The organism is Streptomyces toxytricini (assembly GCF_014649915.1).
GTDB lineage: Bacteria > Actinomycetota > Actinomycetes > Streptomycetales > Streptomycetaceae > Streptomyces > Streptomyces toxytricini.
Window position 1 is genome coordinate 1 of sequence record NZ_BMTY01000027.1, and the last position, 57,533, is coordinate 57,533.

Annotated in this window: 47 protein-coding genes, 1 tRNA gene and 1 pseudogene (1 of these 49 running past the window's edge); 30 read left to right on the top strand and 19 right to left on the bottom strand. The window is 75.9% G+C overall.

The genetic code is table 11. The features are described from left to right. On the top strand, positions 1-283 hold a 283-nt coding region (locus IE170_RS28260), incomplete at its 5' end, for a hypothetical protein (RefSeq protein ID WP_189812305.1). 162 nt (positions 284-445) lie between these two features. Here the strand turns inward: IE170_RS28260 and IE170_RS28265 are convergent. The 5 genes from IE170_RS28265 to IE170_RS28285 all read right to left on the bottom strand — a co-directional run bounded on the left by IE170_RS28265 (position 446) and on the right by IE170_RS28285 (position 6,025). Further along, positions 446-601 carry a DUF6131 family protein gene (locus IE170_RS28265; RefSeq protein WP_174250394.1) on the bottom strand — a complete coding sequence of 52 codons (156 nt, stop codon included), beginning with the start codon at positions 599-601 and terminating at the stop codon, positions 446-448. 119 nt (positions 602-720) lie between these two features. Further along, positions 721-1,944, bottom strand: a complete 1,224-nt coding sequence (locus IE170_RS28270; protein ID WP_229885239.1) for a cytochrome P450 — start codon at positions 1,942-1,944, stop codon at positions 721-723. A gap of 235 nt (positions 1,945-2,179) precedes the next feature. Then, a complete protein-coding gene (locus tag IE170_RS28275; protein ID WP_189812307.1) occupies positions 2,180-3,853 on the bottom strand; it encodes a carboxylesterase/lipase family protein in 1,674 nt (557 codons plus the stop codon). Then, positions 3,850-4,356, bottom strand: a complete 507-nt coding sequence (locus tag IE170_RS28280) for a hypothetical protein (protein ID WP_189812308.1) — start codon at positions 4,354-4,356, stop codon at positions 3,850-3,852. Before IE170_RS28280 ends, IE170_RS28275 begins: the two co-directional genes overlap by 4 nt. Before the next feature lie 400 nt (positions 4,357-4,756). After that, entirely contained in the window at positions 4,757-6,025 is a 1,269-nt protein-coding gene (locus IE170_RS28285; RefSeq protein ID WP_189812309.1) for a tetratricopeptide repeat protein, read from the bottom strand. 152 nt (positions 6,026-6,177) lie between these two features. Between IE170_RS28285 and IE170_RS28290 the strand changes: the two genes are divergently transcribed. Further along, the gene (locus tag IE170_RS28290; RefSeq protein ID WP_189812310.1) at positions 6,178-6,744 is read left to right on the top strand and encodes a PadR family transcriptional regulator; all 567 of its coding nucleotides are present in this window, start codon (positions 6,178-6,180) and stop codon (positions 6,742-6,744) included. 101 nt (positions 6,745-6,845) lie between these two features. Beyond that, on the top strand, positions 6,846-8,570 hold the full coding sequence (locus tag IE170_RS28295) for an acyl-CoA dehydrogenase family protein (protein ID WP_189812311.1): 1,725 nt from the start codon (positions 6,846-6,848) through the stop codon (positions 8,568-8,570). Between the two features lie 27 nt (positions 8,571-8,597). On the opposite strand, the gene IE170_RS28300 is transcribed toward IE170_RS28295, so the two are convergent. The 4 genes from IE170_RS28300 to IE170_RS28315 form a co-directional block, all read right to left on the bottom strand. Continuing rightward, positions 8,598-9,341 (bottom strand): sortase domain-containing protein, encoded by a 744-nt coding sequence (locus IE170_RS28300; RefSeq protein WP_373299069.1) that lies wholly within the window; start codon positions 9,339-9,341, stop codon positions 8,598-8,600. A gap of 163 nt (positions 9,342-9,504) precedes the next feature. After that, entirely contained in the window at positions 9,505-10,794 is a 1,290-nt protein-coding gene (locus IE170_RS28305; protein ID WP_189812313.1) for a hypothetical protein, read from the bottom strand. Between the two features lie 1,139 nt (positions 10,795-11,933). Next, the gene (locus tag IE170_RS28310) at positions 11,934-18,443 is read right to left on the bottom strand and encodes a hypothetical protein (RefSeq protein WP_189812314.1); all 6,510 of its coding nucleotides are present in this window, start codon (positions 18,441-18,443) and stop codon (positions 11,934-11,936) included. Between the two features lie 209 nt (positions 18,444-18,652). Beyond that, entirely contained in the window at positions 18,653-19,045 is a 393-nt protein-coding gene (locus IE170_RS28315; protein WP_189812315.1) for a peptidase inhibitor family I36 protein, read from the bottom strand. 240 nt (positions 19,046-19,285) lie between these two features. On the opposite strand from IE170_RS28315, the gene IE170_RS28320 reads away from it, so the two are divergent. From IE170_RS28320 to IE170_RS28340, 5 genes are all read left to right on the top strand, one after another. Further along, complete coding sequence (locus IE170_RS28320) at positions 19,286-23,881, top strand: hypothetical protein (protein WP_189812316.1); 4,596 nt, start codon at positions 19,286-19,288, stop codon at positions 23,879-23,881. Between the two features lie 69 nt (positions 23,882-23,950). Then, positions 23,951-24,448, top strand: a complete 498-nt coding sequence (locus IE170_RS28325) for a DUF2975 domain-containing protein (RefSeq protein WP_189812317.1) — start codon at positions 23,951-23,953, stop codon at positions 24,446-24,448. Then, positions 24,448-24,675: a helix-turn-helix domain-containing protein gene (locus tag IE170_RS28330; protein ID WP_189812318.1), complete on the top strand. Its 228-nt coding sequence runs from the start codon at positions 24,448-24,450 to the stop codon at positions 24,673-24,675. Before IE170_RS28325 ends, IE170_RS28330 begins: the two co-directional genes overlap by 1 nt. Positions 24,676-24,866: 191 nt before the next feature. Next, positions 24,867-25,226 carry a peptidoglycan-binding domain-containing protein gene (locus tag IE170_RS28335; protein WP_189812319.1) on the top strand — a complete coding sequence of 120 codons (360 nt, stop codon included), beginning with the start codon at positions 24,867-24,869 and terminating at the stop codon, positions 25,224-25,226. Positions 25,227-25,321: 95 nt separating this feature from the next. Beyond that, the gene (locus IE170_RS28340) at positions 25,322-25,558 is read left to right on the top strand and encodes a hypothetical protein (protein ID WP_189812320.1); all 237 of its coding nucleotides are present in this window, start codon (positions 25,322-25,324) and stop codon (positions 25,556-25,558) included. A gap of 54 nt (positions 25,559-25,612) precedes the next feature. Here the strand turns inward: IE170_RS28340 and IE170_RS28345 are convergent, their stop codons facing one another. After that, on the bottom strand, positions 25,613-25,906 hold the full coding sequence (locus IE170_RS28345) for a hypothetical protein (RefSeq protein ID WP_189812321.1): 294 nt from the start codon (positions 25,904-25,906) through the stop codon (positions 25,613-25,615). A 313-nt stretch (positions 25,907-26,219) separates the two neighbouring features. On the opposite strand from IE170_RS28345, the gene IE170_RS28350 reads away from it, so the two are divergent. The 4 genes from IE170_RS28350 to IE170_RS28365 all read left to right on the top strand — a co-directional run bounded on the left by IE170_RS28350 (position 26,220) and on the right by IE170_RS28365 (position 29,360). Then, positions 26,220-27,374 carry an MFS transporter gene (locus IE170_RS28350; protein WP_223855800.1) on the top strand — a complete coding sequence of 385 codons (1,155 nt, stop codon included), beginning with the start codon at positions 26,220-26,222 and terminating at the stop codon, positions 27,372-27,374. An 88-nt stretch (positions 27,375-27,462) separates the two neighbouring features. Beyond that, positions 27,463-28,167: a hypothetical protein gene (locus tag IE170_RS28355; RefSeq protein ID WP_189812322.1), complete on the top strand. Its 705-nt coding sequence runs from the start codon at positions 27,463-27,465 to the stop codon at positions 28,165-28,167. Positions 28,168-28,242: 75 nt separating this feature from the next. After that, positions 28,243-28,779 (top strand): hypothetical protein, encoded by a 537-nt coding sequence (locus IE170_RS28360; RefSeq protein WP_189812323.1) that lies wholly within the window; start codon positions 28,243-28,245, stop codon positions 28,777-28,779. Between the two features lie 8 nt (positions 28,780-28,787). Continuing rightward, a complete protein-coding gene (locus IE170_RS28365; protein ID WP_229885241.1) occupies positions 28,788-29,360 on the top strand; it encodes a TetR/AcrR family transcriptional regulator in 573 nt (190 codons plus the stop codon). A 12-nt stretch (positions 29,361-29,372) separates the two neighbouring features. Here IE170_RS28365 and IE170_RS28370 read toward each other — a convergent pair whose 3' ends face one another. Together IE170_RS28370 and IE170_RS28375 are read right to left on the bottom strand one after the other, a co-directional pair. Continuing rightward, a complete protein-coding gene (locus IE170_RS28370; protein ID WP_223855758.1) occupies positions 29,373-31,928 on the bottom strand; it encodes a galactose oxidase family protein in 2,556 nt (851 codons plus the stop codon). A 144-nt stretch (positions 31,929-32,072) separates the two neighbouring features. Beyond that, a pseudogene (locus tag IE170_RS28375) lies at positions 32,073-32,841 on the bottom strand (ATP-grasp domain-containing protein). A gap of 142 nt (positions 32,842-32,983) precedes the next feature. Here IE170_RS28375 and IE170_RS28380 point away from each other — a divergent pair. Beyond that, the gene (locus IE170_RS28380) at positions 32,984-33,934 is read left to right on the top strand and encodes a 5'-nucleotidase (RefSeq protein ID WP_189812325.1); all 951 of its coding nucleotides are present in this window, start codon (positions 32,984-32,986) and stop codon (positions 33,932-33,934) included. Between the two features lie 7 nt (positions 33,935-33,941). Here IE170_RS28380 and IE170_RS28385 read toward each other — a convergent pair whose 3' ends face one another. Continuing rightward, positions 33,942-35,495, bottom strand: a complete 1,554-nt coding sequence (locus IE170_RS28385; protein ID WP_189812326.1) for a serine/threonine-protein kinase — start codon at positions 35,493-35,495, stop codon at positions 33,942-33,944. A 373-nt stretch (positions 35,496-35,868) separates the two neighbouring features. Here IE170_RS28385 and IE170_RS28390 point away from each other — a divergent pair, with 373 nt between their 5' ends. From IE170_RS28390 to IE170_RS28410, 5 genes are all read left to right on the top strand, one after another. Further along, positions 35,869-36,495 carry a hypothetical protein gene (locus IE170_RS28390; protein WP_189812327.1) on the top strand — a complete coding sequence of 209 codons (627 nt, stop codon included), beginning with the start codon at positions 35,869-35,871 and terminating at the stop codon, positions 36,493-36,495. A gap of 151 nt (positions 36,496-36,646) precedes the next feature. Next, positions 36,647-37,135: a helix-turn-helix domain-containing protein gene (locus tag IE170_RS28395; protein WP_189812328.1), complete on the top strand. Its 489-nt coding sequence runs from the start codon at positions 36,647-36,649 to the stop codon at positions 37,133-37,135. Positions 37,136-37,171: 36 nt separating this feature from the next. Beyond that, positions 37,172-37,717: a hypothetical protein gene (locus IE170_RS28400; protein ID WP_223855757.1), complete on the top strand. Its 546-nt coding sequence runs from the start codon at positions 37,172-37,174 to the stop codon at positions 37,715-37,717. 14 nt (positions 37,718-37,731) lie between these two features. Then, positions 37,732-38,988 carry an MAB_1171c family putative transporter gene (locus IE170_RS28405; RefSeq protein ID WP_189812329.1) on the top strand — a complete coding sequence of 419 codons (1,257 nt, stop codon included), beginning with the start codon at positions 37,732-37,734 and terminating at the stop codon, positions 38,986-38,988. Then, positions 38,985-40,559, top strand: coding sequence for an amidase (locus IE170_RS28410; RefSeq protein WP_229885242.1), 1,575 nt, complete (start codon positions 38,985-38,987; stop codon positions 40,557-40,559). The genes IE170_RS28405 and IE170_RS28410 overlap by 4 nt, the downstream gene beginning before the upstream one ends. A gap of 213 nt (positions 40,560-40,772) precedes the next feature. Here the strand turns inward: IE170_RS28410 and IE170_RS28415 are convergent, their stop codons facing one another. Further along, the gene (locus IE170_RS28415) at positions 40,773-41,966 is read right to left on the bottom strand and encodes an amidase (RefSeq protein ID WP_189812330.1); all 1,194 of its coding nucleotides are present in this window, start codon (positions 41,964-41,966) and stop codon (positions 40,773-40,775) included. A 58-nt stretch (positions 41,967-42,024) separates the two neighbouring features. Here IE170_RS28415 and IE170_RS28420 point away from each other — a divergent pair, with 58 nt between their 5' ends. Then, on the top strand, positions 42,025-42,837 hold the full coding sequence (locus IE170_RS28420) for a S1 RNA-binding domain-containing protein (protein WP_189812331.1): 813 nt from the start codon (positions 42,025-42,027) through the stop codon (positions 42,835-42,837). Here the strand turns inward: IE170_RS28420 and IE170_RS28425 are convergent. After that, complete coding sequence (locus IE170_RS28425) at positions 42,767-43,147, bottom strand: hypothetical protein (protein ID WP_189812332.1); 381 nt, start codon at positions 43,145-43,147, stop codon at positions 42,767-42,769. The genes IE170_RS28420 and IE170_RS28425 overlap by 71 nt on opposite strands. Positions 43,148-43,302: 155 nt before the next feature. On the opposite strand from IE170_RS28425, the gene IE170_RS28430 reads away from it, so the two are divergent. From IE170_RS28430 to IE170_RS28465, 8 genes are all read left to right on the top strand, one after another. After that, positions 43,303-43,869 carry a DUF4232 domain-containing protein gene (locus IE170_RS28430; RefSeq protein ID WP_189812333.1) on the top strand — a complete coding sequence of 189 codons (567 nt, stop codon included), beginning with the start codon at positions 43,303-43,305 and terminating at the stop codon, positions 43,867-43,869. A gap of 65 nt (positions 43,870-43,934) precedes the next feature. Continuing rightward, positions 43,935-44,008, top strand: a tRNA-Gly gene (locus tag IE170_RS28435). A gap of 2 nt (positions 44,009-44,010) precedes the next feature. Continuing rightward, positions 44,011-46,392 (top strand): hypothetical protein, encoded by a 2,382-nt coding sequence (locus IE170_RS28440; RefSeq protein ID WP_189812334.1) that lies wholly within the window; start codon positions 44,011-44,013, stop codon positions 46,390-46,392. Positions 46,393-46,633: 241 nt separating this feature from the next. Further along, the gene (locus IE170_RS28445; protein WP_189812335.1) at positions 46,634-46,900 is read left to right on the top strand and encodes a hypothetical protein; all 267 of its coding nucleotides are present in this window, start codon (positions 46,634-46,636) and stop codon (positions 46,898-46,900) included. Positions 46,901-47,665: 765 nt separating this feature from the next. Beyond that, complete coding sequence (locus tag IE170_RS28450) at positions 47,666-49,201, top strand: SulP family inorganic anion transporter (protein ID WP_189812336.1); 1,536 nt, start codon at positions 47,666-47,668, stop codon at positions 49,199-49,201. 264 nt (positions 49,202-49,465) lie between these two features. After that, on the top strand, positions 49,466-49,618 hold the full coding sequence (locus IE170_RS28455) for a hypothetical protein (protein ID WP_189812337.1): 153 nt from the start codon (positions 49,466-49,468) through the stop codon (positions 49,616-49,618). 171 nt (positions 49,619-49,789) lie between these two features. After that, positions 49,790-51,127, top strand: coding sequence for a phenylacetate--CoA ligase family protein (locus IE170_RS28460; protein ID WP_189812338.1), 1,338 nt, complete (start codon positions 49,790-49,792; stop codon positions 51,125-51,127). After that, entirely contained in the window at positions 51,124-51,657 is a 534-nt protein-coding gene (locus IE170_RS28465; RefSeq protein ID WP_189812339.1) for a glycine-rich domain-containing protein, read from the top strand. Before IE170_RS28460 ends, IE170_RS28465 begins: the two co-directional genes overlap by 4 nt. A 13-nt stretch (positions 51,658-51,670) precedes the next feature. Here IE170_RS28465 and IE170_RS28470 read toward each other — a convergent pair whose 3' ends face one another. Next, positions 51,671-52,891: a serine hydrolase domain-containing protein gene (locus tag IE170_RS28470; RefSeq protein WP_189812340.1), complete on the bottom strand. Its 1,221-nt coding sequence runs from the start codon at positions 52,889-52,891 to the stop codon at positions 51,671-51,673. A gap of 452 nt (positions 52,892-53,343) precedes the next feature. After that, entirely contained in the window at positions 53,344-54,300 is a 957-nt protein-coding gene (locus IE170_RS28475; RefSeq protein ID WP_223855756.1) for an aldo/keto reductase, read from the bottom strand. A 76-nt stretch (positions 54,301-54,376) separates the two neighbouring features. Here IE170_RS28475 and IE170_RS28480 point away from each other — a divergent pair, with 76 nt between their 5' ends. Beyond that, a complete protein-coding gene (locus IE170_RS28480; RefSeq protein WP_189812341.1) occupies positions 54,377-55,450 on the top strand; it encodes a glutathione S-transferase family protein in 1,074 nt (357 codons plus the stop codon). Here the strand turns inward: IE170_RS28480 and IE170_RS28485 are convergent, their stop codons facing one another. Beyond that, complete coding sequence (locus IE170_RS28485) at positions 55,451-55,795, bottom strand: hypothetical protein (RefSeq protein WP_189812342.1); 345 nt, start codon at positions 55,793-55,795, stop codon at positions 55,451-55,453. Positions 55,796-55,958: 163 nt separating this feature from the next. Between IE170_RS28485 and IE170_RS28490 the strand changes: the two genes are divergently transcribed. Continuing rightward, complete coding sequence (locus tag IE170_RS28490) at positions 55,959-56,201, top strand: DUF6480 family protein (RefSeq protein WP_125541517.1); 243 nt, start codon at positions 55,959-55,961, stop codon at positions 56,199-56,201. Between the two features lie 86 nt (positions 56,202-56,287). After that, positions 56,288-57,070: a VOC family protein gene (locus tag IE170_RS28495; protein WP_189812343.1), complete on the top strand. Its 783-nt coding sequence runs from the start codon at positions 56,288-56,290 to the stop codon at positions 57,068-57,070. A gap of 15 nt (positions 57,071-57,085) precedes the next feature. Here the strand turns inward: IE170_RS28495 and IE170_RS28500 are convergent, their stop codons facing one another. After that, positions 57,086-57,533: the 3' portion of a flavin reductase family protein gene (locus IE170_RS28500; RefSeq protein WP_229885245.1), read on the bottom strand. 47 nt of this gene lie beyond the right edge of the window; only the last 448 of its 495 coding nucleotides appear in the window; its start codon lies off the right edge, out of view; it ends in the stop codon at positions 57,086-57,088.

Genomic DNA, 57,533 nt, shown 5'->3' on the forward strand with positions numbered 1-57,533 from the left:
ACTCGGCGCGACGGACCTGGTCGTGACGGCGAGCAGGACCCGGGCCGGGCGGACGCTGTTCCTGCCCGGCGGATGGGTGGAGCCCTCCGCGCCGTGGATCCCGCTGGAGCAGTGGAAGGCGCCGATGCACGGACTGCTTGCCGACCGGGTCCCGCTGCTCGGCGTGCTCGTTCCGACCGAGCCGCCCGCCGACCTGTACCGGCGGGCGTGGCGCCGGATCACCGACGGAGACGTGCCCCGCTTCGGCGAACTGGAGCTTCGCCGGCGCGGCCGCCGCAGCTGACGGACGCCGACCGCCCCGGGCGGGCGGCGTGCGCCCGCCCGGGGCGGCGGTCATGAGCGGGGCCGCCCGCATCCGGCCCGGATACGCGCCGGGCGGCGCGGACGCCGTGAACCGGCGTGCCGCGCCGCCCGCGCGCTCTGGACAGGAGCCGGGCCGCGCCCCTCACCAATAGTGCTTGCGACCACCCACCGCGTGTCCGGCCGCACCGAGAAGCCACAGCACCAGGCCCACGACCAACAGGATCAGGCCGATCGTCCACAGGATCGAGATCCCGAACACGAAGCCGAGGATCAGCAGAATCACTCCGAGCGCTATCACAACAACCTCCTGCACCCTCTGCCTGGGGGGACGCTCTGCGTATACCCCCGTACGGCGAGCCATGCGTCCCGCAGCCCGCGAGTTTCCCGAGCCGTCCCGCGGGCCCGGCCGGCCCCCGCTCACCACACCGCGTACAGCTCCTCCGGCGAGCGGTCGATCAGCGTCGGGCGCATCCGCGGCGGCGGCCGGTCCCCGTCCAGCCGCAGCCCGGGCAGCGCCCGCGTGAACACCTCCAGGGTGACGCGCAGTTGCAGGCGGGCCAGCCGCGCGCCCGGGCAGGCGTGGGGGCCGTGCCCGTACGCGAGGTGGGGCCGGTTCTCGGGGCGCCGGATGTCGAACGCGTCGGGGCGCGCGTACCGCCGCTCGTCGCGGTTCCCCGACCCGAACGCCACGAGGACGCAGGCCCCCGCCGGCAGGTGCGTACCGGCGAGGACCACCGGGCGGGTCGTACGCCGCCGGAACGCCTGCAGGGCGGTGTCGAAGCGGGCGCCCTCCTCCACCGCGGCGGGGATCAGGCCCGGGTCGGCGCACAGCATCCGCCACTGCCGCGGGTGGGAGAGCAGGTGGAGCAGGGTCGTGGAGACGAGGGCGGAGGTCGTGAGGAAGCCGGCGATCAGCAGGTTCTGCAGGTTCGCCACCAGTTCGTGGCGCTGGTCGGCGGTGAGCTCGCCGCGGCCGGGTGCGAGCGCGGCGATCATGTCCGAGCACAGGTCCTCGCGCGGGTCGGCCCGGTGGTCGCCGATGCAGCGGTCCAGCAGGTGCTGGAGGGCGACGACGTCCCGCGCGGCCGCCGCCTGCGCGTCCGGCGGCAGCGGCCGGAACAGCAGCTCCTCCGCCCGGTAGCCGCCGAGGACGGCCGCCGGCACGTCCGCCGGCTCCAACCCGATCAGCCGGCCCGCCACCATCCCGGGCAGCCGGCGGGCGTACGCCTCCACCAGCTCGGCGGACCCGTCGGCGGCGAACCCGTCCACAAGGCCCCGCGCGCACTCCCGGGCGTACGGCGCCAGCGCCGCGACCCGGCCGGCGGCCAGGCCCCGGTTCAGCGGGGCCCTATGCCGGCGGTGCGCCGCACCGTCCGACGACACCACGGTCGGCCGCGGCTCGAACCCGTCGGCCAGCACGGCCAAGGCGGGCCCGGCCGGCGTGATGTCCGGGAGAAGGGCGCCCGCGGAGGAGAAGTCGTCGGCGCGCCGCAGCACCTCCCGGATGTCCTGGTCGCGCGCGACGAGCCACGCCTCGAACTCCGGCACGTACGTCAGGCCTTCGGCCCGGCGGGCGCGGGCGTACAGCTCATAGGGGTCCCGGTACAGCTCGTCCCGGCTCGCCTGGTCGTGCCATGCCACAGGGGGCCTCCGGATCTGGTCGGTCGCGTCGGATCGGATCGGGCCGCGCCCCGCGGCAGCGCCGCTGCGGGCCGTCCCGCCGCAGCGGGCATCCTGCCGGGCCCGCCGGTCCGCCGGAAGACCGCGTCCACCTGCGCACGGCGCCCCGGGGTCCGCCCGGCGAATCGGGGTCTTCTGGGTCGCGGGCGTCCGGTGCGGTGCGTCGCGAGGCGCCGCGGGTCGCGGTACCGGAGCTTCAGGGCCCTTCGGCAACGCGGCGAGGTGCTGTTCCGGGCGTTGCGGACCGGCCGTCATCCTGCGGATCGGACAGGCCTCGAGGCTGCTCCAACTGCTTCCAGAAAGCCAGTCGGTGCTCCCGCGCGTAGTCGACCGGCCCGACGCGCTCCGGCGCCAGCGACTGCGTGTGCGGCACGCCCGCCCCGGGGTCGAAGGCCGGCCACCGGGGGAGTCCCGCGGCTGCGGGTGTGCCGGCGCGCGCGAACGCCGCCCAGTAGCCGGCCATCGCGTCCGCGAGCCGCGCCTGGGCCGGCGTGAACCGCCGCCGGGCCTCCGCCTCCTCGAACAGGTACGGCGTGTCTCCCGCGTGGTACGCCCCGAAGTCGAACGGCCCGGCGGACGGCAGGTACCAGGGGGCGTTCCGGTCCGCGAACTCGTAGGCGTACGTGGGCACATGACGGGCCAGCGCCAGATGCTGGGCGAACGTGCCCCGCGCCCACATCCGGTCCGTCACCGCCGCCGCCCAGGCGTGCGCGGGAGGCACGGAACCGCCGTCGGGGTACTCGGCGCGGACGGCGGGCGCCCGCGCCGCCCCGAACGCGGTCCGCAGCAGCGCCGCGTACCCATCCCCGGTCAGCGGCTTCCCCGCCGCGTCGTACATCAGCCCGGCGAACAGCCGGTGCTCGTCTCGGGTCGCCCCCGACAGGACGGGGACACGCGCGAACCGGCCCGCGGCGAGCGCCCGCGGCGGAAGCTCCGGCAGCACCTCGCCGCCGTACGCGAACGCCTGGAAGGCGTTCATCACGTACGGCACCCCCAGCACCCGCCCCACCGGCACGGCCCGCAGGCACTCCAGCGCCCGCGCGGTGTCGGGCTGCCCGCAGCCGAGGGCGGCCGCCGTCTCCCGGCCGGTCTGCTCCATCTCCCGCACCGTGCGCCACGTGTACCAGGGGTACGCGGGCACGCCCTCGCCCATGGTCGCGGCCGGCATGTCCATCATGCCCTCGCCGCTGGACAGGACGGCCTGCCGGAACAGGCCGCGCGACCCCGGCGCGGTCAGGTGGCCGGTGATCGCGGCGGCGCCGAACGACGACCCGGCGACCGTCACCCGCTCCGGGTCGCCGCCGAACGCGGCGGCGTTGCGCCGCACCCAGCGCAGCGCCTCCTGCTGGTCCTGCAGCCCGAACGTCCCCGAGCCGCGCAGGCCGGGGTGGGCGAAGCCGCCGAAGACGCCGAGCCGGTAGTTGACGGTGACGACGACCAGGCCGCGCTCGGCGAGGCGGCGGCCGTCGAAGAACCGCCCGCCGCCGACCGTCCCGTCGCCGTGGATCCACACCAGCACGGGCCGGCGCTCCCCGCCGGACGGGGCGGTGACGTTCAGGACCAGGCAGTCCTCCCGGACGCTGGAGATCCGCGCGTACGGGTTCGGGACCTGCGGGCACAGCGGCCCCGGCCGGGTGGCGTCGCGGACCCCCTGCCAGGGGGCCGCGGGGCGGGGGGCCGCCCAGCGGTGCGCGCCGACCGGCGGAGCGGCGTACGGGATCGCGCGGAACAGCCGCAGCCCGCCCTCGGCGGTACCGCGAACCGAGCCCGCGTCGGTACGGACGACGGGGCCTGCGGCCGCGTCCCCGGCGGGGGCCGGCCCGAGCAGCGCGAGCGCCGCCAGTGCGGCGGCGCAGCGGGCGGGCCTCAATAGACCAGCTTGTAGGTGACGTCGTGGGGCATCGGCGCCGGCGCGGCATCGGGGAACGTCAGCCGGATCTGGGTGAAGCGGGTGGTGCCGGGGCGGTCCGGCCAGGGCTCGGGGGCGCTGAGCGTGACCTTCACGGGGTAGGGCCGGAAGCGGCCGGCGGCGCAGTAGGGCCGGCAGTCGTTGACCATGTCGGTCCCGGTGGCGGCGGCGGTCTTCGCGCCCCAGTCGGTCCAGCGCAGCCCCACGAGGCGGTTGTTTCCGTCGCCGCAGGCGAGCAGGTACTCCTCGGGCCGCACCTGGGGCTCCCCGAAGCAGTCGACGACCACGACGGGCGGCGGCGTGGGCGCCGGCACGGGCGCGCGGGCCGGCGCGGCGGTCGGCGCGGCCGCCGCGGCGGGGAAGGCGGTGGCCGCGGCGAGTGCCACGGCCGCACCGGCCACCGCGACCCTGCGGGCACGGGCCGCGACGGCGGCGGCGTGTCGGCGGACTCCGGCTGTGACCACGGGCCCCTCCTTGCCCTCGGCCGCTCCACGCCGTGCCGCGCCGCGGGGGCGGAACGGCGCGGGCGGAACGGCGATCCCACACCACCGCCAGCTTCCCCCATCCCCCGTCCCCCCGCACCCGCAGCCGAACCTGCCGCCGACCGGCCCGGCGGCCCGGCCCCGCCACCCCGGGCCTCGGCTCGGGCCCCGCGTCCGCGGCCGCCGCAGGGCACCGTTCGGCTCCGGGCAGCGGCGGGCCGGGGCCGGCCGGCGCCGTCCGCCGGGAGCGGTGGCAGCTTCCGGTTCGGCGTGGGACGGCGTACGGCCGCGAATCCTGCCCGCCGCGGCCGCGGCTGCGGCCGAGGACGAGCGCCGTGCCGGGGGCGTGCGGATTGCGCAGCCCTGCCGTTGGCGGGAGCAGTCAGAAGCGGGCGCTTGTGACCGGGCCCGTGAAGCCGGCGGGGAGGCGGGGGCCGGTGAGCCAGAGGGCGGCTGCGGCCGTGGCGAAGCGGACGAAGGCCGGGTCGCCGTCGTCGGGGGAGCCGTCCTCCGCGTCGGAGGCCGCCGGGTCGTCGGACGGGTCGGCCGCGACGACGTCCCGCGCGATGTCCTCCTCGGGCCGGTCGTCGGCGGGCCCGCGGCCGTCCGGGCCGAGCTGCGCGCCCCACGGCTCCGTCCCGAACTGGCGCTGCAGTGCAGTGAAGTCCGCGGGTACCGTGTCCGGTTCGGTCCAGGAGCCGGCGTGCTCGTACAGCACCTGGCCGGGGGCGCGCTCGCGCAGTCCGCCGATCACCTCCTCGCCGTGGGCGGCGAGGTCGTACGCCACCACGACGGTGTCGGCGCGGCCGGGAGCGTACGGCTCCAGCGGTACGCCGAGGACTTCGGCGGCGGCCAGCCCCAGGATGCGGTCGGAGCGGCCCGGCAGTGCGCTCACGGCGGTGGGCCGGACGCCGGCGGCGCCGAGCGCGGCCGCGAGGCGGTCGAGGCCGCGCCGGCAGCCGGCGTGGCTGTCGCCGAGGTAGCCGTAGCGGCCGGCCATGACGCCGAAGCCGTACGGGGAGAGCGTGCCCAGCAGCGTGCCGGTCAGGGCGAACTGCCAGCCGCGCAGGTCCCCGCCGTCCAGCGGCGAGACGCCGGCGACGGCCTCGGCGCGGCCGGCCATGCGCCGCAGCCGGTCGTGGGCCCACCCCCAACCGGCGTCCGAGGGCTCCGGCAGGCGCGCGATGCGGTCGAGGGCGGTGGCCGTGTCGCCGGCGAGCAGCGTGTTGAAGGCCAGCAGGTAGCGGCCCGGCCAGGGCTCCGGCAGGCTCTCGTGCCGCAGCAGGACCTCCACCACCTCGGCGTGCCGGTCATCGGCCTCCAGCGCGGTGGCCAGCGTGTACAGCACGGGGCGGGCTCCGGGGGCCAGGCGCAGGGCCTCGCGGAGCGCCGGGACGGCGAGGAAGGGGATGCCCCGCTCCGTGCACCGGCGGCCGAAGTCGTGGAGGGACTGCGGCCCGACGGGCCGGCGGGCGACCTCCGAGGCGGCGCCGGCGAGGTCGCCGTAGCCGACGGCCGCGGCCAGGGCGTGGACCTGCTCGGCGAGGGCGGGGAGGGGTTCGGTGTCGGCGAGGGGCCGGAGGGCGCGGACTGCTGCGGGGATGTCGCCGGCGTCGATCAGGCGCCGCACGTCGTCGAATGCGTTCGTCATCGTGTTGATCATCCGCAGTGGGCCTGCGGCTCGGCAACGCCATTTCCTGCGTCCGGACCGCAGACGCCCGCGTCCGCCCGAGCCGGTGCGTGAGGCGCGTCTCACCGAGCGGACCTTGCCTATGCAACTCGTTGCATAGAAAGATCGGCGGCATGGCGCTCGAACACGCGATCCTCGTCTCGCTCCTGGAGAAGCCCGGCTCCGGCTACGAGCTGGCCCGCCGCTTCGAGCGGTCCATCGGGTACTTCTGGACGGCCACGCACCAGCAGATCTACCGCGTCCTCAAGCGCATGGAGGCCGACGGCATGCTGGCCGTGCGCGAGGTGCCCCAGCAGGGCCGGCCCGACAAGAAGGAGTACTCCGTCGCCGCGCCGGGCCGGGCACTGCTCTCCGCGTGGCTGCACGAGCTCATCGAGCCGGAGAGCATGCGCCACGATCTCGCCGTCAAGATCCGCGGAGCCGCGTTCGACGACCCGGCCGCCCTGGTCCGCGAGGTCGAACGCCACCGCGCCGTGCACCGCGACCGGCTTGCGCACTACCTCGCCGGCGAGCTCCGCGACTTCACCGGGCCCGACGCCCCGACCCCGCTCGACGCCGGGCAGGAGCTCCAGCACGTCGTCCTGCGCGGCGGGATCGCGTACGAGCGGATGACGATCGCCTGGCTCGACGACATCCTCGCCACGCTCCACCGGCTCGCCGCCGCCCCTCCCGCCGGCTGAGCCGGCCCCGCCCGCGGCCCGGCCGGGCCCGCGGGCCCCTGCACCGAACCCGTCCCAGGCCTCCGGCCTTCGACCCACGACCCCTCGGAAGGTGACCCTCCATGGCCGACCCGCTGCTGTTCAACCCGAACACCTACGACCCGGCGCACTTCGACCCCGAGACCCGCAGGCTGCTGCGAGCCACGGTGGACTGGTTCGAGGCCCGCGGCAAGCGCAAGCTGATCGAGGACTACCGCGACCGAGCCTGGCTGGCCGACTTCCTCGCGTTCGCCGCGAAGGAGGACCTCTTCGCGACCTTCCTCACCCCGGCTTCGGCTGCCGGCGCGGACGAGCCGGACAAGCGCTGGGACACCGCCCGCATCGCCGCCCTGAACGAGATCTTCGGCTTCTACGGGCTCGACTACTGGTACGCCTGGCAGGTCACCATCCTCGGCCTCGGCCCGGTCTGGCAGAGCGGCAACGCCGCCGCCCGCGCCCGCGCCGCCGAACTCCTCGCCCGGGGCGAGGTGTTCGCGTTCGGCCTGTCCGAGAAGACGCACGGCGCCGACATCTACTCCACCGACATGCTGCTGGAGCCCGACGGCAGCGGCGGCTTCCGCGCCACCGGCTCCAAGTACTACATCGGCAACGGCAACGCCGCCGGACTCGTCTCCGTCTTCGGCCGCCGCACCGACATGGAGGGCCCGGACGCGTACGTCTTCTTCGCCGCCGACAGCCGCCACCCGGCCTACCACCTGGTCAAGAACGTCGTCGACTCCTCCAAGTTCGTCAGCGAGTTCCGCCTGGAGGACTACCCGGTGGCCGCCGAGGACGTCCTGCACACCGGCCGAGCCGCCTTCGACGCCGCCCTCAACACCGTCAACGTCGGCAAGTTCAACCTCTGCACCGCCTCCATCGGCATCTGCGAGCACGCGATGTACGAGGCCGTCACCCACGCCCACAACCGCATCCTGTACGGCCGCCCCGTCACCGCGTTCCCGCACGTGCGGCGCGAGCTGGCCGACGCGTACGTGCGCCTCGTCGGGATGAAGCTGTTCAGCGACCGCGCCGTCGACTACTTCCGCACCGCCGGCCCCGACGACCGCCGCTACCTCCTCTTCAACCCGATGACGAAGATGAAGGTGACCACCGAGGGCGAGAAGGTCATCGACCTGATGTGGGACGTCATCGCCGCCAAGGGCTTCGAGAAGGACAACTACTTCGCGCAGGCCGCCGTCGAGATCCGCAGCCTGCCGAAGCTGGAGGGCACGGTCCACGTCAACCTCGCGCTGATCCTCAAGTTCATGCGCAACCACCTGCTGGAGCCGGCCGACTACCCGGCCGTCCCGACCCGCCTCGACGCGGCCGACGACGACTTCCTGTTCCGGCAGGGCCCCGCCCGCGGCCTCGGCTCCGTCCGCTTCCACGACTGGCGGCCCGCCTTCGACGCGTACGCCGAGCTGCCGAACGTCGCCCGCTTCCGCGAGCAGGCCGACGCACTCTGCGAGTTCGTCGCCACGATCGCCCCCGACGAGCAGCAGAGCCGCGACCTCGACTTCCTGCTCTCCGTGGGCCAGCTGTTCGCGCTCGTCGTCCACGCCCAGCTGATCCTGGAGCAGGCCCGCCTGACCGGGCTGGACGAGTCCGTCCTGGACGAGCTGTTCTCCGTCCTCGTCCGCGACTTCTCCGGCCACGCCGTCGAGCTCCACGGCAAGGACTCGGCGACCGGTGCGCAGCAGGCCTGGGCGCTCGCCGCGGTCCGCCGCCCGGTCGTCGACGAGGAGCGCTCGGCGCGGGTCTGGGAGCGCGTCGAGGCCCTGTCCGGCACGTACGAGATGGCCCCGTAGCCGCCGCTCGCCGACGCGCCCGCCCTGCTACTCGGCGGGCGCGTCCGCCGGCGCGGTGCGGCGGAGCACGCCGATCTTGTCGATGCGGTGCTCCGGATTGCCGAGGGGGTCGCGCCAGAAGTTGCCCGCGGCGTCGTCCTCGGGCGTCGCGCACGTCGAGATGGTGATCATCGCCTGCGTCGGGGCCCTGCCGGGCGCGCCCGGGACGGCCGCGCGCTGCTCGGCGAGCGAGCGCTCGGAGCGGAACGACGTGCTGCGCGTCGCAGTGATCTCGTACGTGTACGTGACGCCGTCCAGCGTCACGTGCACCTCGGCGCCCGGCTTCACGGCCGGCAGGTCGCGCAGCGGCCCCCCGGCGGACAGCCGGTGCGCGGTCACCAGGAAGTTCCCCACCTGACCGGGCCCGACCCCGCCGCCCTCGCCGTACGGGCTGGCGGCCACGCCGCGGTCCTGGATGCGGGTGCCCGGGGCGTCGTCGGTGGTCCCCTCGTACGGGACCACCCGCAGCCCGGATATCCCGACGGACGGGACGGACAGGGCGGAGGCCCGCTTCGGCACGGCGGCCGACACGGACGGCGACGGCGAAGGCGTCCGCGAAGGCGACGGTGCGACCGCGCCGGAGGCGGCGGGGGCGGAAGCCGCCGAGGCCGTGGCGGCCCCGGCCCCGGCGGGGGCCACGGCCGGACGGGCGGCCGCATCCGGGCTGCAGGCGGCGAGCACCGCGGTGACGGCACCCGCCAGCAGGGCGGCTGTCGCACGTGGCACGAAGATCAAGGTCATGGGCTCGTCCGAGGGGGATCCGCCGGGCCGTACGGGGTGGGGGTGGCCCGGTTCGCCCGCAAGGGTGACATAGGGAGCACCCGGAACATAAGCCCCGCCGCCTGTGACCTGGCCCGCCGCCCACGGCCGCCGAGGCCGGCGGGCTGCGGGGGAATCATCGGGTGAGGTGGTCCGCCAGGTGTTCCAGGCGGTTGCTGTCCAGGGCCTCGCGGTGGGAGAGGCTGTTGCGGGAGCGCCACAGGGTTCGCAGGCGATCCGCCTCGGGCTGGCTCAGGCGGGTGTCCCCCTGGAGGTAGGCGCGCCACATGTCTCCCAGCTCCATCCCGGCCAGAGCGGCCGCCGACCCCGGGGCGCCGGTCGTGCCGGGGCGCGGGCCGGGCACGCCGTCGCGGCGGGGGCCGTACCGGGCGGCCAGATCGGGCAGCGGCAGCCGCGAGCGGCTGCGGATGACCTCCGTGAAGGCCTCCCGGGCCTCGTCGAGCAGCGGCAGCAGCGCGGTGTTCTGCGCGAGCCAGATCCGGGTGCGCACGCCGCGCTCCCATTCCCAGTCCCACTCCGGCGTTCCCGCCTCCCCCGTACGCGGGTCCCGGCCGGCTGCCGTGCCCGGCCAGTGCCGCAGGCGGCCGTCCCAGCGGTCGGCCAGGCCGCCGTCCCAGTCCTCGCGCAGGGCGCCGACCGGTGCCGGGAGCGCCGCGCCCGGCGCGGGCCGGCGCGCCGCGGGCACCGTCCGGGCGGCGTCGTCCGCGTCCGCGGCGCCGGGGAGGAGGCCGTCGTCGCACAGGAGGCGGTACAGCTGCGGCGGCAGCGTGTCAGGGCGGCCGTCCCACTCGGCGGCCAGCCGCTCCGCGAGGTCCAGGAACGGGCCGCACACCTCCACGACCGTGGCCTGCGCCACCGCCTCCAGCAACTGGTGCCGGGCGGCCCGCCCCGCGGCGGGCGGCCGGGCCATCGCGACGACGGTCGCCGTGTCCAGCCGCCCGTGGACGCCCCACCACCAGTGGACGGCGACGTCCTCGCGGGCGACCTGCTCCGGCAGCTCCGCCGCGAGCCCGGAGGGCCCGGCCAGGACGAGCAGGCGCGGCCGGCGCTCGGGCGGCAGGCCCGCCGCCTTCACCGCGGCCGCCAGCCGCCGCAGCAGCTCCGGCGCTGCCGCCGGCGCGGGCTCGTACCAGCCCCGGACGACGATCACCCGCGAGGCGGCGGCGGAGCCGTCCGTCAGCCGGTGCAGCAGCCCGTCCACACCCGCCGCCGGGCCGCTGCCGGCCGCGGGCACGGCGGCGTCCAGCTCCTTCAGGATCCGGTCGGCCAGGTCGTGTGCCGTCGGCAGCCCCCGCTCCGAGACCGTCCCGGCCGCGGAGGGAGCGGCCCCCACGTCCGCCGCCGAACCCGCGGATACCCCCGGCTCCCGCCGGACCCGCCCCGCGTGGCCGCGCGCGTCCGACACCTCGCCACCTGCCGCCGATGCGGAGGAGGCGGGGCCCGGCCCCTGCCGGGGCCCGTCCGCCCGACCGGAGGCGAGCGTGACCTCCCGGCCCGCCGCCGGCGCGGAGGCGGCGCCCGGTCCCCCTCCGGTCCGGTCCGCCGGGCCGGATGCCGCCGATTCCCTCCCGCCCGGGGGCGACGCGGTGGCCGCTGCGCCCGGCTCCTTGCGGGGGCGGTCCGCCTGGCCGGGCGGGGACGGGACATCCCGGCCCGCCGCCGGCGCGGAGGCGGCGGCGCCCAGCGGCCTCCCGGTCCGGCCCGCGGGGCCGGGTGCGGCGGCCCCGGGCCCCTTACCGACCCGATCCGCCCGTCGGTCGTGCGCGAGCGGGTTAATCCGGCCCGTCGTCGCCGTGGAGGCGGCGGAGTCCGGCTCCATTCCGGTCCGGTCTGCCGGACTGTGTGCGGCCGCCGTCGCCTTCCTGCCCGGGGGCGACGCGGCCGCGATGGTGCCCGGCTGCTGTGGGGTCCCGTTCGCCGGGCCGTGCGGGTGCGGAACGTCTTGGCCCGTCGCCGGCGTGGGGGCGGCAGCGTCCGGCCTTTGTGCGGTTTGGTCCTGCGGGCCGGGCGTGGCCGTCGCTTTTCCGCCCGGGGGCGACGCGGCCGCGATGGTGCCCGGCTCTTTCGGAGTCCCGTTCGCCGGGCCGTGCGGGTGCGGGGCCTCCCGGCCCCACGCCGGCGCGGATGCGGCTGCGCCCGGTCCGTTCGCGGCCCGGTCCGCCCGACCGAGTGCGGTCGCGGCCCCCCGTGACGCGGCAGCGGGCGGCACCGGCTCGCCGGCCCGGGGGCGGACGCCGAAGGCGGACAGGCCGTCGTCGTAGTCCAGGACGGGTGCCGTGTCCGTCCACGGGCCGGCCGGCGGCATGGGCAGCTCCGCCGCGGGCGGGTCGGCCGCGTCCTGCGGGCGCGGAGCGGGCAGGAGGACGAAGTCGCCGAGCTCGTGCAGGAGCTCGTCCAGCACCGCTCCCGCATCGGCGCCGCCCGCCGGCGTCCGCGGCAGCAGGCACAGGCAGCTGCGGCCCGCCCGCAGGTCCCCCAGCACCCGGCCCGTCCACAGCCGCACCCCCGGCAGGGAGGCGGCGGCGATCGCGGAGGAGCCACGGCTCACGACGCGTCCGCCACGGCCTGCAGGGCGCGGAAGGTGATCCGGTCCAGCGAGCAGCCGTCCGGCCCGTCGTCCACGACGCCGGTGTCCGACAGCCGGCGCACCAGTGCGTCCACCTGCCCGAGCGTCAGGCCCGTCACCGAGGCGATGTCGGCGTACGTGCAGCCTTCGCCCGGCTCCACGTACGCCGCCCACTCGGCCAGCACCGCCACCACCCCGTCGTCCAAACCGACGCGCGCCAGGTGGCTGCGCGCGAAGCCCGCCTGCCCGGTGAAGCCGCGGGCGTCCTCCAGCGCCGCCTCCAGCGTCGAGCCCTCCCGGGCGATGCGGTGCACCGTCCGCTCCAGCAGGTTCGGCCAGCCGCCGGTGAGCTCGATGACGCGGCGCCGCTTGTCCGGGGTGTCGAAGGGGCATTCGGGCCAGGCCCGCAGGCTGTCCGCGTTCCACCGCTCCGGGTGGACCACCGCGGCGACGAACTTGTTCTGCCGGACGGGCACGTCCGGGTCCACCAGCAGCACCGCCGCCCGGTGCGGCAGCCCCTTCCCCGGGGTGGTGTGCGCGTGCAGCGCCTCCGCGCACGCGGCCGCCTCCGCGGCCGGCCGGCCACGCAGGTCGACGAGGAACACGCTCGGGCTGCCGGCCCCGCCGTCCTGCGCGATGGCATCGGCCAGCGTGTCCGGGCCGGCCTTGCGGACGGCCAGCTCGCGCGCGTTCGCGTACGACTTCACGGCCGCCTCGACCAGCGCCGGGCCGTGCGCCTCCGTCAGGCAGACCGCCGCCACGCCCGGCGCCGTGACCAGGCTCAGCTGGTGCTCCGTCAGCGGGCTGTAGCGGGCGATGCCCGCCCGGTCGTGGCCGACGAACCGCCGCGAGAACCGCGGGTTGTAGTCGTACGGAAGGTCGAACTCGGTCTGCCGCAGCTCCAGTTCCAGGTCCTCGCGGGTGCCGAGCATGTTCACCACGTTCGGGCTGCGGACCGCGTACAGCCGGGGGTCGGCCAGCTGGATCAGCAGGCCGAGGCCCACCATCTCGTCCAGGTAGATCCGCACGTCGCTCGCCGTCAGCGAGCCGAACCCCACCTTCCAGTGCCTCTTCGCCGCGCTCAGCAGCTCGTCGGCGTCGTACCCGCCCTGGAAGCCGTCCTCCTGGCTGCGCAGGGCGATGACCAGCGCCAGGACCCGGTAGCGGTCCTCCAGGTTGATGGTGATCCGCAGGCGCTCGGCGATGTGCCGGTGCACCTGCGCCGACCCGGTCACGGCGCGCACGTCCTCGTCGGTGACGGTGATCGGCCACTGCGCCGACGCGAGGGACTTGCCGCGCAGGGCGGCGACCAGGCGCTCGCAGAAGATCTGCACCAGGCACGCCTGGTAGTTCGTCGCCGCGAGGACCCGCCACACCAGCTCGGGCCGCTCGAACCGGTACCCGAACGCGGCCATCGGCTCCACCACCAGCCGCTGCGCCTCGGTCGGCTTCAGCGTGCTGATCAGCACGTCCGGGCCGCCGTGCGTGAGCGGCACGTTCGACAGGTGCCGGAACCGCTGCACCTGGTGCAGACCCGCGAACACGATCTTGAACCGCCGGTCGGTGCGGTCCATCAGCCCCTTCAGCCGCAGCACGTTCGCGAACGTCGCCTCCCCGCCCCGCCCGCGGACCGCCTTCGAGTCGGCGGTCAGGAACGCGTCGGCCTCGTCCGCGAGGACCAGCACCCGGCGGTCCGCGTTCTCCTCCAGCCACCGCTCCACCCGGGCCAGCACCGCGTCCGGCGCCAGGTGGGCGGCCCTGTCGGCGCGCAGCACGCCGACCCGCTTGAGCTCCTCCTCCAGGACCGGCCAGATCCGCTCGGCCGGCTCCGCCTCCCCGACACCGCGCGCCTTGAGGTCGACGTAGATCGCCTTGCGGTCCGGAGTCCCCGGGAACGACGCCTGCACCTTCCGCAGCAGCGCCGACTTCCCCAACTGCCGTCCCCCGTAAAGGAAGAGCGCCCCGAACCGGTCGGTGACCGTCGCGATCTCCTCCTGCCGGCCGTAGAACACCTCCGGCGGGACGAGCCCGGCCACGAACGGCGTGTACGGGTTGTACGCGGTCCACGGCAGCGTCACCCGCTGCGCCGCCCGGAACGAGCGCGGCGAGCGGGCCGCGATCCAGCCGAAGACGGCCGGGTCGATGACCAGCGCCTGCTGCGAGGCGGCCGTCCGGGCCCGCGCCGCCATCTCGCGGCGCCCCGCGAGCCCCAGCGGGTACAGGTAGATGATCAGGCAGGCGCCGGAGTCGGAGCTGTCGAGCAGTTCGAGCGGGCTGCGGCCGCGCTGCTCGTCGGAGACGACCAGGATCGTGTACGAGGACGCCGCCGACCCGAGCGCGGCCACGTAGCCCGGCACGGTCTCGCTGGCGTGCGCCCGCGCGGTCAGCCGGAGCACCCCGCGCACCTCGTGCTGGTGGTCGCGGACCGGCGTCGCCTGGCACTCCAGGCCGATGACCCGCAGCACGGACGGCACGTGCCGCTGCCACTCCGAGCCGCGGGTGGCGGGCCGGCACAGCGCGTCCCAGGACTCCAGGCCGCTGCGCGCGCCCTCGGTCAGCGGCTGCCCGGCCAGGTAGAACTCCGCCCACGGGCGGGCCGAGTAGCCCTGCGAGCCGGACGCCTTGCGGACCCCGGCCAGTTCGATGCCGGCGGTGAACCGCTCCAGCTCGGCGCCCGAGTCGGTGGCGCTCCAGTCGGGGAGCGGCTTGCCCTCGCGCAGCAGCGAGAGGCACTCCTCCGCGGTCACCGTGTCCCGGTTGTCGAGCAGCGAGGTGACCCGTTGCATGTCCTCCGCGGACGGGTCGAGCAGCGCCAGCGCTTCGCGGAGCCGCCGCACGTACTCGTCGACCTGCGTGCGGATCTCGGACTCCAGGGTCCGGATGCCGGCCGCGGCCTGCCCGAACGCCCCCTCGGGGGACGGGGCCCCCAGCCGCTCCAGGCGTCCGACGAGCTCCCGCTCGACCTGCAGGTTGAGCTGCTGCGTGCGCAGCTCCGCGAGCAGGGTCCCGGCCGCGCCGTGCGCCTTGCGGTGGGCGGCGCTCCAGCGCGACCACTCGGTGTCGCGCCGCTGCCGCCAGTCGCCGGGCACGGCGTCGAGCCCGGCGGGGATCGCCGGTACGAGGTCCCGTTCGAGGGCGGCGACGAGCGCGTCCGCAAGGTGCAGGTCGCCGCGCTCGCAGTACCGGGCGAGGACGGTACGGGCGTCCGCCGGCTCCAGCAGGGCGAGGACGGCCTCCCGGAACCCGGCTTCCGCGGGCAGCGGGGTGCCGTCGGCGGCGCGGGGCAGGTCGGGCGCGGCCAGCAGCGCCTGTGCGCCGGGCGGGCCGGACGCCCGGTCGCCGTCGGGGTCGCGTACGGGCACGGCGCCCGCGGGGGAGCGGTCGTCGCCGAGCAGCCAGCTGCGCAGGCGCAGTACGGCGGCGCCCTCGACGCCGGGCGGGGCGTCCGCCTCCCGTACCTGGTCCAGGGCGTGGCGCAGGGCGGTGACGGAGTCCGACCGCTCGTCCACCGCCGGGGCGGCGAGCGCCCTGGCACGGGAGAGCAGGTCGGAGACCTGCTCGATGGTGCGCAGCAGGGCCCGCTTCGCGGCGGCCTCGATCGGCTCCTTGGCCTGCTTGGGGGTGCGGATCGCGGCGTCCGCCTCCTCGATCATCCGCTCCGCGGAGCCGCGCTTGCGGAACAGCTCCCAGATCGCGTCGAGTTCGGCCGGATCGGAGGTGCCCTCCGCCCAGATGCTGATCGCGGCGAGGGCCCGGCCCAGCGGCTGCTCGGAGCCGATCAGCCGGGACCGCACCTGGGTGGCCCGCGGGTAGCCGATGCGCTGGCGGGGCAGCGCATCGAGGAGTTCGGCCGCCTCGGCGGCGAGCCGGGCCCGGCTGAGCGCGGGCTCGGAGTCGCCGGCCAGGCGGGTCGCGCCGAGGTCGAGGCGCTGGTAGCGGCGGACGGCGTCGACGGTCCGTTCCAGCAGCTTGCCCCAGTTTCCGGGCAGGGCGGAGGTGAGCTCCGTCTGGATGAGCAGGTCGTTGGGCCAGCCGGCGAGGAGCCCGGCCCGCAGCGAGGCGGCCGCCGCCAGGACGAGGGCGGGCCGGTCGGCGTCGAGGGCCTCCAGGTCCGGGTCGAAGCCGGTCATCACGGCGACGGCCTCCTCCTCGTCGCCGCAGGCGAACGCGGCCGCGGCGAAGGCGAGGCAGTCGCCGCGGTGCGCGGGCTCCGCGGAGCCGACGGTCAGCCAGTAGGCCTCCGCGAAGCGGCCCTCGCGGACGAGCCGCGCGACGGGCGAGTCACCGCCGTCGGACGCCTCCCAGGAACCGGGGCGCGGCGCGGCCTCGGCGGCCGCGGGGGCGGAGTCGTCGACTCCGCCCGACGGCCGGCCGCTCCCGTCCGCGACGGCGTCGGGTGCGGCGGCGGGCCGCGGCACGCCGCCCCCCTTCGGCGACCCGCCACCGGTGGCGGCGTCCCGCGCCACCCGCGCCCGGGGCACGCTGCTGCTGGTGCCGCTGCCGGTGTCGGACAGGGCGGGGGAGGCGGCGGGTTCAGCGCCGGCACCGGTGTCCGGCCCGGCGGCCGCGCCGCCGCCGGTACCGCGGGACCCGGCCGCGGCACGGTCCGAGGGCGCGGACCCGGCGGAGCCTGCACGACCTGCACCTTGCGCGGGCACCCGCGCGCCGGCGGGCTCGGCGTCCGCACGGCCGGACAGGTCCGGGGCGTGGTCTGCGGATGCGGATCCGGTGGCGGTGGGCCCGGCACCGGTGGGGTGCGAGCCGGTCGGGAAGGAGCCCGCGGCTGCGGAACCGGTGGCGGCTTCCGTGCCGGCGCCGTGCGCGGGAACCCGCACGGCGGCGGGCCCGGCTCCCGGGCGCGGGGACCCGCCCGAGGCGTGCTCTGCCGGCGTGGAGTGGGCGGCGGCTTCGGCGCCGGCGGGCTGCGCGTGCGTCGCGTCTGCCGGGGCGGCGGCATCCGCGGCGGTGGGCTGGCCCGCCGTGCTGTCGGAGCCCACCGGGATGCGGTCCGGCGGTGCCGACCGGGCCCCGGATTCGGTAGCGGCGCCCTGCACGCGTGGCGGGGTGGCGGCGTCCGCGGTGGTGGGCAGTCCTCCCGCGGTCTGGTATTCCGGCGGGGCCGGGTCCGCGGGCGCCGACCCGGGCACCGCTTCGGCGGGGTTCGCCTCCCGGACGGAGGCGGGTTCCGTGTCCCTGCCGGCGGTGCCGGGGGCGCCGGACGGGGAGTGGTTCACGGGTACGGGCGCGGCGGGACAGCCGTTGCCGGCGCCCTGCGCGAGCGTCGTGCCCGTCGGGGCTTCGGCCGGCCCTGCGCCCGCACTGTCCGCGCGACGGGAGCCGGTCGGGACGTCGTCGGCGGGTCCGGCGGCGACCTCGTCGCCGCCGCCGGTCGCGCGCGCCGGGGCGGTGGGCTCGGCGTCCATGCCGCCCACGGGCCGGGAGCCGGCCCCCGTGGGGTCCGAGGACGCGGATTCGGCGGTGGCTCCGCTGACGGCGACTGGCGTGCGCACCGGGTCAGTCGGGGCGCCGGTGGGCGTGCCCTGGCTGTCCTGGTGCGGAGAGCCGGTCCGGATGTGGTTCACGAGTGCGGCGGTGGCGTCGTCGTCGCCGTCGTTCGTGTGCGTGGGGGCGGCGTGCTCGGCGCCCGTACGGCCGGAGGCGGAGCGGACGTTGTCCGCGGGTGCCGATCCGCTGTCGGCGTGCTGCGCGCGGCTCGGGCCCGCGGGGGCGCCGACGGCGCCCGTGCGGCGCGAGGGGATTGCGGTGTGGTCCGCGCGTCCGGCAGCGGATTCCTTCTCGTCGTCGTTCGCGTGCGCGGGGGTCGCGGGCTCGGCGCCCGTGCAGCCCGTACGGTCGGCACCTGTCCGGGCCTCGTCCGCGGGCGTGCGTGCCGGGCCTTCACGGTCGGCGTGCTGCGTGGGGTCCGCCTGGGCGGTGGCGGTTCCGGCGGCGGCCGCTTGGCCGGTGGCGTGGGCGCCTGCAGCCTCGGGTGGCGCCGCGGCTTCGCTCCCGGCAGCGGACGCGTCCGCGGGGGTGGCGGGGTGGAGCAGGCGTTCCAGGTCGGCGATCTGCTCGTCCAGCAGGGCCAGGGACTCTTCGAGGGGGCCGCGGTGCGGGGCGTCCGCGGCGGTGCCCTCCAGTAGGGTCCGCAGGCCCGCGCGGGTCTGCCGCAGACCCTGCAACTCCTGCTCCCGCTGCACGGCCGCATGCGCCTCGGCCGCCAACTCGGCCACCAAGGCGTCCAGTTCGGCGAAGCCCGCCTCCGGGCCCCACGTGCGGCCCGCCGCCGCGAGCCGCGCCGCGAGGCGGGACCGCTCGGCCTCGCGGGCCGCGGACTCCCCGGCGAGCGGGGCCGGTGCCGGCCGGCCCGCCCGTACCGCGCCGGCCGCCGCCTCGAACGCGTCGGCCAGGGCCGCAGACCGCTCCCGCAGCGACCGCCCGGCCGCCGCGATCTCCTCGATCTCCCCTGCGTCGAGGCGCCCGTTCACGGCTTCACCCCGCCCGCGGTGCGCAGCCGCGCACCCTGCCTCGGAGGGGGTGTGATCAGGCCATCCGGTAACACCACTCGACGCCTTCCGCGGGCAGCGCTCTGCGCTGACCAGGCGCCCGGCCGGTCGCTTTCGGTGTGCATGCACGGATCCTGCCAGAGGCATGGTCCGGCGGAAGCGGATTCCCCGGATTCGCCCGGGACTTCGCGTCAGCAGTACACGGCGGAGGCGGTGTCGTTCTCCCAGGGCAGGACGTTGACGCGGTAGCCGTCGTGCATGACGTGGGTGTCGCCGTTCCCGTACGAGTCGGACGTCCAGTGGCACACCACCCCGCTGTCGTTCGACCAGGACGACATCAGGTCGTTGAACCCGAAGTCGCCGAGCCAGGGGGCGGCGTCCCCGGCGCGCAGGGCGATGCCGCCGCCCGTGAACTCGTGGTCGCGGTACAGGCAGAGGCTGTTCTGCGGGCAGTTCGAGCCGTCGAAGGTGGTCACGTGGGCGGCGGCGGGTGCCGCGGGCCCGGCCGGGGCGGCCGTGGCGGGGGCGGAGGGCAGCAGGGCGACGAGGGCGGTCGCAGCGAACAGGGCGGCACGACGCAGCATCAAGTGCTCCAAGGGAGTGGGGGATCGAGGGGTGCCCGGGCCTTCGCCGGAGCGGCGCGCGCGGGCAAGATCAACGTACCGCCGGGATCGCGCTGCGTTGCCGGTGGATACGCTGCGTCACTCGAACGTGGGTGGCGCACACGTGCGCACCCCTGCGCACACCACGGCGCACCCCCGGCGCACCGCCGGGCGCGGCGACCACCCCGCGGGCCTGTCGGTGCCGGCTGGCAGGATCGCCGCATGAGCCTGCCGATCCCGCTGCCGTCCGATCCGAGCACGTCACAGGTCTATCCGGACTGGGTACGGGCGCACGACCCCGGCGCAGAGCCCGCCGCCCGCGCCCTCTTCGACGCCCTGTGCGCGGGCGCCCGGGCGGCGCACGCGAAGCCCGGAGCCTTCCTCGACACGATGCAGCGGCAGGCCCGCCGACTGCCCCCGTCCCATCTGCCCTGGTTCTGGGAGGCGGTGGCGCACCGGCTGATCCCCGTCCACCCCCGCAGCGCCGCCCGCGCCCACACCCTCGCCCGCAAGGCGGAGCACGCGCACCGGCTGCCCGCGGATCCGGACCGGCACCGCGCCAACGTGCTGCTCCACGCCCGCCACGGCGCCCTGGCCGCCGCCGACCTGAGCGGGCACCAGCCGTGGCTGGCCGGCGTCCTGGAGCCCGCCGCCGCGCACGAGGAGTACGTACGGGTCCTCACCGCCTGGCCCGCGGCGTCCGCGGACCTGCCGGCCGACCTGGCCACCCGCGTGCGCGCGTCCGCGCGCGCCGCCGGGCTGGGCACCGCCGAGGACGCCCGCATCCTCGGCCCGCTCGTCGCCGCCGCGCGCGGCCGGGCCGTCCCCGACAGGCTGCTCCTCGCCCTCGCCAAGCTCCTCGCCGCGCACCCGCCCGCCGAGGAGCTGTACATCCCCCTCCTCGACCTGTTCCCCGAGTCCCGCGCGGACGCCGCCCCCTGGCTGCGCCTCCTGCGGGACTCCGGCGCCGCCGCGGCCGCGGCCGCCGGCCGGGCCGTGCCCGAGGGCGGGCTCGGCGACTGGCTGCGCCGGTACGCCCGCGCCTACCGCCGCCGCAAGGAGGCCGGCGGTGTGGTGCGCCAGCCGGCCGCCACCGAAATCCTGCAGCTCGTACCCCTGTTCGCGCCCCGGCTGAAGGCCGCCGGCACGCCGGTGCGGCTCCACGAGGACCGCTACGGGTACCCGGGCCTCGACGCCGACCTGCTCGACGCCTGCCTCGCCGCGGGCATCCCCGTCGAGGATCCGGGCCCCGCCGTCCGCCTGGACTTCTGGGGCGAACGCTCGCGCCGCGACCTCACCGCGCTCGCCGCCGACCCCGTCTTCGGCCCGCGGCTGGAGGGAACCGTGCACGCCGGGCTGCGCGGCGCCGGCACGGCCATCACCCGGCTCCCGGAGAACCCGGGGATCGCCGCCGAGGTGCGCCACCGCGTCGAGAGCCTCCTCGACGCCCTGCGCGGCGGCGGGCTCGCCGCCGCCGACGAGGCCGTGAACGAACTGCGGGAGCTCCTCGACCGCCCGACCGCCACCGCCCTCGACGGCGTCGAGGAAGCCCTGGCCGGCATCGACCTGACGGGCCCGCTGGCCCGCGCCCTGCACGCCGGACTGCCCGAGGAGCTCGGCTGGCCCGCCCTCGACGCCGCGCTCGCCGGCTTCCCGCCCGGCGAATCCGTCCAGGCGACCAGCACCTGGCCCGTGCTGACCGTGTACGGTGCCACCCGCGCCACCGCCGTCGACCACGAGGGCGAGCGCGCCTCCTGCACCTTCCGCGTCCCCGGGGACGCCGTCTCCCACTCCGTGCACTACGCCGGCGGCGACTTCCTCGTCGCCTGGAGCACCGACGAGCGCGCCACCTGGGGCAGCCGGGCCTTCTGGGCCTCCCGCCCCGAGGACGTCTTCACCCCGCGGGACCAGCACGGGCTGACCCCGTACGGCGGCTTCATCCACGGCGGGCTCGGCTACCACTTCGAAACCGCCGACGGCGCCGGCCGCCACGACGGCGAGCGCGTCCTGCGCCCCGGCAGCCGCGAGGGCATCGGCGGCCACGACCTGATGGCCGGCGACGGGCAGCGGATGTGGAGCGCGTCCGTGTTCCACGCGCACGACCGACGCGCCCCCGTCGATCCGCACACCGGCGAGCGCATCGGCGACGGCCCCTCCCCGCGGATCGGCGGCGCAGCGGAAGCACCCGACGGCTGGCGCGACTCCGAGGACCTCCGGACCCTGGCCCCGCTCCCCGAGGGGGCACCGTCCTCCCCGCTCGGCAGGGACGGGCGGCTCGTCGGCTGCCGCGTCCTGCACCGCGTCCCGTGGAGCGGCCACTCGCCCCGAGAGTTCCGCCTGGAGGCCGCCGACGGCCGCCGGGCCGACTACCGCACCCGCACCTGGGGCCGCCGCCCGTGGGGAATCCTCGCCCTGCCCGCAGGCGGCGAGGACGCCGTCCTGGTCGACGAGACCGCCGTGCGCTGCCATTCCGCCGCCGACAACTCCCTGCTGTGGCAGGTTCGCGGCTTCCCCGGCGCCCCCGGCTCCGACTCCCGGGCCGCCAGGACCGCGCCCACCCTCGGCGAAGAGGCGGGACCCGTCCCGCCGCCCGCGTTCTGGCACTTCCTCGCCCCGTGCGACGAAGCCGCCTCCAAGGCCCTGCGGACCGTCGGCGCCACCGCCGTGCGCGCCCTCCTCGACGCAGCCCTGCGCGGCGACCCGCGCCCCGCCCTGCCCGGGATCGCCGAGCCCCGCATCGCCGACGGCGTCGCCCGCGCGGCCAGGCTCGCCGCCGACGTTCTGCGCCGCCGCCGGGACCTCTCCCGCCGCGTCGCCCTCCTGCGGTCCGGGCCCGTCGCAGACCTGCCCTTTCCGGTCCCCGACACCGTACTCGCGCCCGCCCTGCGCGGCCTCCTGCCCGAGGTCCGCGGGTACGGGGCGCCCGTACCGGCCGCCCACCCCGCGCTGCTTACCGCGGTCGCCGCAGACGGCCGCCACCTGCGCGGGGAGATCGACGACGAGACCCGGCGCCTCGCCCCGCCCGCACAGCCCGCGGAATGGGCCGTGCTCGTCGGCGGCATCGGCGCCGCGGCCTGGCGGGCCGCCGTCACACACACAGACCCAGAGGAGCGCGCCGCGCTCGCCGCGCTCCTGGAGGTGTGGAGCCGGCAGCCGTTCGCCGAGCCGGGAAGCGCCTGGCGCACCGGCCGCGCCCCCGAGGAGGCCGTGGAGGCCTGCCGGGCGGCGGGCGGGATCCTCGCCTCCGGTGCGCCCCGCCGCGGGCTCGTCCGCTTCCTCCAGCCCGCCGCCGACCCGGCCCCGGACGGCGCCGAGGAGACCCGCACCGCCGAGGCCGCCGACGACGCACGCCGGCTGCCGAGGCTCCTCGCGCTCCTCGCCGAGAAGGGGCCGCTGGCCGTGCCCGCGGACGCCGTCGAGGCGTTCTGCCGGCGCACCGGCGCCCGCCGGAGCATCGGCCTGCTCGTGCTGGCCGGGCTGCCCGCCCGCGAGCGGTACGACGACCACCGTGCCCTGCTCCGCAAGAAGCCCTACCGGCTGACCCTTCCGCTGGTCCGGGAGTACGACGACCTCGTCCACCGGCTCGGCGAGGACGGCCGGCGCGCCCTCCTCGCGGCGGGCGTCCCGGACGACCCGGCCGAGCTGTGGGAGCCCGGCGGCATGACCGCGGCCGCCGGGCGGATGGCCGAGGTGTGGGCCGCGCTGCTCGGCGCCACGGAGTACGTGGACGAGGAGCTGGCCGAGGCGCTGGAGGCGGAGGCCGGTCTCGGCGGCGGCTGGGCGCGCGCCCTTCCGGCCGGCCGGGCCTCCGGCGCCTTCGGCGAGCACGGCTTCGTCCTCGCCGTCCACCCCTCGGGGCGCGTCCGGGTCCACCTGGTGCGTGAGGACGGCACGCCGGGCGACTGGGTGTCCGGCACTGCGGCCGCCCACACCGCCGCCGCAACCGCCATCGTGTGGGCGCTGACCGAGCGGCCCGTCGGCGACCCCGCCGCCGCGGGCGCCCTGCGCCTGTACGGCAGGGTCCGGGCGGTCCTCGACGACCCCGGCACGCTCGTGCCCGTCCTCTACCCGCCGGCTCCGGCACTCGCCGGTGCGCCCGGCTTCGCCCCGTACGAGGGCCCTCTGCTGCCCTGCCCGCAGCCGCTGGACGAGGGCGTGGAGGAGCCGCAGGTGCTCGACGACGGGCTGTTCGTCGTCGAGACGGGGGCCGGCACGGTGTTCGTGCGCACGGCGGCGCTCGCCGACCCGGAGCGCGTCGAGCGGGCGGCCCGGCTCTGCACGGAGCTGCGCCTGGACCACCTGCGCGGCCGCCTCCTGGAGATGCGGGACGAGCTCGACGGCCTCGCCCGCATCGCCGCCCGCGCCGCCGCCGGCCCGGTCCCGGCCGGGGGCTGCGAGAACGACCCGGCGCTCAGCGCACCGGACCTGGTCGCGGAGGTCGCCCGCACCCTCGGCACCGGGGCGGACGCGGCCGCGCTGTACCTCCAGCTGCTGGCCCTGGCCCGGCCCACCGATGCGGGCGTCCGCCGCTGGAACGGCTGGACGGCCGCCCGGCACAAGGCGGCCCGGGCCGAGCTCGTGGCCGCCGGCGCGGTCGTCGCCGGCTCCCGGGCGCGCGCCGGGCGCTCCGTCTTCGTCCCGGGGGAGTGGACCGACCTCAAGGCGCCCCACCTGCCGCTGGAGACGGCGAAGACGGGACCGCACCTGGCGCGCGTGTACGGCAAGGACGTCCACAGCCCGTACCTGCGGCTGCTGGCGCCGCTGCCGCCGCACGAGCTGTTCGCCCAGGCCTGGGAGGCGTCCCGTACGGCGTCGTGAGGGGCAGCACCTTGCCTCACCTATCGAAAATCGATAGATTCCCATCGTGAGTCGATCGAAGGAGTGGTGATGGGAAGACTGATGGTGCTCGCGCTGCGCTGCGTCCTGGCGATGCTGCTGGCGGGCTGCCTGTTCGTACAGGGCGTGATGGTGCCCCTGCTGGCCGCCGACATGGACGGCGGCGGGGGCGACCTCTCCCACCTGCGCGTCCCGTGCATCGTGATCACGGTCCTGGGCGTCGCGGCGGTCGAGGTCGTGCTGGTCTGCGTGTGGCGGCTGCTGACGATGGTCCGCCGCGGCACGGTCTTCTCCCATGCGGCGTTCCGGTACGTGGACGTGATCATCGGCGCGGTCGTCGCGGCCGCCGTCCTCGTGTTCACCCTCGCCGTCCTCTTCGCGCCCGGAGAGGCCGTGCCGCCGGGCGTCGTGCTGCTCATCTGCGGGGTGTCCCTCGCCGCCCTCGGCGTCGCCCTGACGGTGCTCGTCCTGCGGACGCTGCTCCGCCAGGCCGTGGCGCGCGACGTCGAGGCGGCGCGCATGCAGGCCGAACTGGACGAGGTGATCTGATGCCCATCAGCGTCGACATCGACGTCATGCTGGCCAGACGGAAGATGTCCGTCGGCGAACTCGCCGAGCGCGTGGGCATCACCCCCGCCAACCTGGCGGTGCTCAAGAACGGGCGCGCCAAGGCCGTCCGGTTCGCGACGCTCGCCGCGCTCTGCGAGGCCCTCGACTGCCAGCCCGGTGACCTGCTGCGCTGGGAGCCCGGCGGCGACGGCCCCGCGGAGGGCTGACGCCGGCCTCCGGTCGCGGCCGGGCGGCCGACCCCGACAATGGGTACGGTGCACCTTCCGGTGGGCCGCGGGCCGCACCCCGGCGGCCGGATCCGGCCCTGCGGTGTCGACAGGCAGACCGCCCCTCCGTAGAGTCACGGACCTGTCACCCAGCGCCACCGCCGGGCTGGGGCCTACCGAGAGGAACCGCCATGAACCGCCGGACCGCCTCCCTCCTCACCGCCGCCGCCCTGGCCGCCGCAGTGCTCGGCGCCGGGGCACCCTCCGCGAGCGCCGCGCCCGGCGGGTGCACGTACACCTCGGCGAGCCACCGGCCGGTCCTGAAGAAGGGCAGTACGGGGGCGTCCGTGAAACAGGCGCAGTGCCTCTCCAACATCTGGGGCGGAGTGCCGAAACTGACCGTCGACGGCATCTTCGGCAACAAGACCCTCGACAAGATCAAGTGGATCCAGGGCTGCCACGGCCTCCCGCGGGACGGCGTCATCGGCGCCAAGACCTGGGCCGTCCTCTACGACCCGGTCCCCGACTGCTACGACCCCTACCCGCGCTGACCCGGTCCGCGCCGGTCCGCGGGGCGCGCGGGAGATCGGGTGAACGGAGCGGCATCCCCCGATTGGCCCGCGGGACGGCGTGGAACCCGTTCCGTATGACCGAGAGCACCAGCCCCCACATCTCCGCCCCGCGCATCGTCGTGCTCGGGGTGCAGCCGGGCGACCCGCCGTTCCGCATCGTCGAGGTCGACGGCGAGGTGGTCGGCACGGCCACCTCCATGACCGACGTCCTCCTGACCGCCGCGTCCGCCGGCCTGACCATCCACGACCTGGACGACCCGGAAGCGGTCCGCTGGGTGGGCGGCGGAAAGTACACCTGGACGCTCCACTAGCCACCGCCCGGCCCGGCCCCCGGGCCGTGCCGTGCAGGGCCCGGGGGTGGGCGGTCAGCCCGCCGGGGCCGCCCCGCGGGGCGGCGGCTCCGTGCGCTGCCGGTCGCCGATCAGGGCGGCGGCCTCCTGTCGCAGGCTCTCGCGCCGGTGCGGGACGGCGGCCCTGCGGGCCTCGTCCTGCAGCGCGAGACCGGCGCGCAGCAGGGTCGGGCCGGGAACCGGCACCCGCTGACCGGGCCGCTCCGTGTACGGGCGCAGTTCCAGGGCCGCTTCCCGCGCCTCCGCCGAGGCCCCGCGCCGCAGCGACAGGAAGGCCCGGCTCAGCCAGTTCGCTTCGATCTTCACCATGCGGTCGGTCCTACCGGGCCGTGCGGCGCGGCGCCCGCCCCACACCGGGGATTCGTCACGTCTTCGCCCGTTCGTGTGACAGCGCCGCCCCTGCCCGCGCGGCGCGTCCGCCGGCGCGGACGCGAGAGGATGACCGGCGGCGGCCGACCCGGTGCGCCTGCGTGAACGCCCGGCCCGCCGCGGGGATGGTTGCGGCCATGCGCCCCTGCCGCCCCCGCCCCGCGCCGTGACGGACGCCCGCCCGGCCGGCGCCCCCGACCCCGAGTCCGCCTCCACGTCCGCCTCCGCCCCCGGCGGCGGGTGGCGGCCGTGCCTGCTCGCCGGAGCAGTGTTCGCCGTCTGCATGGCCGGCACCACCCTGCCCACCCCGCTCTACGGCCTCTACCAGGAGGAGTTCGGCTTCGACGAGCTGATCACCACGGTCGTGTTCGCCGTGTACGCCGTCGGCGTCATCGGCGTGCTCCTCCTCGCCGGCAACGCCTCGGACACCGTCGGCAGGAAGCCCGTCCTGCTCACCGGCCTCGCGCTCGCCGCCGCCAGCGCCGCCTGCTTCCTCTGCGCCACCGCGATGCCCTGGCTGTACGCGGGCCGCCTCCTGTCCGGGCTGTCCGCCGGCCTGTTCACCGGCGCCGCCACCGCGTACGTCCTGGAACTGGCCCCGCCGGGCGGCTCCTCCCGCGCCACTTTCGTCGCGACGGCCGCCAACATGGGCGGCCTCGGCTGCGGCCCGCTGCTCGCCGGCCTGCTCTCCGAGTACGGCCCCTGGCCGCTGCACCTGCCGTTCGCGGTGCACCTGGTCCTGGTCGCCGCGTCCGCGGGCGTGCTGTGGGCCCTGCCGGAGACCGTACGGGAGCGCAGGCCGCTGTCGGCGGTGCGGCCGCAGCGGCCCGGCGTGCCGGGGCAGGTCAGGACGGTGTTCGCGCCCGCCGCGACCGCCGCCTTCGTCGGCTTCGCCCTGTTCGGGGTGTTCACGTCCGTCAGCCCCGCCTTCATGGCCCAGTCCCTCGGCGTCCACGACCGGGCCGTCAGCGGCCTCGTCGTAGCCCTCGCGTTCTTCGCCTCCACCGCAGGGCAGTTGGCCGCCGGCCGGCTCGGCGTCCGGCGCTCCCTGCCACTCGGCTGCGCCACCCTCCTCGCCGGGCTGGCCCTGCTCGCCGCCGCCCTGTGGCAGGACCTCCTCGCCCTGGTCGTGCTGAGCGCGCTCGTCGGCGGGGCCGGGCAGGGCCTGTCGTTCCGGGGGGCGCTGTCGGCGGTGGCCGGGGCCTCCCCGCCCGACCGGCGCGCGGCCGTCATCTCCTCGCTGTTCGTGGTGGCGTACGCCGGCATCTCCGTCCCCGTCGTCGGCGTCGGCGTCATGGCCGGGCCGCTCGGACTGGAGAACGCGGGGCTGGTGTTCCTCGCCTGCATGGGCGCCCTGGTCGCGGCCGCCGCCGCCTACCTGCTGCGCAGGCCCGTCCGGACGGGGTGAGCGCACCGCCCGAAGCGGGCGCAGGGGGACGGTGGTTCGGGTCCGCCGGCCGGTTCGTACACTCGGTCGTCCGAACCCAGGGGAGACCATGCACACCCGTAGCCTCGCCGGCCTCTGCGCCGCGCTCACCGCCCTCTTCGTCCTCACGGCGTGCACCGCCGCACCCGACGACGACCGGCCCGCCGCGTCTGGGGCCGCCTCCGCCGCGGCGCCCGCCTCCCCGGGGCCGCGTGCCGTGCAGGAACCCCTGCCGCAGGACCAGAACCTGCTCGCCTGGACCGGCGACCCGAACGACGCCGGCCACGTCACGGCCCAGACCACGGGCGGCGTCGGCGGCCGCGTCACCCTCGTCCGGCTCGTCCTCCACGAGCGGATCACCTGGTCCAACATCTGGCTCGGGCTCGCCGGGATCGACCCGCAGGCCGCACTCACCGACTGCTACCTCGGCGTGTACGACGCCTCCGGCACCCTGCGCGCCGCCACCGCGGACATCTCGCCGCAGCTGATGACGGACCCGATCGCCAAGCCGCTGCCGCTCGCGAAGCCGTTCACCGCCGAGCCCGGCACCTACTTCATCGCCCTGCTCCTCAACGGCACCTGGGCCACCAACGGCCTCACCCTCAAGGCCACCGGCGCCGGCATCTCCGTCAACGCCGGACTCACGCCGCCGAATCTGCGCTACAGCACGATCCTGACCGGCCAGACCTCGCTGCCCGCCAAGGTGGACCTGTCGCAGCAGTCCACGAGCACCATCAACACCGGCTGGGGCAGCCAGTGGTACGCCGTCTCCTGACAGCCGCGGCGTGACCCTCCGACGGGATGCCGTGAGGGTGTACCGGAAGGGTGTACCACCGGTACACTCCCGGGTGTGAGAGCCACCGCCGTCGTGAAGGCCGCCGGCACGGTCCTGGTGTCCGTGCTGCTGACGCAACCCCTGTGGGCGCCCGAGTGGGGCAGCGGCGTCCTCGGCGAGGTCGCGGCGCCGGGACTGCCCGGCGCCGTCGCCGCCGTCGCGGTGTTCTTCGGGCTGGTCGCCCTGTACTGCCGGTCCCTGCAGCGCACCCTGCACCTCGTCCCGCCGCGCGCCCGGGCGGCGGCGCCGCGGTCCGTGTGGTGGATGTTCGCCATCCCCTGCAACTTCACCGAGGACTTCTTCATCGTCCGCGCCGTCGCCGTGTCCCTCGCCTCCGACGGCCGCACGGCGCCTGCTGCCGTACGCCGTTGGCAAGCCGTCGGGTTCGCCTGGTGCGGACTCCAGATCGTCTCGCTCCTGCCCGGCGCCGCCGGCCGCGCCGGCGCCGTCGCGGCCCTGCTGCTGTGGGCCGCGCACTGGGCGGAGACCGCCCGCCTCAACCGCCGCCTCGCCGCCGGCCGCCCCGCCGCCCTGCAACCCCGTACGCCGTGAGGTGCACCGTGCCCCTGCCCCGCTTCGACCGGCTTCCCCCCGAGACGCGGGCCGCCGTCCTCGCCGTCGCCCGCGGCCACTTCGCCCGCGACGGCAAGGACGCGGCGTCCTTCAACCGGATCATCGCCGACGCCGGCATCTCCAAGACCTCGGCCTACCACTACTTCGACGGCAAGGACGACCTGTTCGCCGCCGTCGCCGCCGACACCGCCGCCCGCGCCCTGGCCGCCCTCGGCCCCTGGGAGGACGCCGCCGACGAACGGCGGTTCTGGGAGCAGCTCACCGGCGGCACGGCCCGCCTCTCCGCCCACCTGCGCGACCACCCCGACGACCGGGCCGTACTCGCCGCGGCCGGCCGCACCGGAGACGACGGAGGCTGGACCGACCGGGTCGTCGACAACGGCCTGCGCATCGGCCTGATCGACCCCCTGGCCGACCGCGAGCTCCTCACGGCCGCGACCCGCGCCCTGCTCGACGCGGCCGACGCGTGGGCGCTGGCCCGCCCGGCGCTCCCCGCCGCCCGCACCGCCGAAACGCTGCGCACCCTCCTCACCCGCCTGTGGACCGCCCCCCGCCCGTGACCCGCCGCCGGTTCAGTGGACGGTCACGAACTTCGCCGTGCTCGGGACGCCCTGCGCGTCGAGGGCGAACAGCATGTAGGTGCCCGGCAGGACCACGCCCTTGTCGGCCGGCACGGAGACCGTGTGCGAGCCGGCCCCCGCGGGCGCCGACACCAGCGGCACCCGCCGCTGGTCGTTGTCCGTGGAGTGCGTCGCGGCCGCCGCCCGCATCAGGACGAACGACGCCACCGAGCCTTCCGTGGCCACCGTGAGCGACGCCCCCGCCGCGACCCGCGCGGGCACCCCGCCGGTGATCGCCGGGCGCGCCTTCGGCGTCCCGTCCGGGTTCAGCAGGTACGGCGGCGTGAACACCGCCCCGTCGGCGTGGTTCGTCGCGCACTCGCCGCACAGCCCGCCGCCGCCCGAGAAGACCCGCCCGTCGGGCAGCAGGTTCGCCACGCTGTGGTAGTTGCGCGGGACGGCCATCGACGCCAGCGGCGTGAACTTCCCCGTCGCCGGATCCCACAGCTCGGGCGTCAGCACGGACGTCGCGTCGCTGAACGGCACCGGGCGGGCCTGCCCGCCGAACACGGCCACCTTCCCGTCCGGCAGGACCACGCTGTTGCCGAACGCGCGGGCGTGCCCCATGTCGCCGGTGCGGGCGGCCTCCACGCGGCCGCTGCCGTCGAAGCCGACCGTGTACGCCCGCCGGGTCGCCGGCGCGTTCTCGTACGCGGTGGCCCCGCCCAGCGTCAGCAGCTTGCCGACGTCGTAGGCGACGGCGTTGCCGTTCATCGCGTCCGGGCTGTCGGCCCGGGTGCCGGCCGGGTTCAGGCTCCCGCCCCCCGCGGTCGAGATCCAGTTCATCTGACGGCTGGGGCCCAGTTGGAGCACCCGCCCGCCCGACGTGGCGTGCAGCCACATGTGGTTGTCCGCACGGTACGGGCCCGCCGGGTCGGCCGTCAGCGCCGCCGTCGCGGGGACTCCCGGCAGCCTGCGCCAGGTACGGGTGTCCGGCGACCACACCTCGCCGGCCCTATCGCCGCCGCCCCCGCTCCAGGAGCCGCCCAGCACGAACGCCTCACCCGTGGACAGCAGCGTCATGGCCTGGTAGCCGCGGGCGATGTTCATGCTGGTGGTCGCCGACCACTCGTCCGTGGCCGGGTCGTAGATGCTCGCCTTCTCCGCGTTGCTGCCGCCGGTGACCAGGACCCGGCCGTCCGCGAGCATCGCTATGCCCGGACAGAACATGTCGTGGCCGGTGTTGTCGATGCGCCGCTGGGTGACCCTGCCCGTCCTCAGGTCCAGGATCGCCGTCTGCGTGTAGCCGTTGCTGCCGCCGAAGCGGTCCACCGCGTACGCCGACCAGGCCAGCAGCTTGTCACCGGGCAGCGCGGCCGTGGCCACCGGGACCAGCGGGAAGCCGGTGATCCGGCCCCAGGAGCCGTGCGCGGCGGGGCTCGCAGGACCGCTCAGCCGGATCTCCGCCGCCGACGTCCACGGCCCCCGCGCTCCGGCCTCGGTCGTCACGGTCAGGCGCACGAAGCGGGCGCTCGCGGTGCGGGTGAAGGTGGCCGTCTTGACGGTGTCGTCGTCCCGCCACGTCCCGGAGGCCACCGGCGCGCCGAAGGAGGTGCCGTCGGTGCTGGTGGTGACGGTGTACGCGCCGGCCCGGCCGTTGCCGTAGTCCTGCCGCGGCTGGTAGACGAGCGCGGAGACCTCCGCCGTGCGGTGCATGTCGACGGTGATGCTGTGCGGCAGGGGCGCGGGCGTGCCGGACCACCTGCTGTGCCAGATCGTGGACGCCTCGCCGTCGAGGACGTTGGCCGCGCGGCCGTTCTCCCCGGTGGTCTCCTCGTCGCTCGCCGCGGCCGTCCACCCGGTCCGCGGCAGGTCGACGGTGGCGGCGGGGGTGCCGGGGTCGCCCAGCAGGTTGATCTCGGCCGCGGACGTCCACGGTCCGCGGCCGCCCGCCTCGGTCAGCGCCGTCAACCGGACGAAGCGGGCGCCCTGCGGGGCGAAGCCCAGCGTCTTCGCGCTGCCGTCGTCCGCGAGGGTCCCGGTGGCGACCGGGCTGCCCCAGCTCAGGCCGTCCGTGCTCAGGTTGACGGCGTACTCGCCGATGCGGCCGTTGCCGCCGTCGCTGCGCGGCTGGTAGACGAGCGCGGAGACCACCGCCGTGCGGTGCATGTCGACCGTGATGCGGTGCGGCAGCGGGGCAGCGGTGCCGGACCACTTGCTGTGCCAGATCGTCGCGGCGCTGCCGTCGAGGACGTTGGCCGCGCGGCCGTTCTCCCCGGTGGTCTCCTCGTCGCTCGCCGCGGCCGTCCACCCGGCCCGGTCGAGGACGGGCGCCGCCGGCTCCAGGGCGTTCGCCGGAACCACGGGGTGGTGCGGTGCCTGCATCGCCGTCTGCTGCTCGAACGGAACCGGCGCAGGCCGGGGCGCGGGCGCCCCCGGCGCCGGACTGGCCACCCCGAACAGGGGCGTCAGGCCCACCAGCAGCGAGCCGAGGGCGAAGGCGATCAGCAGGGAAGACCGGCGCAGCGCGCGCAGCCGGTCGAGGGCACGGGTGCGTCCGGACGGCAAGCAGACCTCCTGGGGCGGACCGGCATACCCTCAGAACATAGGTCAGCCCCACTCCAACGGCGCTCGGAATCAGGTGGGTTGGCGAGAAAGCGCGCAGCTCGGCCGGGCCGCGCACCCCCCGGGCTCGCGGCCGCCCCTCACACCTCAGGAGTCTGCCGGGTCACCTGCGGCACGCAGGAACCGCGCGTCCCGGCCGCGTACGCGCTCCCGCGGCCCGGCCGCACGCAGCACCACGTCCAGCACGCGTTCCGGCTCGGCCGCGTAGCAGTGCGCGAACCACGGCATGTTGGCCTCCACCACCGCCCACGTGCCGTCGGCGAGCCGGCCCACGTCCACGCACACCGCACTCGGGAGCGTGTCCGCCGCCGCGTCCAGCACCTCCCGGCCGAACGCGCGGGCCCCCGCGTCCAGCGCCTCCGGGTCGAGGCGCCCGTACACGGCGTACCGGCTGCCAGCCGCCACCTCCCCGTCGAGGACGAACAGCCGGTACTCGGCGGCGAACTCCACGACCGGGCAGACGAGCACGGGCGTCGCGCCGTCGAGGGCCTCGGGCCCCGGCAGCCGGGCCCCGCCCGTGCCCGAGGCGCCCGTACACCGCCGCCGGCAGCGCCTCGATCTTCGCCGACGGCGGCTTGACGAAGCACGGCCCGGGCAGCGCGCGGGCCTCCGCCAGCGTCGTCAGCCGGACCCGCCGCCGCAGCAGTGCGTACGGCAGCCCGGTCAGCCATCCGTCCGCCGGCTCCAGCAGCCCGAGGCCCAGCCCTGCGGCGACCCGGTCTGCCGCGCGGGGGCCGCCGTACCAGTGCACCGGAGCCCCCGGGGGAGGCGGCTCCGGACGCGCGAGGACGTCGAAGCCGCGCCACGCCGCGGCCCGGCCGAGGAGCTCGGCGGTCGAGGTGCGGGGCGTCGGCAGGACGAGGGCCGGGCGGAGCCGGGCGGGATCGGTACGGCGGTTCACGCAGCCGAGCCTACGGACCCGTACACGCCGCCCGCCCGCGGTTTTCGCCCCGCCGCCGGCACCTGCGAGACTGGCACGCACGTGCGAAAGGGGCGTCATGAAGTACGACCTGTCCCGGCGCCTGGTGGTCGGGATCGCCTCCAGCGCCCTGTTCGACCTGGCCGAGTCCGACGCGGTCTTCCGGCACGACGGCGAGGAGGCCTACCGCAGGCACCAGGAGGAGCACCTCGACCGGACCCTCGGCAAGGGCGTCGCCTTCCCCTTCGTCCGCCGCCTCCTCGCCCTCAACGACCTGGCCGACAACCCCGAGGACCCCCTCGTCGAGGTCATCGTCCTGTCCCGCAACGACCCGGACACCGGGCTGCGCGTCATGCGGTCCGTCCAGGCGCACGGCCTGCCCATCACCCGGGCCGTCTTCCGGCAGGGCCGCCCCGGCCACCCCTTCATGCAGGCCCTGAACATGTCGCTGTTCCTCTCCGCCAACGGGCAGGACGTCCGCGACGCGGTCGCCGCCGGCCTGCCCGCCGGACACGTCCTCGCCTCGGCCGGAGGGGACGGCGCCGACCCCGCCGACGACCCCGAGCTGCGCATCGCGTTCGACTTCGACGGGGTCCTCGCCGACGACAGCTCCGAGCGCGTCTTCCGCACCGGCGGCCTCGACGGCTTCCGCGCCCACGAGGTGGGCAACGCCGCCGTCCCGCTCGACCCCGGCCCGCTGCGGAACTTCCTCGCCGGCGTCAACCGCATCCAGCAGCGCGAGGAAGAGGTCCGGCGCACCGACCCCGGCTACCGGCCGCGCGTCCACGTCTCCCTGGTCACCGCGCGGAACGCGCCCACGCACGAGCGGGCCGTCCGCAGCCTGAAGGACTGGGGAGTCCGGGTGAACGAGGCGTTCTTCCTCGGCGGGGTGGACAAGTCGGGCGTCATCGCCGCCCTGCGCCCGCACATCTTCTTCGACGACCAGGTCACCCACCTCAGCGGGACGGCCGCCGGCACCCCGAGCGTCCACGTCCCCTTCGGCGCCGTGAACGAACTCCCCGGAGCCTGAGCGGCCGTCACCGGGGCGGCGGCGGGCCGAATCCGCCCGGGGCGGCGGGGCCGGGGCCGGAGTACGGGGTGCCGAAGCCGGCCGAGCCGGCCCCCCGGGTGCCCCACGGGGCGGGGCCGGCCCCATACGGAGCGGGCGCGGGGCCGAGCCGCGGCCCGAGGTAGTGGGAGACCACCGCGTGCAGCTGCGCCAGCCACTCCTGGATGCGGACGGCACGCCGGTTGTGGACCTGGCAGGAGTACGTGGTGCCGTCGTGCAGCCGGACCGTCACGACGAGGTGGCTGCCGCGGTGGCCCGGCCCGTAGGTGATCCCCGCGAGTTCGTCCCACGCGAAGTCCGCCTCCACGCCCTCCACTTCGAAGACGACACCCGAACCGTCGCAGACCACGCTGTTCCGGCGGTCGGCGACCACGAACTCCGGAGCGAGGAGGGGAGCCGCCCCCGGGACGGCCGGCGCGGCGGCCGGGACCGGCGGCATGCCGTGGGGGAGTGGCGGCACCGGCTGCGGCGGGTACGGCGTGGACGGCACGCCGCCCGCCACCGGGGCGTACGCTGCGGCCGGAGCCTGCGCGGGCAGCGGCGGGGGCGTCCGGGGCGCCAGGGACGCCGGTACGGCGGCCGGCGGCGGTGTGCGGGGGGCGAGCGGCGCCGGTACGGCCTCCGCCGACGGGGGTGTGGGGGGCGTCTGGGGAGCGAGGGACGCCGGTACATCCGACGGCGGGGGCGTCGCGGGTGCGCTCACCGTCGGAGTCCAGCCGGGAGCGGCGGGGTCCGCGGGCGCCGGCGCGCCCTCCCCGGTCAGCAGGTCCAGCAGCGCCGACGGCGTCGGCCGCTCGGCCGGGTCCTTCGCCAGGCACGCCGCAACCACGGGACGCAGTCCCTCCGGTACGGCGTCGAGGTTCGGCGGCTCGTGCACCGACCGGTACATCAGGCCCATCGGGGTGCCCTCGCCCCAGGCGCTGCCGCCCGCCGAGGCGACCAGCACCGCCCCGAGCGCGAACACGTCCGCCGCGCCGGTGACGTCGTGGCCCAGGGCCTGCTCGGGCGCCAGGTAGCCCGGCGTGCCGAAGGCCGTGCCCGTCGCGGTCATCCGGGTGGACTCCAGGGCCCGCGCGATGCCGAAGTCGAGGACGCGCGGGCCGTCGTCGGCCATCACGATGTTGCCCGGCTTGAGGTCGCGGTGGACCAGGCCGCAGCCGTGGATGGCCTCCAGCGCCTCGGCCAGCGCCGCCGCGAGGGTGCGCAGCGCCGCCTCGTCCATCGGCCCGCCGGCGGTGAGCCGGGCGGCGAGCGTCGGCCCCGCCACGTACGCGGTCGCCAGCCACGGCGGGTCGCCGTCGACGTCGGCGTCGACCACCTGGGCGGTGTGGAAGCCGCCCACCCGGCGCGCGGCGGCCACCTCGGCCCGGAAGCGCTCCCGGAACGCGGGGTCCGCGGCGAGCTCCGGCCGGGCCACCTTCACGGCCACCAGCCGGCCACCGCGGGAACGCGCCAGGTAGACCGTTCCCATGCCGCCCTCGCCGAGCTTGCGCTCGACGCCGTACCCCCCGATCCGTTCCATGCGCCCAGTATGAGGGCCTGCGCCGACACCGCCGCCACCAGGGAGGCCCCCGCGGTCGCGTCCCGCAGGGGTGCGGAACACCGCCTGCGGTGCGGTAGAGTTGGTGTCGAGCCCGCGCCGTGACAGCGGTGGCGGGATCTGCGTTGGTGGTCCAAGGAAAGGCACCCCACTTCCTGTGGGGGGATGCAGGTGCAAGGCCTGCCCAGCGCTCTGCCAAGGCCCCGGCCTCCCGAAGGGAGACCGGGGCCTTCTGCGTGTCCGCGCTGGTCCGGCGGCCCCGGTGCCCCGGGGCTGGTGCCGGTATTCCGCCACCGGGAGCGGAACATTCCGTCACCATGGGTGCACCGCCCGCCACCGGCTTGGAGGCCCGTTGATGGACGCCCGAGACATCGCCGCTCTCGAGGACAAGGAGTACGAAGACCTGATCGTGGCGAACGCCCACCCCCCGGCCCGCAAGCCCGAGGTGTGGGCGGCCCTCACCCACCCGGACAACCTGGCCCGCACGTACGACATCATCGCCAACGTCCACCAGCGCACCGGCAACGTGCTGCGCAAGCGCAAGGCGGAGCGCGACCTCTTCCAGACGCAGTGCTTCGCCCGCGGCGAGGAGGGCAAGCGGGAGTGGTTCGCCACCCGCGCCGAGTACGAGAGCTGGCGCAAGCGGGCCGCCAACTTCCACCAGATGATCCAGCGGGCCATCTCCGAACTGGGCAGGGTGCAGCGCTCGGTGAACCGCTCCGCCAACCACCGCGTCGCGCAGGAGCAGCGCGAGACGCTCCGCAGGCTCGCCCTCGCCGTCCACCGGCACCAGGCGGCACACGCCCGGGAGGGCGCCGCCGCCGGCCCGGGCGACCACGAGCTGTGGCGGATGCTGGACGCACTGACCGTGCCGGTCGGCGCCGAGCAGGAGCAGGTTCCGCTGCGCACCATGCTCGACGTCTACTGGAGCGAGGCGCGGCCCGCGGAAGTCGTGAACCCGCCCCGGCCGCCGCGCCCGTAGCACCGGCACGGCCGCGCCGGACTCCCTTCGCGCTCCGCTCCGGGCGAACGGCCCGTCGCAGAACGGGGCTTCCGCTTCCGCGTCCGTCAACTATAGTTACGCACGGCGGGCGTCAACTATAGTTACGCCCGGCGGAAGGAGGCAGTTCCCCGTGGCGGATCCCGCAGAAGGACCCGAAGCACCGGAGCCGGCCAGGCGAGGACCCGTTCCGGTCCCCGGCCCCGGCTCCACCTTCAGCGACCGCCTGAACTTCCTCTTCGACCGCGTACGGCCGCCCGGCGCCGAGGAGTACACCAACGCGCACGTGGCCCGCACCATCTCCTCGTACGGGGAGGACAGCTACACCCGGTCCCACATCAGCCTGCTCCGTGCGGGCAAGCGCACCCCGACCATCACCATGGTGCCGCTCCTCGCCCGCTTCTTCGGCGTGGAGGCCGCCTACTTCGTCGAGGACGAGGTCACGCGGAAGGTCGCCACGCAGTTCGAGATCCTCCGCAAACTGAAGGAGAACGGCGTCGAGCAGATCGCCCTGCGCGCCATGGGCGTCTCCGCCGCCGGCCAGCGCAAGGTGCTGGCGGCACTCGAAGCCGTACGCAAAGAGGAAGGCCTGACCGACGACCCCGCAAGGGACCTGCCGTGACCGGCGACCGGTGTCTCCGGGAGAAGGGGAAGCTCCATGTGGCTCAGCCGTCGTAAGGGCGGAACCCGCAGCGCGGCCGACGAAGTCGAGCGCCGCAGCCGGGAGTTCGTCGAAGGCCTCGGCCTGCCCGAGGTGGACAGCGTCCTGGACCTGGTGCCGTTCATGGAGGACCGCCTGGGCCGCACCATCCGGCTCATGCCCTTCGTCTCGGACCCCGCCGACCCCGACTCCCTCGACTCGTCCGCCCCGTGCGGCCTCTGGCTGGCCACCGGCGACACCGACTACGTCTTCTACGACACCGCCATCAGCCGCGCCCACGCCGAGATCATCGTCGGCCACGAGTTCGGCCACATGCTGGGGCGCCACCGCGGCGGCGCGGCCGTCGACGCGGGCAGCCTCGGCGGCCTCATCACCGACATCGACCCGGCAACGGTCCAGCTCGTCCTCGGGAGGACCCGGTACCACGAGCCGGAGGAGTTCGAAGCCGAAATGCTCGGCTCCCTCCTCCAGGAACACGTGAGCGCATCCCGTCCGCACGGCATCCGGGAAGCCGACCCGATAGCCCGCACGCTGCTGCGCTGACCGAACAGGGCCCCGTGAAAGACATCCTCCACCCGCTGTGCCTGGCCATCGCCGGCACCGGATTCCTGATCCTGGCGCGCGACCTGGGCAGGCGCCGCCGCGACCCCGCGCTCGTCGCCCTCGCCTTCACCTACGGCTTCTCCGCCCTCAGCTACGCCGTGTCCCTCACCCCGGTGTGGATCCGCGTCGACGGGTTCTTCGGCGTCCCGAACATCGTCGTGCCCATCGCCCAGGGCTTCGTCATCGTCGTCCTCGCCCTCCAGGCGACCGTGCTCGCCCACTGGTCGAAGCCGCCCGCCGAGGCCCGCCGCCGCAGCCGCGGCCTCCTCGCCGCCGCCGGCGGCGTCATCGCCGCCATGGCGGTCCTGTTCGCCTCGCTCACCCCGGCCTCCACCCGGCCCACCGACTTCTCCCTGTACTACGCGCACGACCCCGTCTTCCAGGCGTACGTACTGCTGTACTTCGGCGTCTACAGCGCCGCCGAAACCTACCTTGCAGTCTCCTGCTGGAGGTACGCCCGCACCGCCGCCGACCGGTCCATCGCCTTCAGCCTGCGGATCGTCACCGTCGGCGCCGTCATCACCCTCGGCTACAGCGGCATCCGCATCGCCGCGATCATCGGTGCGGAGACCGGGTTCAGCGTCAGCCACCTCAACGGCTTCGCCTGGGCCTGCGGCGACATCGGCGCCACCCTCACCCAGATCGGCTACCTGGTCCCCACCGTCGCCCTGCGGGCCGCCGGCGTCCGCGACTGGGCCACCGCCCACCTGCGCCACCGCCGCCTCGCCGCCCTGTGGGCCGCGCTCGACCAGGCCGACCCCGGCATCACCCTGCGCCGCCCGTCCGGGCAGGGCCGCGACGTCCTGCGCGGCCGCAGCGCCCACTTCCCGCTGCTGCGCCGCCGCGTCGAGATCCGCCAGGGCCAGAAGCTGATGCGCCGCTACCTCGACCCCGCCGTCCGCGCCGAAGCCGAGGCCCGCCGCTCCGCCGCCGGACTCGCCGGCGCCGAACTCGCCGCTGCCGTCACCGCCGACCAGATCCGCGCCGCCCTCGACCGGCACGCCGCGGGCGACCCCGTCGAGGCCCCCGCCGAATACGCCGACGCCGACCTGCCGCTCGCCACCACCGAGGACGAGCTGCGCCACCTCCAGCGCGTCGCCGCCCACTTCACCCCGCCCGCGCCGCGCGGCGGCCGCACCGCCGCCCGCGCCGCCGCCGACACCACCGACGCCGGCACCGCCGGCAGCGCCACCCCGGGAGCCCGCCCGTGATCCTCCGCCGCACCCTGCTCCTCGCCTCGACCGCCGTCGCCGCGGCCGCGTCCATGGCCGCCCTGTCCGCCTCGGCCCGCTCCCGCGGCCCCGCGGGCAATCCGGGGCACCCGCGCCCCGACCTCCACCTGGCTCCGGCGCGCGAACAGCTCACCGCCCTGCGCCGGCGCGACACCACCAGCCGGGCCCTGCTGGAGCAGTACCTCCGGCACATCGAGACCGCCAACCCCGGCCTCAACGCCGTCGTCACCCTCGACGCCGAAGGCGCCCGCGCCGCCGCCGACGCCGCCGACCGCCACCTCGCCCGCACCGGCAAGACCCTCGGCGCCCTCCACGGACTGCCCGTCACCGTCAAGGACGCCCTCGAAACGAAGGGCCTGCGCAGCACCAGCGGCTCACCCGACCTCGCCGGACACGTCCCCGACCGGGACGCCGACGCGGTCGCCCGCCTGCGCGCCGCCGGCGCCGTCATCGTCGGCAAGACCAACGTCCCCGTCATGTGCCAGGACCTCCAGACCTCCAACCCGGTCTTCGGCACGACGAAGAACCCGTACGACGACACGAAGACCGCCGGCGGCTCCTCCGGCGGCCCCGCCGCCGCCGTCGCCTCCGGGATGACCAGCCTGGAGGTCGGCTCGGACCTCGCCGGCTCGCTGCGCCTGCCCGCCGCCTACTGCGGCGTGTACGCCCTCCGCCCCAGCGGCGGCATCGTCCCCACCCGCGGCCACATCCCGCGGCCGCCGGGCTGGCTGTCCACCTCGGACATGCTCACCATCGGCCCCATCGCCCGGAGCGCCGACGACCTCGCGGTCCTCCTCGACGTGCTGGCCGCCCCCGCGCCCGCGGAGGCCGCCGCCTGGCGCATCGACCTCCCCGGGCCGCGCCGCGGCCGCCTCGCGGACTACCGGGTCGGCATCTGGCAGGACGACCCGTACTGCCGCGTCGACGACACCGTCCGCCGGTGCCTCGACGGCATCGCCGCCCTCCTGCGCGCCGCCGGCGCCGCCGTCGACGACACGGCCCGGCCCGTCGACCTTCCCGCCAGCGACCGGCTCTTCCAGCGCCTCATGTTCGCCACCGCCAGCGCCACCGCCACCGACGAGGGCTTCGCCGCGGACGTCGAGGCCGCCGAGAAGATCCCCGCCGATGACCCCAGGGGCCTCTTCCTGCACTCGCGCACCATGCGGCACCGCGACTGGCTGCGGGCGAACGAGGACCGCGAGAAGCTCCGCGCCCGCTGGGCCGACTACTTCACCACCCACGACGTCCTCATCACGCCGGCCGTCCCGGCCCCGGCCGTCGACGACCAGACGGCGACGCCCCTTCCGGACCGGTACATCACCGTCGACGGCGAGAAGCGGCCGTACTTCGACCAGACGGCCTGGCTGAACCTGGCCGGCCACGTCAAGCTCCCGGCCGTCGTCATGCCGGCGGGGCGCACGCCCGGCGGGCTGCCGCTGGCCGTGCAGATCATCGGCCCGTACCTCGCGGACCGGACCGTCGTCGACGTCGCAAAGCACCTGGCGCGGCAGCTGCCCGCGCCGGTCCGACCGCCCGCGTACACCACGTGACCGGGCGCCCATGACCGGGCTCGCTCTGCCCCCACGGGGGTGGGGCGGGGCGAGCCCTTACAAGCATGCAGGGCCCGGATACCGACGGGGGATACGGTACCCGGGCCCTGCGATCATCATCATAGTCCCCGCGGTCGGGTTCCGGTCCACCGCGGGCACCGAGTCGTGCCCGAACTGCCGCCGTTCGGCCCACCGGACGGGCTCCGGTCGGCCTCAGGCAGGGGCCGTGCGGGTGGCGGCGGCCGCCACGGCGAGGAGGTCCGCCTCGCGGTGCGGGCGCGCCACGAGGTGCAGGCCGACCGGCTCGCCCGCCGGCGTGAACCCGGCCGGCAGGCTGACGGCCGGATGGCCGCTGATGTTGAACGCCCACGTCAGCGCCACGCTGAGGGTGTCTCCGGGGCCGTCGTGGCCGTGCGGGGCGTTCGGCGTCGTCGGCGTGGCCACCAACTCCGCCTCCGCGAACACGGCGTCGAGGGCCCGGCCGAGGGCGGCGCGGGTGCGGTGCGCGGCACGCGCGGCGTCGGAGTCGGCGCCGGCCGCGCGTCCGCGCAGCGCCTCCCAGCACGCCGCCGGATCCGGCAGGACGACCGGCACACCGACGCACTCGACCGCACCGGCGCGCGCGAGTGCCCCGAGGTACGCCCGAGCCGTGCGCGCCACGGCCGGCTCCGTCGCCGCGAACCCGAGCGTCGCCGACCAGGCCGTGCGCAGCGGGCGTCCCGTGCCGCGGTCCGGCGGGGGCGTGCCGGTGAGCGCGTACACGTAGGCGGCGGCGTCCTGGGGGTGCCGGGCGAGCGGGCCGGCGACGTTCAGGCCGGCCCGGTCACGGGCCGGCACCAGGCCGTTGGTCGGCTTCAGGCCGATGACGCCGCACCAGGCCGCCGGGATGCGCACCGATCCCGCCCCGTCGCTCCCGGTGGCCAGCGGCACCATACCCGCGGCCACCGCCACGGCCGACCCGGCGCTCGAACCGCCCGGGCTCCACCGCGGGTCGAACGGGTTGAGGGTGGCACCGCGGTCGGTGGCGCCGTACGTCTGCCAGCTGGTGCCCCGGCCGGGGGTGGAGGTCGCGCCGACGGGCACGCACCCCGCGGCGACCAGCCGCGCCGTCTGGAGGGACTCCAGCCCCTCGGTGCCCTTGACCGCCAGCGGCACCCCGGCCAGCGGCAGCCGTTCACCGGCCCGGACCCGCCGGTCGACGGCGTCGGCGTGCCGGGCCGCCACCTCGTCCCATACCGCGGTGAACGCCCGCAGCCGCCCGTCGCGCTCCCGAACCCGCTCCAGCGCGGCGGCCACGACCTCCCGCGCCGACACCTGCCGGTCGTTGACGGCCGCGGCGGTCGCACACGCGGACAGCCGCGCGAACTCGTCGCCGGCCGGGGAGGGGTGATGGTGGCGGGTACGCATTCCCCCATGATCGCCGGTCGGCGGGCGGAACGGCCACGACGTGTGAAAGGGTCGCGGCATGTCCGAAACGACGGCCGACACGAACGGCGACGCCCGCGCCTTCCTGGCAGGCATCCGCGTCGGCGACGTGTGCAGCGGGACCGTGGCGGAGACCTCCCGCAAGGCGATCGCCGTCGTCCTCGACGGCTTCCCCGACCGCCCGCTGGGGTTCGTGGGGTCCCTGGACGTGTCGTGGGGGCCGGGGCCGGTCGCACCGCCGGAGCCGGGTCAGAGGGTCACCGCCGAGGTGACCGCCGTCGACCCGGAGGGGTGCCGGGTCCGGTTGTCCCTGGCGGCCACGCAGGAGCCGCGCCTCTGGGCGTTCCTGGAGTCCCTCCGCCCCGGCGCGATGCTCACCGGCCGCATCGCGTCGATCGAACGGTTCGGCGTGTTCGTGGAGTTGGACGAAGGGCCACGGCATCCGGTCTTTCCCGGCGTCGGGTTCGTCACCTTCCCCGAGCTCTCCTGGCGGCGCTTCGAAGACGCCACCGAGGTCGTCCGTGTGGGCGAGCAGGTGTCGTGCCAGTTCCTGCGGTTCGACCCGGTCCACGGCGAGGCCCGACTCTCCCTGCGGGCCACCCTGCCCGACCCGTTCCAGGCCTTCGCGGACACCGCCGCGGTCGGACAGACCCTGCGGGGCCGGGTCACCAAGGTGCAGCCGGTCGGCGCCTTCGTGCAGGTCGCCGAGGGCGTCGAGGGCCTGCTCCGCCCGCAGGCGCCCACCGCAGCGGAGGAATCGGCGATCCGTGCCGGGGAGGAGGTCACGGTCGTCGTGTCTGCCGTCGATCGCCTTCGGCGGACGGTGACCCTGGCACGGGGACGGAAGCGCTGAGCGTGTTCCCCAGGACAAGTGCGGCGAGCCGGAGCAACCGCCGGCAGTAGTGGGCCCCCGCGGGCTCGCTCATCTCGGGAATGACCCGGTCCAGCTCGTCGATGCAGCTCTGCAGGAGTGCGCGGTCCTCCGCGTCGAGTGGGCGGCCGTGGTCGAGCCGGCGAACGAGGCTGCCTGCGACGCCCCATTCGAGGAGCCACACGTCGGTGCCGTCGAATGTGACCTGCCGGAGGCTGTCGGGGAAGGGCTCTTGGCGGTGTTCCTGCCAGAGACGGTCCGCTGTCTGCGCCTGCTCGGCCGAATCGTTCATCCGGGCCATTGTGCCGCAGTCCGGGGTGCTCAATCCCGAGCCCTCCGCCGGGCGGGCCGGCTCGGACGGTGCCAGGCTGGGAGGGAGCGCCGCGACCGGTGCGGGCTTCCCGGCCGGCGGCTCGGCGCTCCACCGCTCACCCGTGGAGATGGGTCATGTCCCCTGGAGCAGCGCCCCGTGCATCCCGCGCCCGCCGGGCGCTCCTCGCGGCCGTCCTGGCCGGCGGCGTCCTGGCCGCCGCCGCCCCTGCCGCCTCCGCAGCCGGGGACGGCGCCCCGATGCGGGCACCCGCGCCGCCGTGCCGTACCGACCAGCTCGTGGCGAACAGCGCCGAGAGGGTCGGCGCCACCGGCTGGCGGATCACCGTCGTCAACGACGGCCCCCGCCCCTGCACGCTGGGCGGCCACCCCCGGATCGCCCTCGCCGGGCAGGGCTCGCCCGACCGCAACACGCCGCTCACCGTCAGCCCGCAGGGCCGCGCGCGGACCGTGCTGCTGCGCGTCGGCGGCACCGCCGCGACCGTCGTCACGTTCACGCCGGTCCTGGGCGAAGCCGACGGCTACTGCGCCTCCGGCGCCGATCCGACGGTCGCGCCCTCGCTCGTCGTCGGTGTCCCAGGCGCCCGTGGAGGCCTTCAGCTCGCGCCGGACGACGGAGGCGAGTTCGCCCTGTGCGGCAGCACCGTCCGCGCCACCCCCTTCCGTGCTGCGCCCGCCAACTGACCCCGGACCTGCGGAAAAAACGTTGCCGCCCGCTCCGGCCGGCGCCTAAGGTCGACCGCACCGAACGGCGTGTAGCTCAGCGAGTCAGAGCACCGGGCTTCCTACCCGGAGGGCGCAGGGGCAGGTCCTGCCACGCCGGCTATGAACGACGACGCTGACCAGCAGCACCCGATGCCCGACGCCCGCCCCGCCGTGACCGTGTCGGCCGGATACGCCGCCGACCAACTGCGGCGGGCGCTGCGCACCTCCCTGACCCATGCCGACCCGGCCACACGGTCCCGCGCGGCCGGGCGGATGGAGAAGTGGCGGGCGGTGCTCGCGGGCATGGCCGACGGCACCCTGGCGGTCGGCTCCCGTACGCCCGTCGCCGGCCTGCCCGCCTGGGTCACCCCCGAGGTCGTCCGGGGCGGCTTCGCCACCGGCACTCCCGCCGCCGGCGGCCCGCTCGCCCCGTACGAGGAGGAGGCCGCCCGCCGGGCCGGCGTACCCGCGGACCGCGCCGCCCTCTTCGCGCACGCCCTGACGGAGGACGGCCTCGCCGGCCTGTGGCAGCTCCTCGACAGCGGCCGGTACGAGGTCGCGCTGCCCGAGGAGGCCGCCCTGCTCACCGTCGCCTGGCTGGTGCGAGCCGACGACTTCGAGGCCGCCGCCGAACTCGTCACCGGGCTGCGGCCGTTCGCGGACCGGCTGCGGTTCCTGCCGCGCCCCGCCGACCGGCCCGCCGCCGCCGACGAGGACGCCGTGCACCGCCGCACCGTCGGCGAGGCCGCCGCCGCGCTGCGGGCCCGGCGGCCGAAGGAGGCCGTGGAGGCGCAGCGCGAGGCGCTGTCCGTGTGGCGGCCCTTCGACGACGAACTCCTCGCCTACTGGCTCCCCCGCACCGGCGCAGAAGCCGCCACCCCGGCGCGCACCGGCGTACGGGACGGCAGCGCCCGCGCCGCGCGTACGGCGGCCCCCTGCGCGGAGGCCGCGCGCCTGCTGGAGCGCTACCGCACCCTCGCGGCGGCCCACACGCGGTGCGGCAAGCACCGCAACCCCAAGAGCAACACCGCCATCCTGCTGCGGGCTTTGGAGGACGCCGCCGCCGGCCGTCCGCAGGAGCCCCGGCTCGCCGGACTGCTGCGGCACGCCGTGGCGTCGGCGGTCGCCAAGCGCGGCCGCCCCGGCTCGCCCGAGCACGCCCGGCTGCGTGCCGAGCAGGCCCGCCAGGCCGCCCTTCCGGCGCACCACCGCATCGCCGCGGCCGTCGCCGACCGGCTCGCGGACCTCGACCAGGGCGCGGGTACGCCCGACGTGGACGGCCCCGTCGCCCCGATCGGCGTCTCCGAGGCCGAGGCGACCGGCCTGCCCGCAGGCACGGCGGTCCCGCCGCGGCTGCGACAGGCGGTCTTCGGCGCGCTGAGCGCCCCGCCCGAGACCCTCGTCGCGCGCGGCCTCGTCCCGTCGGCGGAGGTGCTGGCCGCGCTCGTGCCGCAGCTCGTCGCCAACGCGACGGCCGCCCGCCACGCCGACCCGGCGCTGCGCACCCTGGCCGCCGCCACCTACCGGGCGTTCCGCAACCGCCGTTCGCTGCTGCTGGTCAACTACGCGCACCAGGTGCGCGTCGACGAGCTGCCCTGGGTGAAGGCCGTCGCCGCGCACGGCACCGACGCCGACACCGGGGCCCGGGCGCGGGCCGCGGCGCACGCCGCCCTGCGCCGGGTCGGCGACCTGGCCGTCGGCGCGTTCCCCGGCACGCTGCTGCCCAATCCGCTGGTGAGGGAGATGTCCCACCTGGCGCAGCAGGCGGAGTTGTCCGCGCCGTTCACCGAGGAGCTCGCCGCCGACATCTTCATGGGGGGCTTCTCCCCGAAGTTCCTCGCCGCGGCGCGCACCGCCGCCGACCTCCTCGACGGCAGCCTGTACGCCCGCTACTACGGGATCGACTGCGCCGCCGTGCGCAGCATGGCCGTCGTGCACGCCGCGGACGGCCTCGGCAGCCCGTCCCGGCGGCCCCGTACGGTCGCGGCGTTCGACCGGCTGTGCGCGGAGCGCGCGGACGGGGACGGGGGGCGCTCCTGGTCGCCGGCGGCCAACGGCACCGTCATCGAACAGGCGCAGATCCTCACCACCCACAACCTGGCCGCCTTGGTGCGGTACGCGGACGTGGCGCCCGCGGCCGGATGGGAGGCGCTGGCGGGGGACTGCCTGGCGACGGTGTGCCGGCTCGTCACCCGCGTCCACGGCCACCCCCGCCCCCTCGGGACGCTCAAGGACGCGGCATACGCGTGGCGGCAGATGCTGTTCCACCTGTCGCTGTGCCCGCCCGGCCGGCAGGCGGCGTTCGTCGAGCACGCCGCGGCCGAAGCGGCCCGGCAGCCCTGGCACACCGCGGCACGCCTGGCCCCGGCGGTCGCCGGGCTGCGCCTGGTCGCGGCCGGCGGGACGTTCGAGGCGGACGGCACCGCCCTGGGCGGACTCGCGCGCCGCTTCCAGGGCTGGACGACCACCGGGCACTGGATGCGGGGCCGATCGGCCGGCTGAGCCGGGCGGGGGGCGCCGCGGCTCGGGACGGGGGAGTGGTGTCGCCCACATCCCGAGTCGACGGATTCCCAGGCGGATGCGGTGGTTTGTGCATCGATCCGTAGGGGCCCGGTGGTCGCAGCCGTGGAGCCGACGGACCGAACCCTTCCGACAGGGGGTCAGCCGGTGTCGAAATCCAGGCGGTTGTCGGAGCCGGATGGCACCATCTGGCGCGTGGTTCGAACGGCTACAGGGGGTAGGCATGGCGAACACGTACGACTGGCCGCGCGGAGCGGAGAGCACCGACAGCGAGGCGCTGGAGCGCTGGCTGGACGCCCGGGGGTGGGAGGTCGACCCGACGGTGTTCATGGCGGGCGTCCTCGGCCCGGCCGTCCAGGTGCGCCCGGCCGGCGAGACCGCGTTCGAGGACGAAGCGGGCCTGCTGATCCTGCCCGGTGAGACGGTGGAGTTCGACGGCCGGCGCATGCGCATCGTCCCGCCGCTCGCCGCCGCGGCCGCCTCCGCGTAGCGGCGCCCGCGGGGGTTCAGCCGGCCTGTAAGCGGCGTACGGTTCCCGCAATTCACCCGGCGCATTGCATCACGGAGGGCGTCCCGCGCCGGGCAGGAACAGCGGGCGGAGGATTCCGTGGCACGGGCCGGGGCGTGCGCCGTCCGGGCGCGGATGTCACCCGCCCGGCCTACCATGAAACGGCCGGACCGCTCCCCGGCCGCGTGTGGCCGCGCCCGGGCGGCTCCGGCATTTCCGCAGGCCGCGGCGCCCGTCTCGGGGGATCCACGGGCTGCACGGCCGCCTTCGCCACCGGACGGGAGGGCGCGATGTCCGCGTACCGCACCGCAGCCGCCGACGGCCGGAGCACCCGGGTCCCGAGGGGGACTCGCCCCAGCGCGCACGGGACCCGGTATTCCGGCTATTGAACGAGCGGGGGGCGTGCAGCGATTTCATGCGCCCGCGCAAAGCGCCGGCCTTCGACCTCTGTATGGCGAAATCGTTGTGGCGAGAATTGCATCTGCCATGAATTGGTAATGCCTTGGTAAATTGGGCGCTGCTCCTGTGGTGTGGAATGCGCCGCGGGTTTTCCGCCGGACCCCGGCTTCCCCCGGGCCCGTCCCCGTGTGCCGCACCACCCGCCCCAGCAGCGCATCCGGACCCGACCCGACCACACCGCGCCCATACGGCACACCCCCCTGCGGGCGCAGGAGGCAGGCCCTCGTGCACCCCTCATCGAAACGGCGCGCCCATGCCGCCCCGATCGACGAACGGGAAACCCCGCCCATGACCGACACCACTTCCGTGTTCGCCGCATTCCGGCGCCCCGCCCTGTTCCGCAAGGAGGCGATGGCCTCCCTCGTCGTCTTCCTCGTCGCCCTGCCGCTGTGCGTCGGCGTGGCCGTCGCCTCCGGAGTCCCCGCCGAACTCGGCCTCATCACCGGCATCGTCGGCGGCATCGTCGTCGGCCTCATGCCCGGCAGCAGACTCCAGGTGAGCGGGCCGGCCGCCGGCCTGACCGTCCTGGTCTTCGAAGCCGTACGGGAATTCGGGCTCGGCATGCTCGGTGTCATCGTGCTCGCCACCGGACTGCTCCAGGTCGTCCTCGGGTGGGCGCGGTGCGGCCGCTGGTTCCGGGCGATCTCCGTCTCGGTGGTCCAGGGCATGCTCGCGGGCATCGGACTGGTCCTCGTCGTCGGCCAGTTGTACACCGTCGCCGGGGCGGAGCAGCCGCACTCCGGGCTCCGCAAGATCCTCGGGATCCCCGGACTCCTCGCCGAAACCGCGACCAGCGGCCCCGCCCTGACGGCGGCCGGCGTCGGCGCGTTCACCGGCGCCGTCCTCGTCGCCTGGAAGAAGGCGCCCGCCCGGGTGCGCGCCGTGCCGGCGCCGCTCGCCGCGGTGGCCCTCGCCACCGCGGGAACGGCGGGCCTGGGGCTGGACGTTCCGAAGGTCGAGGTGCAAGGGCTCCTCGCGGCGATCCAGCCGCCCAGCCTGAGCGACCTCGGCGGACTGGGCACCCTGGCCGTCCTCGGCACCGTCCTCGCCTTCACCCTCATCGCGTCCGCCGAATCCCTCTTCAGTGCCGCCGCCGTGGACCGCATGCACGACGGCCCCCGCACCCACTACGACAAGGAACTCGTCGCGCAGGGAGTCGGCAACACCGTCTGCGGCGCCCTCGGCGCCCTCCCCATGACCGCCGTCATCGTGCGCAGCTCCGCCAACGTGCAGGCCGGCGCGACGACCCAGCTCTCCCGCGTCCTGCACGGCGTGTGGCTGCTGCTGTTCACGGTCCTGTGGCCGACCGCCATCGGCGTCATCCCGCTCGCCGCGCTCGCCGCCGTGCTCATCCACGCCGGATGCAAGCTGATCCCCGTCAAGGCGCTGGCGCAGCTGTGGCGCGAGCACCGCGGCGAAGCCGTCATCCTGTGCGCGACGGCCGCGGCCATCGTGACGACGAGCATGTTCGAAGGCGTGGTCCTCGGGCTCCTGCTGGCCGTCGTCAAGTGCGCCTGGGAGACCTCCAAGGTGCAGGTCACCGTACGGGAACTGGTCGGCGGGCGGACCGTGGTGGCGCTCACCGGCAACGCGACCTTCCTGCGCCTGCCGCACATCCTGGAAACCCTGGAGGCACTGCCGCGCGGCCGGCCCGTCGAACTCGACCTCACCGAGGTGCGCCACCTCGACCACGCCTGCCGGGCGGCGCTGGAGGGCTGGGCGGAGCGGCACCGCGAGGTCGGCACGGCGCCCGTGCGGGTCAGGGAACCGGCCGCGCAGGAGGCCGGCGGGGCCGGACCGGGGCCGTCGGCGGCGGGAGGCTGACGCACACGCCTTCCGGCGGCGGGCACCGGAGCCGCGGAGGGCGGCCCCGCGCGCCCGGCCCCGGGCCGCCCCGAACTGCTCCCCGGCGGCTCGAAGCCGGGCCGAATCCCGGCGGAGCGCGCAGGATTCAGGCCGTCCTTCTGGCCGACCGGCGGCGAATCCTTGGTTTTCCCTTGTCCGCTTCTTGGGCCCCCCTTTACTGTCTGGGGGCGGCGGAGCAAAGCAGCACTCTCGCCGCAATTCCCCATCTATCGGAGGTATCCCATGGAGCAGCTCATCCGCAAGATGACGCAGGACGACGTCTGGAACCGCTGGGTCGCCGCGAACTCCGCCCAGGGGGCGAAGGACGGGTGCATCAGCGCCTCCCCGAAGGCGGGCTGCATCAGCGCCGCCGGCAAGGCCGGCTGCATCTCCTGACGGCCGTGGCGCCCGGCACCGCCTGAGGCGGGGTCCCGAAGGCCGGCACCGCACCGGCAGGGCCGCCCCCTGCCCGCGCCGCCGGCCCGACGGCCCCGCCCGGCGGCCGGGACCGACCCGCCGCTCCGCCGCCCGCCGCCACTTCCGCGCCCCGCACACCCGAAGGTGGTCATGGACGCCACACCCGCCCCGAGCGGCACCCCGGACGCGGACGGACTCCCGTCCGCCGAAGTCCTCGCCTGCATCCGGGACATACCCCTCTACCAGCCCGCCCTCGCCCGCGGCCGCTTCCCGATCCTGGAGAAGCCCGACATCGCCCGCGGCTTCCCCGACAACTGGATGACGCCGCGCCTGGCCGCCGCACTGGAGTCCGGCGAAGCCGAGTACGTCCTGTCGACGGGTACCAACCACGCCCGGATGCAGCTCATCCGGCCCCCGTACTTCCTGCTCCGCTCCTACTACCGGCTGTGGAGCGAGCACCCCGACCTCGCCCACACCTGGGAGAGCGGCTGCCGGCGCGTCTCGCTGACGACCGTCCTCGCCACCGAGCACGTCGCCCGCGTCAACGCCCGCAAGAACGGCACGGAACCCGCGGCCGAGCCGTCCCTCGACGACCGCAGGCTCGACGACCGCACCCTCTACCTCAACCTGAGCCTGGACCCGGGGCAGTGGAGCCGCGACGACGTCGCGCGGATGCTCGCCGAGATCCGCCGCGTCCGCACCGAACACCCCAAGGGCGACTACCACCTGGACTGCTCCGGCTGTCACCTGGCCCACCTCGTGCACCGCGCGGAGGCCTTCGGCCTGTGGAATCCGGAGGACTTTCCCCGCCCGGCGAGCATCGTGACCGCATACGAGTACACCCCGGCCAACGTCCGCCGCTACCTCACCGACCGGTTCGACGTCCCCGTCATCGACCTGTTCGGCAGCACCGAGCTGGGCTACCTCTTCCACAGCGACCGCCACGGCCGCTACCACCCCTACCTGGACCGGATGAGCGTCGAACTGGTGCCCGTCGCCCCCGGCAGCGGCATCCACAGCCTCATCGTCACCAGCATCCGCAACCCGTACATGCCGCTGGTCCGCTACCGCTCCGGGGACTGCGTCCGCACCGCCGACGGCAGTCCCGACCCCGCGCAGATCACCGCCTTCTGCGGCCGGGAGAAGGAGCTGCTCGCCACCCCGCACGGCCCCGTGGCCCACGCCGACGTCGACGGCGTCGTCACCGCCACCGCCCCGCAGGTCTTCCTCGCCCGCCTGGACGTGGCCGCGGGCGACCCCGCCGCACCCTCCCGGCTGCACTACACCACCTTCGACGGCCGCCCCCTGGACGCCGACCGGGCCTCCGCCCTCGCCTCCGGCCTCACCGCCCTGACCGGCCGCCCCTGCACCACCGCCCACCGGGCGCACCTCCCCATCGGCAGGTCGGGCAAGTACGCCTGGCTCGCCGCCCACGACGACCCGGCCGCCGCGCCCGCCGCGCAGCCGCCGCAAGGAGGCACGGCATGAGCCCCCGTACGAGCCCCGAGGCGCTGCGCGCCCTCCTCGGCCCCGTCCTGCACGAGGAGGCCGTCCGGTACGCGGAGGCCCGCACCGGCGAGGGGCGTGCGCACGCCGAGCGGCAGGTCCTGGAGTGCCTGCGCTACCTCCACCTCGTCTCCTCCCACCCCGACCGGCTCGGCGGCCTGTTCCTGCCGGTCGAGCAGGACATCGACGAGATCTGGCACTACCTGATCCTCCAGACCCGCGAATACCGCGCCCTGTGCGAGGAGCGGCTGCCGGGCCGCTTCTTCATCCACCACCGCAGCATCGGCTACCAGGACTACCAGGCGGAGCCGGGGCGGGAGCGGGCCGCCGAGGAGGCGCTGCGCTGGATCCCGCTGTACTGCGCGGAGTTCGGGCCGCTGGACGAGGGCGTCCTGCCGCACTGGACGATCGTCCGGTTCCTGCACGAGAACCTCGGGCTGCCGCTGGCCGAGATCTCGGCGCTGGACGCCGCCGCACCGGAGCCGCAGCCCCAGCCGGCCTCCGCCAGCTGACCGCCCGGGCGGGTCAGCGCGGGAACGGGGTCAGCGGGCGGTCCGGGGAGAGGAGGGCGGAGATGCGCTGGGCGACCGTCTCCGCCGTGTTCCCCTGAGGGGCCCGCGGGCCGGTGGTCGTCGACACCGCGATCGCGAGCCGCTCGTCGGGCAGGTACGCCTGCACGGCCGCGTAGCCGAAGAACGACGGGTTCGTCATCACCCAGCCGTCCAGGACTATCACCCCGACGCCGAAGTGCGCGTCGCGGGTCTGCCGCAGGCACACCGAGGCCGGGCAGTTCACGGTCGCATGCCCCAACCCCACCGTGCCCGGCTCCAGTTGCAGCCGGTACGAGGCGGGGGACAGCAGCTCGCCCGCGCCGACGGCCCGCGCCGACCGGGCGAGGTCGCAGACGTCCATGGTCAGGACCGCCCCGGGGGCCGTCGTCCAGGACGGGTTCCAGTACGTGGAGTCGACGTACAGGCCCTCCGCGTCCTCGGTGAAGGCGTGCAGCACGGGCTGCGGGACGGCCGGCGTGTACCCGTTCCGGGTCTGGCGCAGCCCCGCCGGGCCCATGATGCGCTCCTGCAGGAGCCTGTCCAGCCGCGTCCCGGTGATCTTCTCCAGTGCCGCGCCGAGCAGGACGAAGTTGGCGTGGGAGTAGCTCCAGTCGGTGCCCGGCGGATACCACAGCGGGTGCCGGGTGGAGATCCCGACGAGCTCCTCGGGCGTCCAGTGCCGGTTCGGGTCCGCGCTCAGCTCTTTGACGAACACCGGGTCGGTCACGTAGTCGTGCAGCCCGGAGGTGGAGGTGCCGAGCATCTTCAGCGTGATGCGGTCGCCGTCCGGCAGGTCGGGCAGCCAGCGCGAGACGGGGTCGTCGAGGCGGACCCTCCCCTCCTCGGCGAGCTGCAGCAGGACGACGCCGAGGTAGACGATGCCGACCGAGCCGGCGCGGAAGTGCATGGCGGGCGTGGCGGGTTCGCCGCTGCGGGACTCGCCCACGGCCCCCGTCACGACCTCCCGCCCGTCCACGGCCACACTGAACTGCACGGCCCGGAGATCGAGTTCGGCCTTCGCCCGCTGAACGATGCCGCGGACCTCGCGGGCCGTCGTCCCGTCGGCGGAGGCGGGAGTGGCCACACAGCCGTCGGCAGCGGGAGGGACCGCACCGGCGGGCACCGCGGCCGGAACCTGCAGGGCCGCGGCGGCCAGAGCGGCGACGCAGAGCGGCGCAACCCGTCGGTACCTCATAAAGGCACTATGCGCCCACCGTCGCCCCACCGCGCGCCGGGGCCACGGCCGTGCCGGACGGATCCGCCCGTGGGAGAATGCCGGCCATGACGACGTGAAGGGCACCGGCCCAGTGGCAGCCGTGGCGGAAAGTCGGGAGTTGGGGCACGGTCCCCGACGGCGACCGCCGCGTCTGCACCGCCTGCGGAACGCCCGCGGGCTCCTACCGGTACCGCTGCCACCCGCCCGGGTCCCCCCTGTACGAGCGCTGCATCGGACTCGCCTGGTGCGAGGGCTGCCGGGTCTACTCCTCGGCCCTGGTGCACGTCCCGCGGACGCGTACCCCGGCCGACCCCCTCGCCGCTCTGCCTCAGGGGGAGCGGGAGCGGCTGCTGCGCTCGGAGAGGCGAACGGTCGAGTTCCTGGCCCGCAGGGACCGCCGCGACAGGGGATAGGAGGCCGGCAGGGACCGGCTACGGCAGGGGCGTGCCGCGGGCCGTGGTCCAGAGGGTGTACCACTCCTCGTGGGTCAGGTCGGGGGCGGGGCGCTGCGCCGCGTCGCGGCAGGCGCGGATGCGGGCCGGGTCGGACGTGCCGACGATCGGGGCGATGCCGGCCGGGTGGCGCATCAGCCACCACAGCAGCACCGTCTCGGGCGTCGTGCCCTTCTCCTCTGCCAGCCGGGACAGCAGCGCCGCCGCGGCCCGCTCGGCGGGCGTTTCCTGGCGGCCCGTGAACCGGCCCTGCGCCAGGGCGCCCCAGGCCTGGAGTCCGATGCCGTGCTCGCGGCAGAACTCCAGGGTGCCGAAGGGGAAGCCGTTCGCGGCGGCCTGCGGCGTGTTGAGGAGGACGCCCGCCTCGACCCAGTCGCGGCTGTGCAGGCTCATCTCCAGCTGGTTGGCGACCAGCGGCACGTCCAGCCGTGCCTGGAGCGCGGCGATCTGCGCGGCGCCCATGTTGGACACGCCGAACCGCCGTACGAGGCCCTGCCGGCGCAGCGACTCCAGCGCCTCGGCCGTGTCGTCGGGGTCCGCCAGCGGGTCGGGGCGGTGCAGCAGCAGGACGTCGATCACGTCGGTGCGCAGCCGGGCCAGGCTCTCCTCCACCCGGCGCAGGATGCTCTTGCCGCGCAGGTCGTACATGCCCGGCAGGCCGCCGTCGGGAAGGCGGATGCCGCACTTCGTCTGGACGGTGATGCGGCCGCGCAGCCCGGGGTCGCGGGCGAGGACCTCGCCGAAGACGGCCTCCGACTTGCCGTGCCGGTAGATGTCCGCGTGGTCGAAGGCCGTGATGCCGGCGTCCAGGGCGGCCCGTACGGCGGCCTCCGCCGCGTCGACGTCGGCAGGGCCGTAAGGCTCGGGGCTCCAGGTCCCGCCGAGGCCCATGCACCCGTACAGCACCCGTCCGGCACCGCTCGCATTCGTCGTCATGGACGCCACCTTAGGGCCTGTCCGGCGGATCACGGCCTGGGCGTTCGCCCGCCGGGTCGCGGGGTAGGCGCACGCCATGAGCTATGTCCAACGGGGCCGGGACTACGACCGCGACACCCGGTACCTGACCACGCGGATCACCGCCGACGGCCGCGACGGGTATCCGGTCGAGCCCGGCCGGTACCGGCTCGTCGTGAGCCGGGCCTGTCCGTGGGCCAGTAGGGCCGTGATCGTGCGTCGGCTCCTCGGGCTGGAGGACGCCCTGCCGATGGCGGTCGCCGGGCCCGTCCACGACGAGCGCAGCTGGACCTTCGACCTCGACCCCGGCGGCCGGGACCCGGTCCTCGGTATCGAGCGGCTCCGCGAGGCCTACCTCGCGCGGGACCCGGCGTACGACCGCGGCATCACCGTGCCCGCGGTCGTCGACGTGCCCACCGGCGAAGTCGTCACGAACGACTTCGCGCAGATCACCCTCGACCTGTCCCTCGAGTGGACCGCCCACCACCGCCCCGGCGCGCCCGACCTGTACCCGGCCCCGCTGCGGGGGGAGATCGACGCGGTGAACGACCTGGTCTATCGGGACGTGAACAACGGCGTGTACCGCGCCGGCTTCGCCGGCTCCCAGGCAGCGTACGAGGCGGCGTACGACCGCCTCTTCGACCGGCTCGACCGGCTCGGCGAGCGGCTGACCCGCTCCCGCTACCTGGTCGGCGACACCGTCACCGAGGCCGACGTGCGGCTCTTCACCACCCTCGTGCGGTTCGACTCCGTCTACCACGGCCACTTCAAGTGCAACCGGCACAAGCTCGCCGAGCTGCCCGTCCTGTGGGCGTACGCCCGGGACCTGTTCCAGACCCCCGGCTTCGGGGACACCGTCGACTTCGACCACATCAAACGGCACTACCACCTCGTGCACACGGACATCAATCCGACCGGGATCGTCCCGGCCGGCCCGGACCTCTCCGCGTGGCTCGCCCCCCACGGCCGGGCGGTCCTGGGCGGCCGTCCCTTCGGCGACGGGACGCCACCCGGTCCCGTCTCCCCGCGGGAGACGGTCCCCGCGGCCCACACACCCCTGGGCACGGCCTCCGACGGGACACCGCCGGTGCCGGTCGCTCCGGGTGCGGCTCGCGTCCGGAGCGGGACGTGATCAGCCCGCCTCCAGGGCGTCGGCCTGTTCGACCAGATCCGCCGCCACGTCGTCCCAGTCGGGACCGAAGACCTGAAGGACCATGGCGGCCTCCCGCATCAGCTCGGGCTCGTCCGGCCGTTGCAGCAGCACCAGCCGGTATGAGAGGTTGCGTATCCACACGGGCAGGTTGCCGTCGGTGCACTGCGGGCAGAGCTCGCGCAGCATGGCGAGGATGGCGTCCGCCCCGGCGAAGGTCAGCTGCTCGACGAAGTAGTGCTCCCGGTGCTCCCGGCTGCATTCCGGTGTCGGCCGGTACTCGTCTCCGTAGAGGCACCGGGCGTGCTCTGTGAGGGTGCTGTGCACGGCCCCCATCCTACGGCGCCGTGATCGACGCACGGGTCCCGGCCGGGAACGCGCAGGCGGGGCCGTGCCGACCCCGCCTCACTGCCGACCGGCTCGCGCGCTCCGCGCGCATTTTCCGGACCCCGCCGTGCATGGGAGGCCTCCGGCTGGAAAGGGGCCCGGCATGAACGAATACGGACGGCAAGGCAATCCCGACCCCGACCCGGCGGTCACCCCGGGGCCGGCCGCGGGCGGTGGCGTGCAGCCGGGGGAGACCCCGCCGGGCGAGTCGAGCACCGCCGGCGGCGCGGGGCCGTACCGGCCGCTCAAGCGAGGCTGGGCCGGCGGGCCGCTCACGATCATCGTGATCGTGGCCGTGCTCTGCGCCCTCTTCTTCCTCGCCTACGCGATCATGGTCGCGCTCTGAGCCCGGCGGACCGCTCCGCGGGGGCGTACTCCCCGCCGTGATGGAACAGTGGGAGGGGTGCCGGACGGATCGGAGGGTTGCGGAGGATGTCCACCAGCGGGGAGATGTTCGGGGCGCCGTGCTGGGTGAGCCTGGCCACCCACGACCTCGCCTCCGCCGAGGCCTTCTACGGCGCGGTCCTCGGCTGGACCTTCCGCACGACCCGCCTCGGCGAGGAGTTCCGCGTGGCGCTCCAGGACGGCGTGCCGGTGGCCGGCATCGGCGCCGTCGTGCCGCGGCTCGGGATCCCGATGGCCTGGACGCCGTACTTCGCCGTCGAGGACGCCGACGTCACCGCCGCACGGATCCGCGAGCGCGGCGCCACCACGGCCGTCGGCCCGCTGGCCTTCGCCACCGGCCGGGCCGCGCTCGCCGCCGACCGGGAGGGCGCGGCGTTCGGCTACTGGGAGGGCGAGGTGGTCTCCCAGTGGACGTCCGCGGAGGACGGGGCGGCCTGGGCGGAGCTGCGCTCGCGCGACCCGTTCGCGTCCGCCGTCTTCTACGGGGAGGTCCTGGACTGGGCGACCGGACGTCCGGGCTCCCTGGACGTCGCGTACGAGCACGACCACGTCGTCGTCCGGCGCGGCGCCACTACCGTGGCCCGGATCAGCGGGGGCGCCGTCGGCGGCGACCCGGACCCGCGGATGCGCCCCCGATGGTGCGTGCACTTCGCCGTGCCCGACCTGGAGGAGGCGGCGGACCGGGCGGTCCGGGCGGGCGGCCGGCAGGCCTCGCCCGTCGAGCAGACGCCGACGGACCGGCGGATGGTGATGCGGGACAAGGCCGGCGCGCTGTTCACGCTCACCGAGGTCCGCGACGCCGACGCCTGACGGCTCCGCGGGGCGTCACGCCGGGTGGCCCGCCCGTACGTGCCAGACGTCGTGGAGCGTCAGCAGCTCCGGCGCCGGGCCGGGACCGGGCGGGGACTGCTCCACGGGGTCCAGCAGGAACCCGACGTGGTCTCCGCCGTCGACGCGCGCGGTGATCCGGCTGACGAACCAGGCGCGGGCCCCGTCGAGCAGCGGCGTCCCGTCGGCGGCGGGCCGCCACGCCACCCGGGCGAACTTGTCCACGCGGTCGCCGGTCTCGCCGCCGAACAGCTCGGCGAGCGGCAGCCCGCCGCGGTCGACGAGGTGCACCGCCAGGCTCTCGGCAGCCCCCGCCACCCGGAAGGTGTGGTTGAGCCGGGAGAGCCACACGACGAAGCGCGGCGGTCGGATCGAGCACTGCCCGGCGAACCCCACCAGGCATCCGGCGGGCTGTCCGCCCGCCTGCGCCGTGACGATGCAGACC

Excerpts from the sequence above, each read along its gene's own strand:
- IE170_RS28285 (WP_189812309.1), bottom strand. The coding sequence starts at position 6,025 with ATGACGAACGCATTCGACGACGTGCGGCGCCTGATCGACGCCGGCGAC.
- IE170_RS28290 (WP_189812310.1), top strand. The coding sequence starts at position 6,178 with ATGGCGCTCGAACACGCGATCCTCGTCTCGCTCCTGGAGAAGCCCGGC.
- IE170_RS28295 (WP_189812311.1), top strand. The coding sequence starts at position 6,846 with ATGGCCGACCCGCTGCTGTTCAACCCGAACACCTACGACCCGGCGCAC.
- IE170_RS28315 (WP_189812315.1), bottom strand. The coding sequence starts at position 19,045 with ATGCTGCGTCGTGCCGCCCTGTTCGCTGCGACCGCCCTCGTCGCCCTG.
- IE170_RS28320 (WP_189812316.1), top strand. The coding sequence starts at position 19,286 with ATGAGCCTGCCGATCCCGCTGCCGTCCGATCCGAGCACGTCACAGGTC.
- IE170_RS28325 (WP_189812317.1), top strand. The coding sequence starts at position 23,951 with ATGGGAAGACTGATGGTGCTCGCGCTGCGCTGCGTCCTGGCGATGCTG.
- IE170_RS28330 (WP_189812318.1), top strand. The coding sequence starts at position 24,448 with ATGCCCATCAGCGTCGACATCGACGTCATGCTGGCCAGACGGAAGATG.
- IE170_RS28335 (WP_189812319.1), top strand. The coding sequence starts at position 24,867 with ATGAACCGCCGGACCGCCTCCCTCCTCACCGCCGCCGCCCTGGCCGCC.
- IE170_RS28340 (WP_189812320.1), top strand. The coding sequence starts at position 25,322 with ATGACCGAGAGCACCAGCCCCCACATCTCCGCCCCGCGCATCGTCGTG.
- IE170_RS28345 (WP_189812321.1), bottom strand. The coding sequence starts at position 25,906 with ATGGTGAAGATCGAAGCGAACTGGCTGAGCCGGGCCTTCCTGTCGCTG.
- IE170_RS28355 (WP_189812322.1), top strand. The coding sequence starts at position 27,463 with ATGCACACCCGTAGCCTCGCCGGCCTCTGCGCCGCGCTCACCGCCCTC.
- IE170_RS28380 (WP_189812325.1), top strand. The coding sequence starts at position 32,984 with ATGAAGTACGACCTGTCCCGGCGCCTGGTGGTCGGGATCGCCTCCAGC.
- IE170_RS28385 (WP_189812326.1), bottom strand. The coding sequence starts at position 35,495 with ATGGAACGGATCGGGGGGTACGGCGTCGAGCGCAAGCTCGGCGAGGGC.
- IE170_RS28390 (WP_189812327.1), top strand. The coding sequence starts at position 35,869 with ATGGACGCCCGAGACATCGCCGCTCTCGAGGACAAGGAGTACGAAGAC.
- IE170_RS28400 (WP_223855757.1), top strand. The coding sequence starts at position 37,172 with ATGTGGCTCAGCCGTCGTAAGGGCGGAACCCGCAGCGCGGCCGACGAA.
- IE170_RS28415 (WP_189812330.1), bottom strand. The coding sequence starts at position 41,966 with ATGCGTACCCGCCACCATCACCCCTCCCCGGCCGGCGACGAGTTCGCG.
- IE170_RS28420 (WP_189812331.1), top strand. The coding sequence starts at position 42,025 with ATGTCCGAAACGACGGCCGACACGAACGGCGACGCCCGCGCCTTCCTG.
- IE170_RS28425 (WP_189812332.1), bottom strand. The coding sequence starts at position 43,147 with ATGAACGATTCGGCCGAGCAGGCGCAGACAGCGGACCGTCTCTGGCAG.
- IE170_RS28430 (WP_189812333.1), top strand. The coding sequence starts at position 43,303 with ATGTCCCCTGGAGCAGCGCCCCGTGCATCCCGCGCCCGCCGGGCGCTC.
- IE170_RS28440 (WP_189812334.1), top strand. The coding sequence starts at position 44,011 with ATGAACGACGACGCTGACCAGCAGCACCCGATGCCCGACGCCCGCCCC.
- IE170_RS28445 (WP_189812335.1), top strand. The coding sequence starts at position 46,634 with ATGGCGAACACGTACGACTGGCCGCGCGGAGCGGAGAGCACCGACAGC.
- IE170_RS28450 (WP_189812336.1), top strand. The coding sequence starts at position 47,666 with ATGACCGACACCACTTCCGTGTTCGCCGCATTCCGGCGCCCCGCCCTG.
- IE170_RS28455 (WP_189812337.1), top strand. The coding sequence starts at position 49,466 with ATGGAGCAGCTCATCCGCAAGATGACGCAGGACGACGTCTGGAACCGC.
- IE170_RS28460 (WP_189812338.1), top strand. The coding sequence starts at position 49,790 with ATGGACGCCACACCCGCCCCGAGCGGCACCCCGGACGCGGACGGACTC.
- IE170_RS28465 (WP_189812339.1), top strand. The coding sequence starts at position 51,124 with ATGAGCCCCCGTACGAGCCCCGAGGCGCTGCGCGCCCTCCTCGGCCCC.
- IE170_RS28470 (WP_189812340.1), bottom strand. The coding sequence starts at position 52,891 with ATGAGGTACCGACGGGTTGCGCCGCTCTGCGTCGCCGCTCTGGCCGCC.
- IE170_RS28475 (WP_223855756.1), bottom strand. The coding sequence starts at position 54,300 with ATGACGACGAATGCGAGCGGTGCCGGACGGGTGCTGTACGGGTGCATG.
- IE170_RS28480 (WP_189812341.1), top strand. The coding sequence starts at position 54,377 with ATGAGCTATGTCCAACGGGGCCGGGACTACGACCGCGACACCCGGTAC.
- IE170_RS28490 (WP_125541517.1), top strand. The coding sequence starts at position 55,959 with ATGAACGAATACGGACGGCAAGGCAATCCCGACCCCGACCCGGCGGTC.
- IE170_RS28495 (WP_189812343.1), top strand. The coding sequence starts at position 56,288 with ATGTCCACCAGCGGGGAGATGTTCGGGGCGCCGTGCTGGGTGAGCCTG.